Origin of the sequence: Pseudomonas sp. NFACC14 (assembly GCF_900106885.1) — a bacterium.
GTDB lineage: Bacteria > Pseudomonadota > Gammaproteobacteria > Pseudomonadales > Pseudomonadaceae > Aquipseudomonas > Aquipseudomonas fluorescens_AA.
Window position 1 is genome coordinate 653842 of the sequence record NZ_FNOA01000001.1, and the last position, 57671, is coordinate 711512.

At 63.6% G+C, this 57671-nt stretch carries 40 protein-coding genes (2 of these 40 only partly in view); 16 read left to right on the forward strand and 24 right to left on the reverse strand.

The genetic code is table 11. From position 1 onward, the window contains the following. From sctN to BLU85_RS03135, 5 genes are all read right to left on the reverse strand, one after another. Positions 1 to 589 carry the beginning of a type III secretion system ATPase SctN gene (gene sctN, locus BLU85_RS03115; protein ID WP_092197504.1) on the reverse strand. Its footprint begins 698 nt before the window's first position, so 589 of the gene's 1287 nt are visible here — the first part of the coding sequence; it begins with the start codon at positions 587 to 589; its stop codon lies off the left edge, out of view. Between the two features lie 66 nt (positions 590 to 655). Next, positions 656 to 2707, reverse strand: coding sequence for an EscV/YscV/HrcV family type III secretion system export apparatus protein (locus BLU85_RS03120; protein WP_092197506.1), 2052 nt, complete (start codon positions 2705 to 2707; stop codon positions 656 to 658). A gap of 23 nt (positions 2708 to 2730) precedes the next feature. Next, a complete protein-coding gene (sctW, locus tag BLU85_RS03125) occupies positions 2731 to 3837 on the reverse strand; it encodes a type III secretion system gatekeeper subunit SctW (RefSeq protein ID WP_092197508.1) in 1107 nt (368 codons plus the stop codon). After that, positions 3834 to 5489, reverse strand: a complete 1656-nt coding sequence (sctC, locus tag BLU85_RS03130) for a type III secretion system outer membrane ring subunit SctC (protein WP_092197510.1) — start codon at positions 5487 to 5489, stop codon at positions 3834 to 3836. Before sctC ends, sctW begins: the two co-directional genes overlap by 4 nt. A gap of 4 nt (positions 5490 to 5493) precedes the next feature. Continuing rightward, on the reverse strand, positions 5494 to 6231 hold the full coding sequence (locus BLU85_RS03135) for a helix-turn-helix domain-containing protein (RefSeq protein ID WP_092197512.1): 738 nt from the start codon (positions 6229 to 6231) through the stop codon (positions 5494 to 5496). 244 nt (positions 6232 to 6475) lie between these two features. Here BLU85_RS03135 and BLU85_RS03140 point away from each other — a divergent pair, with 244 nt between their 5' ends. The 8 genes from BLU85_RS03140 (at position 6476) to cobA (ending at position 18467) form a co-directional block, all read left to right on the forward strand. Further along, positions 6476 to 7687: a CmpA/NrtA family ABC transporter substrate-binding protein gene (locus BLU85_RS03140; protein WP_092197514.1), complete on the forward strand. Its 1212-nt coding sequence runs from the start codon at positions 6476 to 6478 to the stop codon at positions 7685 to 7687. 14 nt (positions 7688 to 7701) lie between these two features. Continuing rightward, complete coding sequence (locus tag BLU85_RS03145; RefSeq protein ID WP_060738484.1) at positions 7702 to 8277, forward strand: ANTAR domain-containing response regulator; 576 nt, start codon at positions 7702 to 7704, stop codon at positions 8275 to 8277. Between the two features lie 622 nt (positions 8278 to 8899). After that, entirely contained in the window at positions 8900 to 10111 is a 1212-nt protein-coding gene (locus BLU85_RS03150; RefSeq protein ID WP_092197516.1) for a nitrate/nitrite transporter, read from the forward strand. 9 nt (positions 10112 to 10120) lie between these two features. Continuing rightward, the gene (locus BLU85_RS03155) at positions 10121 to 11791 is read left to right on the forward strand and encodes a bifunctional protein-serine/threonine kinase/phosphatase (protein ID WP_092197518.1); all 1671 of its coding nucleotides are present in this window, start codon (positions 10121 to 10123) and stop codon (positions 11789 to 11791) included. A 425-nt stretch (positions 11792 to 12216) separates the two neighbouring features. Then, the gene (nirB, locus tag BLU85_RS03160) at positions 12217 to 14670 is read left to right on the forward strand and encodes a nitrite reductase large subunit NirB (protein ID WP_092197520.1); all 2454 of its coding nucleotides are present in this window, start codon (positions 12217 to 12219) and stop codon (positions 14668 to 14670) included. Further along, complete coding sequence (gene nirD / locus BLU85_RS03165; protein WP_018605256.1) at positions 14667 to 14984, forward strand: nitrite reductase small subunit NirD; 318 nt, start codon at positions 14667 to 14669, stop codon at positions 14982 to 14984. Before nirB ends, nirD begins: the two co-directional genes overlap by 4 nt. Next, on the forward strand, positions 14984 to 17701 hold the full coding sequence (locus BLU85_RS03170) for a nitrate reductase (RefSeq protein WP_092197522.1): 2718 nt from the start codon (positions 14984 to 14986) through the stop codon (positions 17699 to 17701). The genes nirD and BLU85_RS03170 overlap by 1 nt, the downstream gene beginning before the upstream one ends. 10 nt (positions 17702 to 17711) lie before the next feature. Beyond that, positions 17712 to 18467: a uroporphyrinogen-III C-methyltransferase gene (gene cobA / locus BLU85_RS03175; protein WP_092197524.1), complete on the forward strand. Its 756-nt coding sequence runs from the start codon at positions 17712 to 17714 to the stop codon at positions 18465 to 18467. Positions 18468 to 18682: 215 nt separating this feature from the next. Here cobA and BLU85_RS03180 read toward each other — a convergent pair whose 3' ends face one another. The 8 genes from BLU85_RS03180 to ppsA form a co-directional block, all read right to left on the reverse strand. Beyond that, entirely contained in the window at positions 18683 to 19717 is a 1035-nt protein-coding gene (locus tag BLU85_RS03180) for an OmpA family protein (RefSeq protein WP_092166763.1), read from the reverse strand. Between the two features lie 107 nt (positions 19718 to 19824). After that, positions 19825 to 20415, reverse strand: coding sequence for an RNA polymerase sigma factor SigX (gene sigX, locus BLU85_RS03185; protein ID WP_092197526.1), 591 nt, complete (start codon positions 20413 to 20415; stop codon positions 19825 to 19827). A gap of 91 nt (positions 20416 to 20506) precedes the next feature. Further along, complete coding sequence (locus BLU85_RS03190; protein ID WP_003199523.1) at positions 20507 to 21331, reverse strand: mechanosensitive ion channel family protein; 825 nt, start codon at positions 21329 to 21331, stop codon at positions 20507 to 20509. 2 nt (positions 21332 to 21333) lie between these two features. Beyond that, positions 21334 to 21579 carry a hypothetical protein gene (locus BLU85_RS03195; protein WP_014337331.1) on the reverse strand — a complete coding sequence of 82 codons (246 nt, stop codon included), beginning with the start codon at positions 21577 to 21579 and terminating at the stop codon, positions 21334 to 21336. Between the two features lie 64 nt (positions 21580 to 21643). After that, entirely contained in the window at positions 21644 to 22639 is a 996-nt protein-coding gene (locus tag BLU85_RS03200; protein ID WP_092197528.1) for a zinc transporter ZntB, read from the reverse strand. Positions 22640 to 22664: 25 nt separating this feature from the next. Beyond that, entirely contained in the window at positions 22665 to 23156 is a 492-nt protein-coding gene (gene rraA / locus BLU85_RS03205) for a ribonuclease E activity regulator RraA (protein ID WP_092166765.1), read from the reverse strand. A 126-nt stretch (positions 23157 to 23282) separates the two neighbouring features. After that, positions 23283 to 24272: an alpha/beta fold hydrolase gene (locus BLU85_RS03210; RefSeq protein ID WP_092197530.1), complete on the reverse strand. Its 990-nt coding sequence runs from the start codon at positions 24270 to 24272 to the stop codon at positions 23283 to 23285. A 157-nt stretch (positions 24273 to 24429) separates the two neighbouring features. After that, on the reverse strand, positions 24430 to 26805 hold the full coding sequence (gene ppsA, locus BLU85_RS03215) for a phosphoenolpyruvate synthase (RefSeq protein WP_092197532.1): 2376 nt from the start codon (positions 26803 to 26805) through the stop codon (positions 24430 to 24432). A 184-nt stretch (positions 26806 to 26989) separates the two neighbouring features. Here ppsA and BLU85_RS03225 point away from each other — a divergent pair, with 184 nt between their 5' ends. Next, positions 26990 to 27808 carry a posphoenolpyruvate synthetase regulatory kinase/phosphorylase PpsR gene (locus BLU85_RS03225; RefSeq protein ID WP_072407939.1) on the forward strand — a complete coding sequence of 273 codons (819 nt, stop codon included), beginning with the start codon at positions 26990 to 26992 and terminating at the stop codon, positions 27806 to 27808. Between the two features lie 114 nt (positions 27809 to 27922). Here the strand turns inward: BLU85_RS03225 and BLU85_RS03230 are convergent, their stop codons facing one another. Then, a complete protein-coding gene (locus tag BLU85_RS03230) occupies positions 27923 to 28768 on the reverse strand; it encodes a type 1 glutamine amidotransferase domain-containing protein (protein WP_092197536.1) in 846 nt (281 codons plus the stop codon). 103 nt (positions 28769 to 28871) lie between these two features. On the opposite strand from BLU85_RS03230, the gene BLU85_RS03235 reads away from it, so the two are divergent. Further along, on the forward strand, positions 28872 to 29816 hold the full coding sequence (locus tag BLU85_RS03235; RefSeq protein WP_092197538.1) for a LysR family transcriptional regulator: 945 nt from the start codon (positions 28872 to 28874) through the stop codon (positions 29814 to 29816). Between the two features lie 56 nt (positions 29817 to 29872). Here BLU85_RS03235 and BLU85_RS03240 read toward each other — a convergent pair whose 3' ends face one another. The 5 genes from BLU85_RS03240 to BLU85_RS03260 all read right to left on the reverse strand — a co-directional run bounded on the left by BLU85_RS03240 (position 29873) and on the right by BLU85_RS03260 (position 34482). Beyond that, positions 29873 to 30100: an MbtH family protein gene (locus BLU85_RS03240; protein ID WP_092197540.1), complete on the reverse strand. Its 228-nt coding sequence runs from the start codon at positions 30098 to 30100 to the stop codon at positions 29873 to 29875. 84 nt (positions 30101 to 30184) lie between these two features. Next, a complete protein-coding gene (locus BLU85_RS03245; protein ID WP_092197542.1) occupies positions 30185 to 31597 on the reverse strand; it encodes an aspartate aminotransferase family protein in 1413 nt (470 codons plus the stop codon). 94 nt (positions 31598 to 31691) lie between these two features. Beyond that, positions 31692 to 32213, reverse strand: coding sequence for a GNAT family N-acetyltransferase (locus BLU85_RS03250; RefSeq protein WP_092197544.1), 522 nt, complete (start codon positions 32211 to 32213; stop codon positions 31692 to 31694). A 266-nt stretch (positions 32214 to 32479) separates the two neighbouring features. Beyond that, complete coding sequence (locus BLU85_RS03255) at positions 32480 to 33805, reverse strand: ATP-binding protein (protein WP_092197546.1); 1326 nt, start codon at positions 33803 to 33805, stop codon at positions 32480 to 32482. Beyond that, positions 33802 to 34482, reverse strand: a complete 681-nt coding sequence (locus BLU85_RS03260) for a response regulator (RefSeq protein WP_092197548.1) — start codon at positions 34480 to 34482, stop codon at positions 33802 to 33804. The genes BLU85_RS03255 and BLU85_RS03260 overlap by 4 nt, the downstream gene beginning before the upstream one ends. Positions 34483 to 34656: 174 nt before the next feature. Here BLU85_RS03260 and dsbD point away from each other — a divergent pair, with 174 nt between their 5' ends. From dsbD to dsbG, 3 genes are read left to right on the forward strand one after another with little or no spacing between them, the layout of a single operon-like run. Further along, complete coding sequence (dsbD, locus tag BLU85_RS03265) at positions 34657 to 36384, forward strand: protein-disulfide reductase DsbD (RefSeq protein WP_092197550.1); 1728 nt, start codon at positions 34657 to 34659, stop codon at positions 36382 to 36384. After that, the gene (locus tag BLU85_RS03270; RefSeq protein ID WP_092197552.1) at positions 36384 to 37253 is read left to right on the forward strand and encodes a TlpA family protein disulfide reductase; all 870 of its coding nucleotides are present in this window, start codon (positions 36384 to 36386) and stop codon (positions 37251 to 37253) included. The genes dsbD and BLU85_RS03270 overlap by 1 nt, the downstream gene beginning before the upstream one ends. Then, entirely contained in the window at positions 37229 to 37996 is a 768-nt protein-coding gene (dsbG, locus tag BLU85_RS03275) for a thiol:disulfide interchange protein DsbG (protein WP_092197554.1), read from the forward strand. Before BLU85_RS03270 ends, dsbG begins: the two co-directional genes overlap by 25 nt. Before the next feature lie 168 nt (positions 37997 to 38164). On the opposite strand, the gene BLU85_RS03280 is transcribed toward dsbG, so the two are convergent. Further along, a complete protein-coding gene (locus BLU85_RS03280) occupies positions 38165 to 38971 on the reverse strand; it encodes an alpha/beta fold hydrolase (RefSeq protein ID WP_092197556.1) in 807 nt (268 codons plus the stop codon). 173 nt (positions 38972 to 39144) lie between these two features. Here BLU85_RS03280 and BLU85_RS03285 point away from each other — a divergent pair, with 173 nt between their 5' ends. Then, positions 39145 to 39411, forward strand: a complete 267-nt coding sequence (locus BLU85_RS03285) for a hypothetical protein (RefSeq protein ID WP_092197558.1) — start codon at positions 39145 to 39147, stop codon at positions 39409 to 39411. Positions 39412 to 39513: 102 nt separating this feature from the next. Here BLU85_RS03285 and BLU85_RS03290 read toward each other — a convergent pair whose 3' ends face one another. Continuing rightward, complete coding sequence (locus BLU85_RS03290) at positions 39514 to 52500, reverse strand: non-ribosomal peptide synthetase (RefSeq protein WP_092197560.1); 12987 nt, start codon at positions 52498 to 52500, stop codon at positions 39514 to 39516. Positions 52501 to 52781: 281 nt separating this feature from the next. On the opposite strand from BLU85_RS03290, the gene BLU85_RS03295 reads away from it, so the two are divergent. After that, entirely contained in the window at positions 52782 to 53330 is a 549-nt protein-coding gene (locus BLU85_RS03295) for an RNA polymerase factor sigma-70 (RefSeq protein ID WP_024619408.1), read from the forward strand. 109 nt (positions 53331 to 53439) lie between these two features. On the opposite strand, the gene BLU85_RS03300 is transcribed toward BLU85_RS03295, so the two are convergent. From BLU85_RS03300 to BLU85_RS03310, 3 genes are all read right to left on the reverse strand, one after another. Continuing rightward, a complete protein-coding gene (locus tag BLU85_RS03300) occupies positions 53440 to 54453 on the reverse strand; it encodes a GNAT family N-acetyltransferase (protein ID WP_092197562.1) in 1014 nt (337 codons plus the stop codon). A 70-nt stretch (positions 54454 to 54523) separates the two neighbouring features. Further along, on the reverse strand, positions 54524 to 55300 hold the full coding sequence (locus tag BLU85_RS03305) for a substrate-binding periplasmic protein (protein ID WP_170847548.1): 777 nt from the start codon (positions 55298 to 55300) through the stop codon (positions 54524 to 54526). A 99-nt stretch (positions 55301 to 55399) separates the two neighbouring features. Beyond that, positions 55400 to 56041 carry a TetR/AcrR family transcriptional regulator gene (locus BLU85_RS03310; protein ID WP_092197564.1) on the reverse strand — a complete coding sequence of 214 codons (642 nt, stop codon included), beginning with the start codon at positions 56039 to 56041 and terminating at the stop codon, positions 55400 to 55402. Positions 56042 to 56221: 180 nt separating this feature from the next. On the opposite strand from BLU85_RS03310, the gene BLU85_RS03315 reads away from it, so the two are divergent. Then, on the forward strand, positions 56222 to 57671 hold the 5' portion of the coding sequence (locus BLU85_RS03315) for an acyclic terpene utilization AtuA family protein (RefSeq protein WP_092197566.1). 365 nt of this gene lie beyond the right edge of the window; the window shows 1450 of its 1815 coding nt (coding positions 1–1450); it begins with the start codon at positions 56222 to 56224; its stop codon lies beyond the right edge, outside the window.

Below are 57671 nucleotides of genomic sequence, written 5' to 3' on the forward strand. Positions count from 1 at the left end.
CGATGAACTCGGTGACTTCGCGCCCACGTTCGCCAATCAGGCCAATGACAAAAACCTCCGCGTCCGAGTGTTCGATCAGCATGTTGATCAAGGTGGTCTTGCCGGAACCGGCGGCGGCAAAAATGCCGATGCGCTGGCCGACGCCGCAGGTCAGCAAGCCGTCGATGACGCGAATACCGGTGCGCAGCGGCTCCACCACCGGGCGCCGCTGCTGGTACGACGGAGGGTCGGCATCCACCGCACAATCGCGCTGGGCGACCGCCGTCGACGGCGCCAGGCGCTCGACGATAACGCCCTGGGGATCGACCACGCTGCCGAGCAAGGCGTCACTGCACGTCAACTGCAATGTCGAGCCGGTGGGCACGATCATCGATTCCCGGGACAAGCCTTTCGCCTCGCCCAGCAAACTGAGCAGCACCGCGCCGGGCTTGAAGCCGATGACCTGCGCCCTGGCTGCGACTTGGGGCGAACGCCAATGCCGGCGCACTTCACAGATTTCGCCGACCACCACCTCACTCAGCGCCGCTTCGATCAATGGACCGCTCAAACGCAAGGGATGGGCCGCCCGTCTTTCCAGATGGACATGCATCGTCACGGCTGCTCATCCAGCGTTTCAACAGCCTGCAAAACGGCGTGCGACATGGGGCAGATCTCCTCAAAGCGTCTTGATGACATTGACCGAGACATGCTCGGAAACCTCGCCGAACGACATGACGTCCAGCTCCCGGAAACGTCCCTCGATCAGTTTCTTGATGTAGCGCCGCACGTCGACCGAACACAGCAGCACCATGTCCTTGTGGGCGATGTGCACGCTGTCCAGGCCGACACTGAGACGGTCCATCAGCTCTTCCGAGTCGGCCGGCTCCAGGTTGAGGAAATTGCCGCCCGAGGTTTGCCGGATGCCCCGGCGGACCACGTCTTCGAACTCCGCCGACAACAGCAAGACCCGAAGGTCGTTGCCCTGGGCGAACTTGTTGCTGATGTAGCGAGCCATCGCGCCGCGAACGTGCTCCACCAGCGCCAGCACGTCCTTTTCCCGGGAGGCCCAATGGGCGAGGGATTCGAGGATGAGCTTCATGTTGCGCACGGAGATGCGCTCGCCGATCAAGCGTTGCAGCACCTCGGCGATCTTCTGCACGGTGACGTGGCGATAGACTTCCTTGAGCAGGTCGGGGTAACGCGCTTCCATTTCGTCGAGCAACTGCTTGGTTTCCTGCACGCCGAAAAACTCCTGGATGTTGCGCGCCAGCAGCGTGACCAGGCAGCGATAACATTCTTCGTCGGCAGGTCGCAGGTGATAACCCAACTGCTGCACCCGCTCCCGGTCGGCGGCCGTAACCCAGACGCCGCCCAGGCGATTGCTGTCGGTGCCGCGCACCAGGGCAAAGCCCAACGGTTCCAACTCGGGGGAATAATCCAGCAGGCGCCAGTGATCGAAATGAATATCGAACTGCTCGGCCCGTACTTCATTGATCAGCACCGCCACTTGATGGACCGGCAACGCCTCGCTGGCCCGCAGCCGTGGCTCGGGAATACGCAAGCCGTAATCGACGAAAAACTGGCTGCGAAAGCGCGCCGCCCAGCGCTCCTTCTCCAACGCCTGCAGGCGCGCCGGGGGCACCAGCAGCATCAGGGCGATGGTTTCGGTCGCAACGTTGTCGACGTCATCGATCAATCCCGACGCCCCCGGCCCCGCGCCGGCCTCGGCAGGTTCGCTGCGGCTTTCCCCCGATCCAGCCGGGCGCGAGGCGCGGCGATGGCGCACGAACACCACCAGCCCCAGCACTGCGGCGATCGAGAGAAATGTCGGCAGTGGAAAACCGGGCAACAAGCCCACGCCCACCGCCAACAACGCGGTGACGCCCAGGACGAATGGGTTGCCGAGCATCTGGGTGAGCATGTTGCGCCCCAGGTTGCTGTCATCGCCGTTGACGCGGGTGACGATGAAACCGGCACCGATGGCGATCAGCAGCGCGGGAATCTGGGCGACCAGGCCATCGCCGATGGTCAACAGGGTGTAGGTCGACAGGGCCGTGGACAGGTCCATGCCCAGTTGCCCGACGCCGATGGCCATGCCGCCGATGAAGTTGACGAAGATAATGATGATGCCGGCGATGGCATCGCCCTTGATGAATTTCATCGCCCCGTCGAAAGAACCGTACAGCTGGCTTTCACGTTCCAGCACGCTGCGTTTTTCGCGGGCCTGGGCCGCATCGATGGCGCCGGCCTTGAGGTCGCCGTCGATGCTCATTTGCTTGCCGGGCATGCCGTCCAGGGAGAAGCGCGCCGCCACTTCGGCCACCCGCTCCGAGCCTTTGGTAATCACGATGAACTGGACAATGGTGACGATGGAAAAAATCACGAAGCCCACCACCAGGCTTTCGCCGATCACGAAGTCACCGAAGGAGGCGATGATCTCGCCGGCGTCGGCCTGGCTGAGAATCAGCCGGCTGGTGCTGATCGACAGGGCCAGGCGAAACAAGGTCGTCAACAGCAGCAGCGCCGGGAACGTCGAATAGCTGAGGATGCGTTCGATGTAGAACGAGCCCATGAACACCAACAACGAGATGACGATGTTCAGGCCGATGAGAAAATCCACCAGCACCGTCGGCAGGGGGATGATCAGCATGGCGATGATCATCACCATCAAGGTCAGGATCAGCAGCTCCGGACGCGCGCCGACACTTCGCAGGAACACATTGAGCATTCAGGCCTGGCTCCGCGACAAGATCATGGCTGACCGCCGCACTGGCGCTGCTCGATGCATTCGTGGGCATAGGCGACGTCGGCCAGACGGGTGAACTGAATGGCCAGGCGCTGTGGCGCCTCTTCATCGGCAAACAATGGCGGCGGCAATTGCAGGCTGAGCCGCCGCAGGGTTTGCAGCAACGTCGAACGCTCGCGGTGGGCACTGAGCAGCACAGGCTCGCCCAACGCCCCGAGCAGCAGTTGGTCGAGGTCGTCGGGGTAGGTCAACACGCCGAGCAGGAACACCAGCCATTCGGCCTCATGGGGGTTGTGCCGACAGATCAGCGCATCGCCGAGCACGGCGCCGATAAACAGCCCATCGGCCGAACGCAAGCGCTTCAGGTCGGTCACCCGGGTCAGTAATTGGCCGAACTCGAGGCGCGAGCAACTGGGGTCCTGGGCGCTGATGTCGGTGAGCAACGCGGCTTCGATGAAGGCCAGCACATTCATGCGCTGTGCCGGACCATACAGGGCGATCCAGTCCTGGTAGCAACCGAGCGGGCCTTCGTCGGACTCGAGGAAATCCCGGTAGGTCTCGCGCAACAGCCCGGCCCTGACGGCCATGCTCTTGCCGAACATCCTGGCCTTGAGCGCGGCGTTGATCCCGGCGTTCATGCGCTTGGGGGAACCTTGGGCAACCACCGTCTGCAAGAGTGTTTCGAGGCGTTGGCGGGTGTGGGTTTCCAGGTTGCGGCGGCGCAACAACGCCCGCAGCACCAGCGCCAGGTCGCTGTCATCGGGGAACAGGCGGCGCGCCATCTGCAGCAACCAGGCCACGGGCTTGTCCGCCAGCCGCGCCAGACCCAGCACCTGGCGGGCCTTGGGCACGGTGTCGTCCTCCAGCACGCGCTCGAAGGTATCGGTCAGGGTCTCGGACTTGAGTTCGAACAACCGTCGGGCACGGAACTGCGTCAGCGCCGCCGACAACTCGTCGCTGATCTGCACGATGCGCTGCGCCACGGCCGCCGTTGCGCTGTCGTCCAGCGCCACTTCGGCATCGACTTGCGGTTGTGGATGTTCGGCGGCCTTCTCGGCATTCAACCGGGCCTGGGCGGCCCGGCCGCCCATGGAAACCGGCGGCAGAATCATTGCTCGGACATCCGGAAGTACATTCGCCGCACGCGCTCATGCTGCTCAGGGGTCAGCAACGGCATGCCCAACTCCACCGTGGCGGATTCTAGGGCGTCGCGGATCTCCTTGGGCTGGATCAGAAACACCCGCACCGTGTTGGCCGAGCGGCCCTGGCGATAGCTGAACAATCGGCCGATCCACGGAATCGACCCCAGCACCGGCACGCGGCCGATCTGCTCGCCGTGATCGTCACGGGTGAAGCCGCCCACCAGCAGGCTCTTGCCCTGGGGCACCCGCGCCACGGTACTGATGCGGGTGCGCCCGACCGTCGGCAACGCACTGGGTTGATCACCCCGGCCGGGGTTCTCGACTTCGTTGCCGTCCTCGATATTGAGCGACATCTCGATCTCGTCGGCCTGGGCGAAACGTGGCAGCACGTTGACCAGGGTGCCGTAGGTGATGTGCTGTAGATCGACGCTGCGCTCCCCCACCAGCGGGGCGTAGAACGTGCGGTTGTTGTCGAAGATCGCCGGCACGTTTTCCTGCGTCAGGATCACCGGTCGCGAGACCACGTTCGCCCGGTGGGTGCGTTCCAGCGCCATGACCTGGGTCACGAACGAGGCGCCGTCGAGGGTGGTGGCCGAGCCGGCGTTGAGCGAGGCGCTGAACTGCCCGCCGGACTTCACCGCGCCCTGCCAGTTGATGCCCAACTGGTTGAGCTCATCCTTGTGCAGGTCGATGATCCACAGCGACAACTCGACGTGGCGTTTCGGCGTGTCGAGGGCATTGACCAGGTTCTCGATGAAACGCACCTGCTCCGGCAGCCCCTTGACCAGCAGGCTGTTGGTATCCGGGTAGGCCACCACCCGAATGTTGCCGGCGGCCACCTCGCGGGCAATGATACGTGGGGCCGTCGGGTCCAGGTCCGAAGAGGTGTTCGCCAGGCCTTCGAGGGGAAACACCGGCATCGTCCCCCGCGGTCGCGGTTCGGGGGTTTGCGCCACCGATGGCTCGACCTGTTGCTGCTCGCCACGCAACAACGCTTCGATCACGGTGGCCAGCCCGGGGATGGTCACCTTGTCGTCGCGCAGCTCATATTGGCGGTCGCTGACGAAGGTGTTGCGCACATGGATGACGCCAATCTGCTGCTTGCCCAGCAGCAGTTCCGAACGCTGGTTGTCCATCAACCCGGCCGCCTGCACCACCAGGTCGACATACATCGGCGGACCCGACACATGGAACGTCCGCAGCCCGTCGTGGCGCAATGGATAACGCCCATCGTGCAAGCCCGAACGCCCGAGGAACGCCTGGAGCTTGGCGACGGTCAAGGTCTGCAGCGACATCATCGCGCTCTTGATTTCCGAGGCGTCATACAGATAGATCGCCTGGCCATCGCTGTACCAGATCAACCCCATCTGCGCGCTGACTCGCTCGAACGTCCGTTGCGGCGTGCGCAGATCGAACGTCCCGCCAATGCGCTTGGCCGCTGCGGCCTTGCTGACGATGACCGGCTTGCCCAAGGACCCGGACAACTCGCTGAAAAACGTGCGCGCGCTCTGTTCCCGGGCCTCGAAGGTATAGACATTGGCCGCAGCGGCAACGGGTGCCAGCAGCCACGCGCCGTTCAAGCAGAGGAATAACAGGACCCGGGATAACGAACGAGGGATCATCGACTCACTTGCCTGGCAAGTAGGTGATATCGGCCAGGCTGCTGGGGGTAAAACCCACCAGCTCGCGAATCTCCTTGGAGAAATGTGACGAAGAGGCGAAGCCGAACTCCAGCGCGACATCGGTCAGCGAGCCGTCCCCAAGGCTCATGTTCAACAACGCCTGGGCCGTGCGCCAACCGCGCAAGGCCGGCTTGGCCGCGCTACCCAGGGCCTGGTGGCAGAGCCGGCGAAAATGCGAGACCGACACGCCATAACGCTGCGCCAGGGTGGTCAGCTTTTCACTGCGGGTGCCTTGCTCCAGCAAAAACCGCACGAGCCCGTAGCTCTCGTGATGACGCAACAGGCGAGCGACAGCGTGATAGGCCTCGGTGCCGTCCATCGCTTGCCTGATGTACCAGCGTTCGAGCCGTTGGGGCGAGCGGACGGTTTCGCCGGCCACCGGCAACAAGGCCCATGGCAGCGCGTCCAGCCGTTGCCCGACATCCATCAGGGCATCGCTCATATCCAGGAACGCCTGCAGCTTGACCAGCGTCGCTTCGCACACCGGCGTGACCTGCAACTTGCCGCCACTGAAGCGCAGCGAATCGCCCTGCACCACCAAACCCTCCCAACCGACGGGCAGGCAGTGGCTGCGGCCCAACTGTGCAGCATTGAGCTGAACCGGGGACTGGGCCACGCGCAGGTGCAGCACGCGTTCGCCCAGATCAGGCAAGGCCGTGGCGCGAATTGATTTGTCCTGCATACCGTCTCCTTTGCGACGTGGCGTTGGAAGGAACGACAGGATGAAAGACCCGACGCCTGGAATCTTGATGGAAAGGTGATGAGGGCCGGGCTGGCATATGCCTTGCACCATTACTGTTCATCGGCGCCCATGCCGGTGGCCAAATGAGTGCCAGACTGATTGAAGGGACAATGGCGGCGTTTCCGGCCCGGCTCTGGCATTTGGCTCGGACACGGCGCTTTTTTATGTGTAAAGGTGAAGCGCGATGAATGAAGTTCCAGCCAACCCCCTGGCCTGGGTCAATGGCAGCGATGCCCCGGAAAAGAGCGCGGTCAATCTCGGTTTCATGGCGTTGAGCGACTGCGCCCCGGTGGTGGTCGCCGCCACCCAGGGCTTCGCCCAACCCTACGGCCTGACCCTGAACCTCAAGCGCCAGGCATCCTGGGCCAACCTGAGGGACAAACTGGTCAGCGGTGAAATCGATGCCGCCCACAGCCTGTATGGCCTGGTCTACGCTGTGCACCTGGGCATCGGCGGGGTCGCAGCGACCGACATGGCGGTACTGATGGGGCTGAACCAGAACGGCCAGAGCATCAACCTGTCCCATGGCTTGCAGGCCCAGGGCGTGACCAGTCCTGAGGCACTGGAACGGCACGTGCACCAAACTCGCCCGAAACTGACCTTCGCCCAGACCTTCCCCACCGGCACCCACGCCATGTGGCTCTATTACTGGCTCGCCGCCCAGGGCATCCACCCCTTGTCGGACGTCGACAGCGTGGTGGTGCCGCCGCCGCAAATGATTGCGCACCTGCAAGCCGGGCGCATCGACGGCTTTTGTGTCGGCGAACCGTGGTGTGCCAGCGCGGTGAAGCAGAACCTCGGTTTTACCCTGGCGACCACCCAGACCATCTGGCCCGACCATCCGGAAAAAGTCCTGGGCTGCACCCGGGCGTTCGTCGAGCAATACCCCAATACCGCCCGGGCCTTGGTGATGGCGATCCTCGAAGCCAGCCGCTTCATCGAACAAAGCAGCGAAAACCGTCGCAGCACCGCGCAACTGTTGAGTGCACCCGAATACCTCGACGCCCCGCTGGACTGCATCGAGCCGCGCTTGCTGGGAATCTACGCCGACGGTTTGGGCAACAGCTGGCAGGATCCCCACGCCATGCGCTTCCACGGCAATGGCGAGGTGAACCTGCCATACCTGTCCGACGGCATGTGGTTCATGACCCAGTTCCGTCGCTGGGGCCTGCTGCGCGAAGACCCGGATTACCTGGCCGTGGCCCGGGACGTCCAGCAGCTCAAGCTGTACCGTGAAGCCTGTGCGGCGCTGGACATCGCGCCCCCGGGCCAGGACATGCGCAGCAGCCAACTGATCGACGGCATCATCTGGGACGGCTCGGACCCGGCCGGGTACGCCCGCAGCTTCAAACTGCACGCCTTGAGCGATGCGGCTCCCCTTCTCGCCAGCCGCTGACAGGAGCCACGACCATGTTGCGTATCCTGCTGATCAACGACACCGCGAAAAAAGTCGGCCGCCTCAAGGCCGCCCTGATTGAAGCCGGCTTCGAAGTGATCGACGAATCCGGCCTGACCATCGACCTGCCGGCGCGCGTCGAAACGGTGCGTCCGGATGTGATCCTGATCGATACCGAGTCACCCGGGCGCGACGTGATGGAGCAAGTGGTGCTGGTCAGTCGCGACCAACCACGACCGATCGTCATGTTTACCGACGAGCACGACCCCAATGTGATGCGCCAGGCGATCAAGTCGGGCGTCAGTGCCTACATCGTCGAAGGCATCCACGCCGCGCGCCTGCAACCGATCCTCGACGTGGCCATGGCCCGCTTCGAAAGCGACCAGGCCCTGCGCGCCCAACTCCTGGCCCGGGACCAGCAACTGGCCGAACGCAAGCGCATCGAACTGGCCAAGGGCATGTTGATGAAGATGAAGGACTGCAACGAAGAACAGGCCTACACCTTGATGCGCCGCCAGGCCATGAGCCGCCAGCAGAAGCTGATCCAGGTGGCGGAGCAGATCATTGCCATGAACGAGTTGCTCGGCTGAAAGCCTTGTAGCGCCTGGCCTGCCGCCATCGCGAGCAAGCTCGCTCCCACAGGTCCAGGGGTGAACACAATATTTGCGAACACCCCCAACCAACTGTGGGAGCCGAGCTTGCTCGCGATGGCGGCCCTGCATTCAACATAACCGGCGACTGACCTACCGCTATCGCGAGCAAGCTCGCTCCCACAGGTCCAGAGGTGAACACAATATTTGCGAACACCCCCAACCAACTGTGGGAGCCGAGCTTGCTCGCGATGGCGGCCCTGCATTCAACATCACCTTTGACTGACCTACCGCTATCGCGAGCAGGCTCGCTCCTACAGGATCCGAGGGTGACCGCAGCTTCTGTGAACACCGCAAATCCATTGTGGGAGCGAGCTTGCTCGCGATAGCCCTCACGCCAATCCCTACTGTTGGCACAGATCTCGCTTAAGCAAACCCACAGGTAACCAACGGCGGTTGCCCCACCTACGACAAAGACGTCGCACACCCTCCTTGCCTTTCTGGCGATCCGGGTTGCGGCGTTTTTTTGTTTTGGCTCTTCGGAGCCGGTGGTGCGACCACAGACGGCGCACTGCCCTAAGCACTGACTCATTTCTCGAGACTTTTACAGCTGAGGTGCGCGATGAATTCAAGCTTCTGGAAATCCGGCCACACCCCGACACTGTTCGCGGCCTTCCTTTATTTCGACCTGAGTTTCATGGTCTGGTACCTGCTCGGTCCACTGGCGGTGCAGATCTCCGCCGACCTGCACCTGACCACCCAACAACGCGGCCTGATGGTGGCGACGCCGATCCTGGCCGGTGCCGTACTGCGCCTGTTCATGGGCCTGCTGGCCGACCGGATTTCACCGAAGACCGCCGGCATGGTCGGCCAGGTGATTGTGATCGGTGCGCTGTTCTGCGCCTGGAAACTGGGCATCCACAGCTACGAGCAAGCCTTGTTGCTGGGCTTGTTCCTGGGCGTGGCCGGCGCGTCGTTCGCCGTGGCCCTGCCGCTGGCCTCCCAGTGGTATCCGCCACAGCACCAGGGCAAGGCCATGGGCATCGCTGGCGCCGGCAACTCGGGCACCGTGCTCGCAGCGTTGATCGCTCCAGTGATGGCGGTGGCCTTCGGCTGGACCAACGTGTTCGGCTTCGCGCTGATCCCCCTGGTGCTGACCCTGGTCCTCTTCGCCTGGTTGGCCAAGAACGCCCCCGAGCGGCCGAAAGCCAAATCCATGGCCGACTACCTCAAGGCCCTGGGCGATCGTGACAGCTGGTGGTTCATGTTCTTCTACAGCGTGACCTTCGGTGGTTTCATCGGCCTGGCCAGCGCCCTGCCCGGCTACTTCAACGACCAATACGGCCTGAGCCCGGTCACCGCCGGCTATTACACCGCCGCCTGCGTCTTCGGTGGCAGCCTGATGCGTCCCTTGGGCGGTGCCCTGGCGGACCGTTTCGGCGGCATCCGCACCTTGCTGGGCATGTACACCGTAGCGGCGGTCTGCATCGCGGCGGTGGGCTTCAACCTGCCAAGCTCCTATGCGGCCCTGGCCCTGTTCGTTTGCACCATGCTCGGTTTGGGTGCGGGCAACGGCGCAGTGTTCCAACTGGTGCCACAACGCTTCCGCCGCGAAATCGGCGTGATGACCGGGCTGATCGGCATGGCCGGCGGCATCGGCGGCTTCGTCCTGGCGGCCGGCATGGGCGCGATCAAGCAAAGCACCGGCAGCTATCAACTGGCCCTGTGGCTGTTCGCCAGCCTCGGTGTCCTGGCCTGGTTCGGCCTGCACGGCGTCAAGCGTCGCTGGAGAACCACTTGGGGTTCGGCCGCCGTCACCGCGGCTCGGGTATAACCTGCAACCATGAGCCTGCGATTGAGCTTCGCCGAAGCCAGCGCCATCGGCCCGCGGGAAGAAAACCAGGACGCCCTGCGCCTGGTCACCCCGGCGCCGGCCCTGGCCGCCAGCAAGGGTTACCTGTTCGCTATCGCCGACGGCGTGAGCCAATGCGCCGATGGCGGGCTGGCCGCCCGTTCGACCTTGCAGGCCCTGGCCCTGGACTACTACTCCACGCCGCAAACCTGGGGCGTGGCCCAGGCACTGGATCGATTGCTGCTGGCCCAGAATCGCTGGCTGCAGGCCAACGGTGGCGGGCAACCGTTGCTCACCACCGTCAGTGCCCTGGTCCTGCGGGGCCGACGCTTCACCCTCGCGCATGTCGGCGATTGCCGGGTCTACCGCTGGCACGCCGATCACCTGCAACGGGTCAGCGAAGACCACGTCTGGGAACAGCCGGGCATGCAACATGTGCTCAAGCGCGCCCTGGGCCTGGATCAGCACCTGATCCTCGACTTTCTCGACGGTGAACTGCGCCCCGACGAAACCTTCGTATTGCTCAGCGATGGTGTCTGGGCGGTCCTGGGGGACACGGCCATCGCCGGCATCCTGCGTGACCAGCCGGACCTGGACCTGGCCGCGCAGACGCTGGTCAACGCCGCGCACCTGGCCGGCAGCCAGGACAACGCCAGCGCCTTGTTGGTGCGGGTCGATGCGGTGGGCGAAGCCAGCATCGGCGATGCCCTGATCCAGTTGCAGCAATGGCCCCTGCCGCCTGCGCTGAAACCGGGCCAGGTCTTCGAGGGCTGGCAGATCGAAAGCCTGCTCGGCCACAGCCAGCAATCGTTGCTCTACCGGGTACATGACGGCCAAGGCCAACCCTGGCTGCTGAAAACCTTGCCCGTGCAGCTACGGGACGACAGCCGGGCCGGACAGGCCTTGCTCTCGGAAGAATGGTTTCTCAAGCGGGTCGCCGGGCGGCAGTTTCCCGAAGTCCATGGCGTTCCCCAGCGGCAGCATTTGTACTATGTGATGCGGGAATACCCGGGGGCGACCCTGGCCGAGCGGTTCAACCAGGGCGGGCCGCTGCCCCTGGCCCAATGGCTGGAGCTGGCGCAACGGCTGGTGCGGGCCGTGGGCCTGTTGCATCGAAGGCAGATCTACCACCGCGACATCAAGCCGGAAAACCTGCACCTGGGCGACGACGGGGAATTGCGCTTGCTGGACTTTGGGTTGGCATATTGCCCGGGCCTGTCCGAAGACCAGGCCAACGTGCTGCCCGGCACCCCCAGCTACATCGCCCCGGAAGCCTTCGGCGGCACCGCGCCCACGGCCCAACAGGATTTGTATGCCGTCGGCGTGACCTTGTATTTCCTGCTGACCGGGCATTATCCCTACGGCGAAATCGAAGCCTTCCAGCGCCCGCGCTTCGGTGTGCCGGTCAGTGCCAGCCGCTATCGGCCGGACCTGCCCGAATGGCTCGGGCAAAGCCTGGAACGCGCCGTCGCCGCAGACCCGGAACAACGCTTTGAAACCGCCGAGGAGTGGCTGTTGCTGCTGGAACAGGGCGAGCGCCGCAGCTTGAGCGTAAGGCCCAGGCCATTGCTGGAGCGCGAGCCGCTGAAGGTCTGGCGGACGTTGGCGCTGGTGTCGTTGGTGGTGAATGTTGTGCTGCTGTTTTTGGTGTTTCACAGCTGAGACCCGGTCGCGCCTATCGCGAGCAAGCTCGCTCCCACAGGTTGTGTGTCCACCACAGATCCAGTGTGGGAGCGAGCTTGCTCGCGATGGCGGCTTGCCTGTCACTACACATCTATCGCCCCACGCTCCATTACCGGGCAACCCGCTTTGATTCGGTGCAATAAATCGCTCTTCAACTCGACTCACCCGCCCGCCCTTCAACAAATCCGCGCCTTCCAGCCACTTGGCACAACCACTGCATAACCGCTCTCACCATACATAAAGCAACGCCTCCAACGATGAAGGCGGTGCTTCCCGAGAGAACGGGACCAGGACAAAGGCGTCCTCGCTAGCTTGCTAGCGGGACGCCTTTTTTTGTTTTCGTAAAAATTGCCGAGCCAGTCCGATCGCCGTGACGAAACGGGCCTGGCTTGCGGAGAACCCTGATGAAAAAACTCAAACTGGTGATGATCGGCAACGGCATGGCCGGGGTTCGAACCCTTGAGGAACTGCTCAAGCTGAGCAACGAGCTGTACGACATCACGGTGTTCGGCGCCGAGCCCCACACCAACTACAACCGCATCCTGCTCTCGCCGGTGCTGGCCGGTGAGCAGACGTTCGAAGAGATCGTGCTCAACGACCTGAGCTGGTACCTGGACAACGACATCAAGCTGCTGCTCAACCGCAAAGTGGTGGAGATCGACCGGGTCAAGCGTCGGGTCATCGCCGAAGACGGCAGCGAAGCCGAATACGATCGCCTGCTGATCGCCACCGGCTCCACCCCGTTCATCCTGCCGATTCCCGGCAACACCCTGGACGGCGTGATCGGCTACCGCGACATCGCCGACACCCAGGCGATGATCGACACCGCCAAGACCCACAAGCACGCCGTGGTCATCGGCGGCGGCCTGCTGGGCCTGGAAGCCGCCAATGGCTTGAAGTTGCGGGGCATGGACGTGACCGTGGTGCACCTGGGCGAATGGCTGCTGGAACGGCAACTGGACAAGACCAGCGGCCAACTGCTGCAAACCGCCCTGGAAAACCGTGGCCTGAAATTCCGCCTCAGCGAGCAGACCCAGGCCTTGCACGACGCCGGCAACGGCCGGGTCGGCTCGGTGCAGTTCAAGAACGGCGACATCATCCCCGCCGACCTGGTGGTGATGGCCGCCGGCATCCGCCCCAACACCGGACTGGCGGAAAAATCCGGCATCCCGTGCAACCGTGGGATCCTGGTCAACGACACGATGCAAACCTACGACCCGCGCATCTACGCCATCGGTGAATGCGCCAACCATCGCGGCACCGCCTACGGTTTGGTCGCACCGTTGTTCGAACAGGCCAAGGTCTGCGCCAACCACCTCGCCCAACTGGGCTTCGCCACTTACAAGGGCTCGGTCACGTCGACCAAGTTGAAAGTCACCGGCATCGACCTGTTCTCCGCCGGGGACTTCATGGGTGGCGAAGGCACCGAGACCATCACCCTTTCCGATCCCATCGGCGGCGTCTACAAAAAGCTGGTGATCAAGGACGACGTGCTGGTCGGTGCCTGCCTGTACGGCGATACCGCAGATGGCGGCTGGTACTTCCGCCAGATCCGTGAAAACCACGCCATCGGCGAAATCCGCGATCACCTGATGTTCGGCGAGAACGCTTTGGGCGATGTCGGCCACCAAGGCCAGGACAAAGCCATGAGCATGGCCGACAGTGCCGAAGTCTGCGGCTGCAACGGCGTGTGCAAGGGCACCATCGTCAAGGCGATCCAGGAACACGGGCTGTTCAGCGTCGATGACGTGAAAAAACACACCAAGGCCGCCAGCTCCTGCGGCTCCTGCGCCGGCCTGGTGGAGCAGATCCTGATCAATACCGTCGGCGGCGCGGCGGACGTCAAGCCGAAAAGCGAAAAAGCCATCTGCGGGTGCAGCGACCTCAACCACGGCCAGATCCGCCAGGCGATCCGCGACCAGCACCTGCTGACCATCGCCGGGACCATGAGCTACCTGAACTGGCGTACCCCGAACGGCTGCGCCACCTGCCGCCCGGCGCTGAACTACTACCTGATCTCCACCTGGCCCGGCGAAGCCCAGGATGACCCGCAGTCGCGCCTGATCAACGAGCGCGCCCACGCCAACATCCAGAAAGACGGCACCTACTCCGTGGTTCCGCGGATGTGGGGCGGCGTGACCAATCCCTCCGAGCTGCGGCGCATCGCCGACGTGGCCGACAAGTACAACGTGCCCATGGTCAAGGTCACCGGTGGCCAGCGCATCGATTTGCTGGGGATCAAGAAGCAGGACCTGCCCGGCGTCTGGAAAGACCTCGACATGCCGTCCGGCCACGCCTACGGCAAATCCATCCGCACCGTGAAGACTTGCGTGGGCAGCGAGTTCTGCCGCTTCGGCACGCAGAACTCGACCCAACTGGGCATCGAGCTGGAGCACGACCTGTTCAACATGTGGTCGCCCCACAAAGTGAAGCTGGCCGTTTCCGGCTGCCCACGCAACTGTTCGGAAGCCGGAATCAAGGACGTCGGCATCATTGGCGTCGACTCCGGCTGGGAGATGTACATCGGTGGCAACGGCGGGATCAAGACCGAGGTCGCCGAATTCTTCGTCAAGCTCAAGACCGCAGAGGAAGTGCGCGAATACAACGGCGCCTTCCTGCAGCTGTACCGCGAGGAAGCCTTCTACCTCGAACGCACTGTGCACTACATGCAGCGCGTTGGCATGGAGCACATCAAGAAGGCCGTGCTGGAAGACCCCGAGCGGCGCAAGGCCCTCCATGAACGCCTGAAGTTTTCCCTGTCGCTGGAGCAGGACCCTTGGAAGCAACGCCTGGAACAACCGCATTTGAAGAAAGAGTTCGAGGTCATCCCCGTGAGAAACCTGGAGGTGCCGGCATGAACTGGTTGGATATCTGCGCACTGGAAGAGATCAACATCTTGGGCTCGCGCATCATCAATGGCCCCAAAGGCGATATCGCGATTTTCCGCACCAGCGACGATGAAGTGTTCGCCCTCGATGACCGTTGCCCGCACAAGGGCGGTCCGTTGTCCCAAGGCTTGGTCTACGGCAAGCGCGTGGCCTGTCCGCTGCACAACTGGCAGATCGACCTGGAAAGCGGCCAGGCCCAAGCCCCCGACGTGGGCTGCGCCCATCATCATTCGGCCCGGGTCGAAAACGGCCGGGTGCAGTTGGCCCTGCGGGACGCAAGCTGATGAACCGCCAGATCACGGCCTCGACCTGCTGTTATTGCGGGGTCGGTTGCGGCGTGCTGATCGAGCATGACGACGAGCGCATCCTCGGCGTCAGCGGCGATCCCGCCCACCCGGCCAACTTCGGCAAACTGTGCAGCAAGGGTTCCACCCTGCACCTGACCGGCGACCTCGCCGCCCGCGCCCTGTACCCGGAGCTGCGCCTGGGCAAAGGCCTGGCACGGGCCCGCGCCGATTGGGACAGCGCCCTGGATCACGCCGCCAGTGTCTTCGCCGAGACCCTTGTCGAGCACGGCCCCGACAGCGTGGCGTTCTACATCTCCGGCCAGTTGCTGACCGAGGATTACTACGCCTTCAACAAACTCGCCAGGGCGTTGGTGGGCACCAACAACATCGACAGCAATTCCCGGCTGTGCATGTCCTCCGCCGTGGTGGGCTACAAGCGCAGCCTAGGCGCCGACGCCCCGCCCTGCAGCTATGAAGACCTGGAGCTGAGCGACTGTGTGATGATCGTCGGCAGTAACATGGCCTACGCCCATCCCATCCTCTTTCGCCGCCTCGAAGAGGCAAAATCCCGCCGACCGCAGATGAAAGTCATCGTCATCGATCCCCGGCGCACCGACACCTGCGACCTGGCGGACCTGCACCTGGCGATCCTGCCAGGCACCGATGTCGCCTTGTTCCATGGGATTTTGCACCTGCTGCTGTGGGAAGACTGGGTCAACCGCGACTTCATCAAGGCCCACACCGAAGGTTTGGCGGACCTGAAGAACCTGGTACGCGACTACACCCCGGCGATGGTTGCCCAGCTGTGCGGCATCAGCGTCGAACAACTGCACCAGTGCGCCGAATGGGTCGGCACCTCGCCAAGCTTCCTGTCGTTGTGGTGCATGGGCCTGAACCAGTCCACCGCCGGCAGCGCGAAAAACAGCGCACTGATCAACCTGCACCTGGCCACCGGGCAAATCGGCCGGCCGGGGGCGGGCCCCTTCTCGCTGACCGGCCAACCCAATGCCATGGGCGGACGGGAAACCGGCAGCCTGTCGAACCTGCTGCCGGGCCACCGCGAAGCGGCCAACCCGGAGCATCGCGCCGACGTCGCCCGTTACTGGGGGGTCGAGCAATTGCCCGCCACCACCGGCTTGAGCGCCATCGAGCTGTTCGAGCAGGTGCGCAGCGGCAAGATCAAGGCCTTGTGGATCGCCTGCACCAACCCGGCCCAGTCGATGCCGGACCAGACAGCGGTACGCGAGGCCCTGCAAGCCTGTCCGTTCGTGGTGTTGCAGGAAGCCTTCCGGACCACCGAAACCGCCGCCTTTGCCGACCTGCTGCTGCCGGCAGCCAGCTGGGGCGAGAAAGAAGGCTCGGTGACCAACTCCGAACGACGTATTTCCCACGTCCGTCGGGCCATCGGCGCACCGGGTGAAGCACGGCCGGACTGGGCAATCACAGTGGATTTCGCACAACGCCTGGAGAAACGTCTGCGCCCGGGCCAACCCAGCCTGTTCGCCTTCGACACCCCGGCCCAACTGTTCGATGAATACAAGCAGCTGACCCGTGGCCGCGACCTGGACTTGTCCGGCATCAGTCATGCCCTGATCGACCGGCTCGGCCCCCAGCAATGGCCCTTCCCGGATGGCGCCACGGTCGGGACGGCGCGCCTGTACGTGGACGGGATTTTCCCGACCGACAATGGCCGAGCGCGCTTCGTGGCCGATCCCTATCGCGCCGCCCAGGAACTGCGTGACGCCCGCTACCCATTGACCCTCAACACGGGCCGCTTGCGTGACCAGTGGCACGGCATGAGCCGTACCGGTACTGCCGCGCAGCTGTTTGGGCATGTGAACGAAGCCGTACTCAGCCTGCACCCCGATGAACTGCGGCGGCATCGCCTGCAAGCGGGCGACCTGGTCAGCCTCAAGAGCCGTCGCGGCAGCGTGATCGTGGCGGTGGACAGCGACGACAGCGTACGCCCCGGCCAAGCGTTCCTGCCCATGCACTGGGGGGATCGATTCCTAAAGGGCGGCGTGAATACCCTGACTCAACCGGCTTTCGACCCCTTGTCGAAACAACCGGAACTCAAGCACAGCGGCGTGCGCCTGGAGCCGGTGAACCTGCCTTGGCAACTTTTCGCCTTGATCGAAGGCGATGTTCAACAGCATCTGGAGGCGCTGCGCCCCCTGTGCGAGGCGTTTTCCTACGTCAGCCTGAGCCTGACCGGCCGTGAGCGTCCCGCGTTGCTGATTCGCGCTGCCAGCGCCGTCGCGCCCGAACCGCAACTGCTCCAGGCCATCGACGAGCAATTGGGCCTGATCGACGGGCCGGTGCTGGCCTATGACGACCCGCGTCGCGCCATCGGCAAACGGGTGCGCATCGAAAACGGCCACATCACCGCCATTCGCCTGGCCGGCGAAACCCTGGCTCGACACTGGCTGCAGAACCTGTGGCTGGAAGGCCGTGCCGATGAACAGCTGCGGCGCTGGCTGCTGGCGCCTTTGAGCGCGCCGCCGGGCAATGTCGGCGCCGCAACGGGTGGCAGCAAAACGCTGTGCAACTGCATGAACGTCAGCCAGCGTGCAATCTGCGCAGGCATTGAACGTGGCTTGGACTTGCAGGGGCTTAAACAGGAACTGGGCTGTGGCACGCAATGCGGTTCTTGCGTACCGGAAATCAAACGCCTGCTGGTTACCACTGCGCAACCGCTGGCGGCTATCTCGTGAGGAAAACACTATGAACGCAAAAGTCTGGCTGGTGGGTGCAGGTCCCGGTGACCCTGAATTGCTGACCCTCAAAGCCGTGCGCGCCTTGGGCGAGGCCGACGTGGTGTTGATCGACGACCTGGTCAATGCCGCGGTGCTGGAACACTGCCCCGCAGCGCGCATCATTGCCGTGGGCAAGCGCGGCGGCTGTCGTTCCACCCCCCAGGCCTTCATTCATCGGCTGATGCTGCGTTATGCCCGCCAGGGCAAATGCGTGGTGCGCCTCAAGGGCGGCGACCCGTGCATCTTCGGCCGCGGCGGCGAAGAGGCACAGTGGTTGCGCGAGCATGGCGTCGAGGTGGAGCTGGTCAACGGCATCACCGCCGGCCTCGCGGGAGCGACCCAGTGCGATATTCCACTGACCTTGCGCGGGATTGCCCGGGGCGTGACCCTCGTCACGGCCCACACCCAGGACGGTAGCCGCCTGAACTGGCAAGCCCTGGCCCAAAGCGGCACGACACTGGTGGTGTACATGGGCGTGGCGAAACTGAGCGAGATCCGTGAGCAGTTGCTGGCCGGTGGCCTGGCGGCGAACACGCCCGTGGCCATGATCGAAAACGCCTCCCTGCCCCACCAGCGTGATTGCCGCAGCGACCTGGCCTCGATGGAAGCCGATGCCAGCGCCTTCCAGCTCAAGAGCCCGGCGATCCTGGTGATTGGCGCGGTGGCCGGTGCTGCCGAACTCACCGCCTCACAGCCGGCGTGGGTTCAGGCTTCGGCGCTGTAACCAACAACACCCAACCCTATGTGAAAGCGAGCTTGCTCGCGATAGCGTCGGATCAGCAGCATCCATACTGGCTGACACACCGCTATCGCGAGCAAGCTCGCTCCCACAGGTTTTGTGTTTAACCAACTGTTTTGCGGCAACGCCCCCTCATTTTCATAAATCGCAGGCAAAGAAAAGCCCGGCCTGGGCCGGGCTTTTCCAAAGCTGTGGGCTAATTACTTAGCTTGAGCTTCAACCTGCGCTTCTACGCGACGGTTAACTGCACGACCAGCTTCAGTGGCGTTGTCGGCAACTGGGCGGGTTTCGCCGTAGCCAACAGACTGAACGCGGGACGATTCAACACCGTACTGGTTGGTCAGAACTTGCTTGACGGCGTTTGCACGACGCTCAGACAGTTTCTGGTTGTAAGCGTCAGGACCGACGGAGTCAGTATGACCTTCAACAGTAGTGGTGGTGGATGGGTACTGCTTCATGAAGTCAGCCAGGTTCTTGATGTCGCCGTAGCTGTTAGGCTTGACGACCGACTTGTCGAAGTCGAACTTGACGTCCAGCTCAACACGAACGACTTCGGCAACTGCTGGGCAGCCATCAGCGTCAACGGTTACGTTGGCTGGGGTGTCAGGGCACTTGTCGACGTTGTCGCACACGCCGTCGTTGTCGCTGTCGGAGCAGACTTCAGCCGGAGCTGGAACTGGAGCAGCAGCAGGCTTGGAGCCGCCACCGAAGTTCACACCGATACCGACGCTTGGCGCCCACTCGGTGTCGCCCTGGTCGATGTTGTACTGAGCTTCAACGCCGGCACGGGCGTAGAAGTTCTCGGTGAAATACAGCTTGGCGCCGCCACCAACGTTGGCGAAGGTAGAACGGTTACGACCGTTGCTGCCATTCTGGTCGATGCTCTGGTCGGAGAAACCGGCCGAAACGTAAGGACGCAGCATGTCGCCTGGGTTGTTGAAGTGGTACAGGGCGTCCAGAGCGGTGTTGGCGCCCTTGACGTTAGTGCCGTCGTCGGTACGTGCGTTGTGCACTTCGTCGTAGGCCAGACGCAGTTCAACGTCGTCGGTCAGAAAGTAACCAACCGAACCGCCGAACAGGTTGCCGTTGTTCTTGAAGTTACGAGCGCTGTCGAATTGTTCTTTCTTGGCGAAGCCTTCGATTTCAACTGCGCCTTGGCCTTGTGCCAGAGCGCCGAACGAAGTGGCAGCAATCAAAGAACCAATGGCAAAGCCCAAGGTGTTTTTCAGTTTCATCCGTTAAATCCCCATCTGGTGATTGTGAAGCAGTCCCGCAAACCGGGGGACAACTCGGCGGCAAGTCTATCAGAACTTGCCTACGCGTAAGAGATATTTGCGCCGAACTAAGTTTCAGCAATGCCCGCAAATTTCTCACGCAATTTGTCAAGAGCGCGCTTGTAACGCATTTTTGTCGCGCTCAAACCCATGTGCATTATGTCTGCGATCTCCTGGAATTCCAGCTCTGCGACAAATCGTAGCACCAGAATTTCCCGATCGATCGGGTTTACATGGACCAGCCAGCGATCGAGCCCACCCTTTTCCTCGGGCTTGGGCGCCTTATCTTCCGACGCTTCCTCGAGAGGGTCCAGGCTCAACGCGTCCATCAAGCGACGCTTTCGCCGTTCCTTGCGATACTGCGTGATGCATTCGTTGTACGTGATGCTGTAGAGCCAGGTCTTGAACTTCGATTTCCCCTCGAAGTTCTTCAGGCCATACAGCACCTTCAACATCACCTCCTGACAGACATCGTCAGCATCACGATCGTTCCCGAGATAACGCGCACAAACGTTAAATAAAGTTCTCTGGTAGCGACGCATCAACTCTTCATAGGCGCGCGTTACGTGGAACAGCTCCGTATGCGCGCGCGCAACCAACTCCTCATCGGAGAGATCACGGGGGTCGTAGCGCGTGGATAGCGATTGGGGTTTGTTCAAAACAAGTCGGGCCGACAGTCTAGGTCAATGTGCGCCGCAGCCTGTGCTAGCAGGCATTTCGCGGCGGCATACATTAGCAGGGTTTGCCGGGTTAGCGGCTACTCACATGCTGTTCCAGCAGGATCCGATTGGAAAGCGACACCAACTCGCCCTCCTCGGTCAGCAATGTGGTTTTCACCGTGCCGATCTCCTCGATCTGGCCTTCGACCTCGCCAACACGCACTTGTTGCCCAACCTCATACAATTCACGCACATAGATTCCCGCAAGAATCTGACCGGCGATTTCCCGGCTTCCCAATCCCATTGCCAGCGCAACCGCCAGACCAACGGTAATCAATACGATCACGATCACGTGGTTGAGCAGGTCGGTCTTGACCTCCAACTGGCTGATCGCCACCGAAATACTGATGATAATCACCAGGCCCTGGGCGATACGCCCCACGCCAGCGGCATAGTCCAGCCCGACGCCTTCGGCCGCACCGCGTACCAGCCCATTGGCCAGTTGTGCCAGCAGGACACCCACCAGCAACACCAGCGCGGCACCAAAAACCTTCGGCAAATACAATGCAAGCATATCGAGCGTAGCTGAAACTCGCTCAAGGCCAAGGGATTCCGCTGCGGAAACCAAAAAAATCAGCAAGACGAACCAATAGACGATCTTGCCGACCAGGGTCGAGATCGGCACCTGAATGCCGCCACGGGACAGCAACTTGGTCAGACCGGTGCCGCCCATCAGGCGATCGAGACCCAGCTTGGCGAGCAACTTGGACAGCAACGTATCCAGCAGCTTGGCCACGACAAAACCCAGCAACAACACCACCAGCGCCCCGAAGAGGTTCGGGATGAAGTTGGCTACCTTGGTCCACAACGCAGTCATTGCCGTGACGAGGCTCTGGGTCCAGAGATCAAGTTCCATATTCAATCAGCCTTATCAGCGGTGCGAGTAACAGGTTTACGACGGGAAACCGGCGAGACATGGGCCGATCCGTTATTCAGGGCGATCATCAGCGCGGGCAACCAGCGGCCCAGCAGGCTGAACAGATCGCCCGCGCCGACCTGGCGGTTGGCGGTTTTCAGTACACGTCCCAGGCATGCATCGTCGTCCCGGCTGGACGGCGAAGCCTTGAGCATGTCGCGCAAAGACTGTTCAAACGGATCGTGCATACGCACCTCTCGTGATGTCTGTGGAAGACGCGATCAAATTTCGTCGGGTCACATGAAACCCCTGTCATACCCAGCGCAAACGACGGAACAACCACCACTGTCCCAGTGCCACGCAGATCATCAACAGGCACGCGAACATGAAACCGTAGGGGCTTGCGGAAAACGGAATGCCGCCGACGTTGATACCCAAAAGGCCGGTGAGAAAACTCATTGGCAGGAAAATCCCGGTGACGATGCCGAAGCGGTACATGGTGCGGTTCATGCGCACCGAAAGGCGCCGGTCTTCGGCCTCCAGCACAAGCCCCACGCGCTCTCGAGTCAGTTCCAGCTCCTCGAGGTAACGGGTCAGGCTGTTGTTCAATTCGTTCCAATAGTCGCCGTCGTCATCGAAAAACCAGGGCAGCTTGAGCCGCGTCATCTGGCCGAAAATGTCCCGCTGTGGCGCCAGGAATCGCTTGAGTCCGGCGGCCCTTCGACGGATGTGCAAAATGGCGTCGTGCTCGGGAGTATACCGTTCGTCGGTATCAAGCTTTTCTTCCTCCCCGTCGACGATTTCGGACAGGCAAGTGACCAGGTCCTGCACCTTGTTGGTGAGGTATTGCGCCATATAAAGGATGAGTTCAGAGGCCGTTTTCGGCCCCTTGCCCTCGGCCAGTTGCGCCAACAGTTCATCGGTGGCGCGCAACGGACGCAGGCGCAGGGAGATCACCCGCTGGGCGGACGCGAAGATCCGTACCGACACCATGTCTTCCGGCTCGGCACCCGGGTTGAGGTTGATCCCCCGCAGGAACAGCAGCAGTTCAGCATTGGGCAACGGCAACAAGCGCGGCCGGGTGTTCTCTTCGAGCAGCAGGTCGCAGTTGAATTCGCTCAGGCCGCTGGATTTGCGCAGCCAGGTGTGGGTTTGCGGATGACTGCGATCCCAGTGCAGCCACAGGCTTTCGTGGGCCTGCAACTGCAAATCGTCGAGTTCGGTCCGGGCTATGGAACGCGCGCCGCCTTTACCGTCCAGCACCAGGGCATGCACCAGCCCCCATTGCGCGTTTTCTTCCTCGAACATCCTCATCCCTTATGGCTGTGGCGCTTCATTCAGGCATTTTCAGCGGGCTTGGCGAAACGATCACGCCGTTGTTGTCGGCATAGACATACTCGCCCGGACGGAACGTCACACCGGCAAAAGTCACCGCCACATTGAGATCGCCGATACCGCGCTTGTCGGTCTTCATTGGATGGCTAGCCAGGGCCTGGACGCCGAGGTCGGTCTGGGCGATGACGTCGACGTCGCGGATGCAACCGTAGATCACCAGCCCTTCCCAGCCATTTTTCGCGGCTTTTTCCGCCAACATGTCCCCCAGCAGTGCCCGGCGCAGGGAACCGCCGCCGTCGACCACCAGCACCTTGCCATTGCCCTTGAGTTCAACCTGCTCCTTGACCCGCGAGTTGTCCTCGAAGCACTTGATGGTCACGATTTCACCGCCGAAGGAATCGCGGCCACCGAAATTGCTGAACATCGGTTCCAACACCTGCACCAGTTCCGGGTAGGCGTCGCACAGGTCGGGCGTGAGGTAATGGTTCATCGAACAACTCCTGAAAGGCTGGAACGTCAGACTGAATGAGCAACCGTTTGTGACTGGAACTGCTTGAAGCGTCATATCTTAGCCGCAAGCCGACCGGAGCGAAATGCCCTTGTCAGAGCCTTCGCCTCAAACCGCCTCGGCCAACTGGGGCTGTCCTGCCAGCAGGGGGGCCTGTTGATCCTCGAGCCAACGCGCCACCAACGGCCAGACCTCAAGGTGAGCGGCCTTGCTGACCAGCATCTCCACATGACCGAAATCGTCTGTGAAACCCTGTCCCCGGCCCAGGCAGACAAACTGCTTGTGCACCGAGCCGATCTGATCGAAAAGCTTGCGGCAAGCCCAGGTCGGGTCCTGGTGATCGCCCGCGGCACTCACCGCCAGCACAGGCAACCGGACATCGGCCAACCCGGCCCACCAGTTCTTCTCGGCATCGCCGAAACGTCCGAACAAACCGTACCAACGCATGCTTTCCAAGGCCAGGCCGATGGGCTCGTCCTCGGGGCCGCGCTTGAGCCTTGAGCCGGACAGTTGGGCAAATCGTTTGAGAATGAAGCGGCCACTCCATTCCACCGGAGGGATCTTCAGTGGCCAGTAGGTGCGGCTGACCTGGGTGCCGAAAAATGCCGCCGACGCCACGGCAGGCTCGCCCAGGTAGTGGCCGCCCAAGGCTGCCGCCAGGGTGATGCCCCCCAGGGAGTGGCCGATCCAGTGGGGCACTTGCCCGCTCTGCTCGCGCACGAAGGCGCCAATGGCCGGCAAGTCGTAGCGGGCGTAGTCGGCCACCCGATTGTGGCGATAGCCCTGGTTGCGCTGGGAAAGCCCATGGCCGCGCATCTCGGGAATCCACACGTCGAATCCCAGGCGTGCAAGGTACGCCCCCAGGCCCAGGCCCTTGGGTGAATACCAGAAACGCCGATTGGAGAAACTGCCGTGCAACAGGATCACCGGGACGCCACGGGTGTCACCCGCGTCGGCCATACCCAGCCGGGTGACGGCCAGTTCGACACTGGCATCCGGGCTGTTGCCGGGCTTCAAGCGATAGACATCTTCGCTCAGATCACCGCGCCGCTCGGCGCTGATCAGGGCGACAGGAAAAAGGTTGCTGCTGCTTTGCATAATCTTCTTGCACAAAAAAAGACGACTGTGGGAGCGAGCTTGCTCGCGATTGCGATGGATCAGCAAAATAATCTTGGCTGACACGCCGCTATCGCAAGCAAGCTCGCTCCCACAAAGGTTACCCGGCTTACATTACCGGTGAGGCCCCTTCACTCGATCAGACCGCCGCCTGACCCTCGGCCAGGAAGAACCAGGTTTCCAGCACGGAGTCGGGGTTCAACGAAACGCTTTCGATGCCCTGCTCCATCAGCCACTTGGCCAGGTCCGGGTGATCCGAAGGACCCTGGCCGCAGATGCCGATGTACTTGCCAGCCTTGTTGCAGGCGGCGATGGCATTGGCCAGCAGCTTCTTGACCGCCGGGTTCCGCTCGTCGAACAGGTGGGCGATGATCCCGGAATCGCGGTCCAGGCCCAGGGTCAGTTGGGTCAGGTCGTTGGAACCGATGGAGAAACCGTCGAAGAACTCGAGGAACTCTTCAGCCAGGATGGCGTTGGACGGCAGTTCGCACATCATGATCACGCGCAGGCCATTGTCACCACGGGCCAGGCCGTTTTCCGCCAGCAGGTCGACGACCTGGCTCGCTTCGCCCAGGGTCCGCACGAACGGCACCATGATCTCGACGTTGGTCAGGCCCATCTCGTTGCGCACGCGCTTGAGGGCGCGGCACTCGAGTTCGAAGCAGTCGCGGAACGATTCGCTGATGTAGCGCGACGCACCGCGGAAGCCCAGCATCGGGTTCTCTTCTTCCGGCTCGTAGAGCTTGCCGCCGATCAGGTTGGCGTATTCGTTGGACTTGAAGTCCGACAGGCGCACGATGACCTTTTTCGGCCAGAACGCCGCCGCCAGGGTGCTGATGCCTTCCACCAGCTTCTCGACGTAGAAACCGACCGGATCGTCGTAGCCGGCAATGCGCTTGTCGACGCTGTCCTTGATTTCCTGGGGCAGGCCGTCGTAGTTCAGCAGTGCCTTGGGGTGCACGCCGATCATGCGGTTGATGATGAACTCCAGGCGGGCCAGGCCCACACCGGCGTTCGGCAACTGTGCGAAGTCGAAGGCGCGGTCCGGGTTGCCGACGTTCATCATGATCTTGAACGGCAGCTCCGGCATGGCGTCCACGGAGTTCTTCTTGATGTCGAAGCCCAGTTCGCCTTCGAAGATGTAGCCGGTGTCGCCTTCGGCGCAGGAAACGGTCACGCCCTGGCCGTCCTTGAGCAGTTGGGTGGCGTTGCCGCAACCGACCACTGCCGGGATCCCCAGTTCACGGGCAATGATCGCCGCGTGGCAGGTACGCCCGCCGCGGTTGGTGACGATGGCGCTGGCGCGCTTCATCACCGGTTCCCAGTCCGGGTCGGTCATGTCGGAGACCAGTACGTCGCCGGCCTGGACCTTGTCCATCTCCGAGACGTCCTTGATGATCCGCACCTTGCCCGCGCCGATGCGCTGGCCAATGGCCCGGCCTTCCACCAGCACGGTACCGGTTTCCTTGAGCAGGTAGCGCTCCATGACGTTGGCCTGGGTGCGGCTTTTCACGGTTTCCGGACGGGCCTGCACGATATACAGCTTGCCGTCGTCACCGTCCTTGGCCCACTCGATGTCCATCGGGCACTTGTAGTGCTGCTCGATGATCATCGCCTGCTTGGCCAGCTCGCTGACTTCGGCGTCGGTCAGGCAGAAACGCGCGCGCTCGGCCTTGTCCACCTCGACGGTCTTCACCGAGCGACCGGCCTTGGCTTCGTCGCCGTAGATCATCTTGATGGCCTTGCTGCCCAGGTTGCGGCGCAGGATGGCCGGACGACCGGCTTGCAGCGTGCCCTTGTGAACGTAGAACTCATCCGGGTTCACTGCGCCCTGCACGACGGTTTCACCCAGGCCATAGGCGCCGGTGATGAACACCACGTCACGGAAGCCAGACTCGGTGTCGAGGGTGAACATCACGCCGGCGGTGCCGGTTTCGGAGCGGACCATGCGCTGCACACCGGCGGACAGGGCGACCAGCTTGTGGTCGAAGCCCTGGTGCACGCGGTAGGAAATGGCACGGTCGTTGAAAAGGGAGGCGAAAACTTCCTTGGCGGCACGAATGACGTTTTCCACGCCACGGATGTTCAGGAAGGTTTCCTGCTGGCCGGCGAAGGAGGCATCCGGCAGGTCTTCGGCGGTGGCCGAGGAACGCACGGCGACGGCGATATCGGGATTGCCTTCGGACAGCTTGGCGAAAGCGGTGCGGATCTCGGCGTTCAGTTTCTCGGGGAACTCGGCTTCCATGATCCATTGGCGGATCTGGGCACCGGTCTTGGCCAGGGCATTGACGTCATCGACGTCCAGGGCATCGAGCGCATCGTGGATCTGCTTGTTCAGACCACTCAGTTCCAGGAAATCACGATAAGCCTGGGCGGTCGTGGCGAAGCCACCTGGCACCGATACGCCGGCACCGGCGAGGTTGCTGATCATCTCGCCCAGGGATGCGTTCTTGCCCCCCACATGCTCCACATCATGGACGCCGAGCTTATCGAGGGAAACTACGTACTCTACCAAGGTGATCTCTCCACTGACTGTGTTGGAAAAGCTCAAGGCACCGGCGGCTCCAGGGGAGCGCTCGCCGGCGATATGGCCTGGACCTGGAAAATAAGTGAGAATGCGGGCCACTGGCGGCCGGCAAATCGCGCCTATCATATCCAAGAATCGTCACTAGCTCACTAGCTTAAGGCCCAAGGCGCAAATGAAACGATCTGCTTTCTTTATCTCCGACGGCACCGGCATCACGGCCGAGACGCTAGGCCAAAGCCTGTTGGCACAGTTCGAAAACATTACCTTCGCCAAGATGACACGTCCGTACATAGACAGCGTCGACAAGGCGCGGGCCATGGTACAGCAAATCAATAAAGCCGCCGAAACCGACGGTTTTCGCCCGATCATCTTCGATACCATCGTCAATCAGGACATCCGTGAGATTCTCGCAACGTCCAATGGTTTCATGATCGACATTTTTTCCACCTTCCTGGCGCCCCTGGAACAGGAACTGAGCGAGCACTCTTCCTACTCGGTCGGCAAGTCCCATTCCATTGGCCACAACTCCAACTACATGGAGCGGATCGAGGCGGTCAACTTCGCGCTGGACAACGATGACGGCGCCCGCACGCATTATTACGACAAGGCCGACCTGATCCTAGTGGGCGTGTCGCGTTGTGGTAAGACTCCGACGTGCCTGTACATGGCGATGCAATTCGGCATCCGCGCGGCCAACTATCCGCTGACCGAAGACGACATGGAGCGCCTGCAACTGCCCAGCGCCCTGCGCGCCCACCAGCACAAGCTGTTCGGCCTGACCATCGACCCGGACCGCCTCACGGCGATCCGCAACGAGCGCAAGCCCAACAGTCGTTATTCAAGCTATGCCCAGTGCGAGTTCGAAGTGCGCGAGGTGGAAAACCTGTTCCGGCGCGAGAACATTCCCCATATCAACTCCACGCATTTTTCCGTGGAAGAGATTTCGGCGAAGATCCTGGTGGAGAAAGGGGTGGAGCGGCGGTTCAAGTGAACCCGCAACAACACAAAACCCTGTGGGAGCGAGCCTGCTCGCGATAGCGGAGTGTCATGACCCACCGCTATCGCGAGCAGGCTCGCTCCCACAAGGGATTTGTAGTGCTGCTGGCTACTGCGCCAGACGCTTGACCAACGCCTGCCCCACCGCCAGCGCCGAGGCCGGGTTCTGGCCGGTGATCAATTCCCGATCCTCCACTACATGGGCAGTCCACGGCGTGGTGTTGCTGCTGTACTGCCCGCCAGCCTGCTGCAACGCGGTCTGTGGGTAGAATTTCATGCTCCCGCCACCTAGCAGCCCCTTTGCCAGCTCTTCTTCCTGATTGCTGATCACCGTCATCCTGTACCCGGCATAGATCCAGCCGGCCTTGGCCGAGGCCTGGCCTTTGCTAGCCAACTGGCCAACGAAGCCCTTGGCATCAGGCAGGGTCGACAGCAACGCGATCGGCCCGTGGCAGACCAGCGCGGTGGTCTTGCCCTTGTCATGGAAGTGCGTCAACACCCGCCCCAGCGGTGCGCTCGTGAGCAAATCCTGCATGGGCGCATGCCCGCCGGGAATGTACAGGGCATCGAACTGTTCCAGACCGATCTGCTCGACACGGGCCAGGCTGATCACCGGTGAGTCCTTGGCCGAAGTGATGTTCAGTTGCGCCAGCAACGCCTGGTAGCGCTCCAGCTCCGCCGGATCATTGTTGAAGTACATCTTGTCCACCGAGGACCGGTCCAGCGTCGGCGCCTTGCCCTGCGGGGTGGCGAACGTCACGTGGTGACCGGCATCCAGCAACAGCTTCACCGGTTGCAGCAATTCGTTGAGGTAAAACCCGGTGGAGAAGACCTTGCCCTTGTTCAGATCCAGATGGTCGGAATCCGACAGGACCACCAGCACGTTATCGGCATGGGCCGCGACACCAATACCTGCCAGAACAACAGACGTTGCCAAGGTCGTGAGCTTTTTCATGATGACTCCAGGATGTTTCGATAAAAGATGCGCTCACTGTATTGATGCCCTCACCGGCGATAAACTGGCGCACCGGAACATCACTTGGCCCCTGGAGGCAACAATGGCACGCCGATTCGATTATCTGGCCGACGTGGAAGCCTTCGTCACGGTCGTGGAAAAAGGCACGCTCAGCGCCGGCGCCGTGGCGCTGGGGACCACGCCTTCGGTCCTGAGCCGCGCCATCTCCCGCCTCGAAGCCCGGCTCGGGGTGCAACTGTTACGACGCACGACCCGGCGGTTGAACCTGACCGATGCCGGCACCTTGTACCTGGAACAGTCGCGCTCGGCCTTTGCCCTGATTGACGACGCCGAGCGGCGAATCCAGGGCCAGGACGGTGTCTTGACCGGTCGCGTGCGCTTGAGCGTACCGACCACCTATGGCCATTACCGTCTGCCATCGCTGCTGTCGCGTTTCGCCGAGGCTTATCCGCAAGTTCGGGTCGAGCTGAGTATCACCAACCGCAATGTCGATCTGGTGGCCGAGGGGTATGACCTGGCGATCCGCCTTGGGCCGCTGCCGGACAGCGGCCTGGTCGGACGCAAACTCGAAGACGCCCGCCTGTGCCTGGTCGCCGCGCCGCATTACCTGGAACGCGCCGGAACGCCCCGGCACGTCGATGAACTGGCTGCCCACGCCTGCCTGACCTTCGTAATGCCCAGCAGCGGACGCATCGCGCCCTGGCTGTTTCGCGACAATCATGAAGACCGGGAATGGCTGCCGGCGGGCAATGTGCAGGTGTCCGATGATGTATTGGGCATCGTGTCCCTGGCGCAGGCCGGGATGGGAATCTGCCAGACCTATGAATTCATCGTCCGGGAGCGAATCGAGCGTGGGGAACTGGTGGCTTTGCTGGAGGACTTTGGCGGGCGCAGCCGCCCCTTTTCAATCATCTACCCGCCCCATCGTCAATTGCCGGCGGCGGCACGGGCGTTGATTGATTTCATGGCGAAAGCGGGAGCCACCTGTGGGAGCGAGCCTGCTCGCGATAGCCGCACCTTGGCCTGACTGACAGACCGAGTTGCCTGCATCGCGAGCGGGCTCGCTCCCACAACGTCCCCGGGCTACTGCGCCAATGCCGCCTGCTCGTCCATTTTCTTGCGCAGGCTCAGCGGGCGCATGTCGGTCCAGACTTCTTCGATGTAGGCCAGGCACTCCTTCTTGAAGCCGCTTTTACCGACGGTACGCCAGCCCTCGGGGATGGCCTTGTAGTCTGGCCAGATCGAATATTGCTCTTCGTGGTTGACCACGACCTGAAAGACGATGTCCTCGCGGTCGAATACTGAAGTCATGGGTGTCTCTCCATCTTTGCTCGAGGTTCGCTGCGTCACATGCGCAGCCAGGATATGAAAGGAACGTACGGGGCCGGGTGAAAATTAGCTGTCTTTGACCGCCGCATGCAGGGCTCGCCCGAAAATCTCGGCGACCCGATCGATTTCGGTCCGGGTGATGATCAACGGTGGCAGGAACCGCACCACGCCGCCCTGGCGACCGCCCAACTCCAGGATCAGCCCGCGCTTGAGGCATTCGCGTTGCAACCGTGGCGCCAGCTGGGCATGCACTGGCGGATGGCCCAGGGCGTCCGGCTTGCCCGCCGGGTCCACCAACTCGACACCGAGCATCAGCCCGCGACCGCGGATATCGCCCAGTTGCGGGAAGTCCCGCTGCAGGATGTGCAGGTGCTCGCCCAGGCGTTCGCCCATGGCGGCGGCGTGGGCCGGCAGGTCGTGCTCGCGCAGGAAGCGCATCACCGCGGAGCCGGCGGCCATGGCCATCTGATTGCCACGGAAGGTCCCGGCGTGAGCGCCCGGCAACCAGGTGTCGAGCCAGTCGCGGTAAACCACCACCGCCAGCGGCAGGCTGCCGCCAATGGCCTTGGACAACACCACCACGTCCGGGATGATCCCGGCATGTTCGAAGGCAAACATCTTGCCGGTACGGCCGAAGCCGCTCTGGATTTCGTCGACGATCAACGCCACCCCTGCCTGCTCGGTGATCCGTCGCAAGCCGCGCAGCCAATCCAGGTCGGCGGGAATGACTCCGCCCTCGCCCTGCACCACTTCGACGATGACCGCCGCCGGCAACTGCACGCCGGCCTCCGGGTCGTTCAGCAGGTTTTCCAGGTAATGCAGGTTGGCCTTCACGCCCTCGACACCGCCCAGCCCGAACGGGCAGCGGTAATCGTAGGGGTATGGCATGAACTGTACGCCGCTGCTGAGCAAGGCGCCCAAGGGTTTCTTCGGCCCCAGGCTGCCCATCAGGCTCAATGCCCCCTGACTCATGCCGTGATAACCGCCCTGGAACGACAGCACGGTGCTGCGTCCGGTCGCGGTACGCACCAGCTTGAGGGCGGCCTCCACCGCGTCGGTACCGGTGGGGCCGCAGAACTGGATCTTCGCCTCGGCGGCCAGCTTCGCCGGCAACAGGCCGAACAGGTCCTGGACGAAGCGGTCCTTGACCGGCGTGGTCAGGTCCAGGGTGTGCAACGGCAGCTCATCGGCCAGCACCTGCTGGATCGCGTCGATCACCACCGGGTGGTTATGCCCCAGCGCCAGCGTGCCGGCGCCGGCCAGGCAATCGATGAAGGTGCGGCCCTCGACGTCCTCGACATACAACCCCTTAGCGCGCTTGAGGGCCAGGGGTATGCGCCGTGGATAGCTGCGGGCATTGGACTCCTGCCGACTCTGGCGAGCCAGCAGCGGCGACTCATTGAACTGGTAGAGCGTCTCGGCCGGCACGGGGTTGACCCGGGCCGGCTGTGCTTCGATAAGGCTGTTGGCGACTGACATCTCTCGACCCCGCAGTACGTGACCCAAAACGACACACCGGGCAGGTGCGCATCCGGTCGGGGCGCACATGCAGGTTTCCTGTTGTGGAAACGCATCAGCCACGGGGGGATTTACTCCTGGGCAGCACTTTCTCCGGTGGCGCGATCAGTGGCTTGTGCATCGCAATGGCCTTGACCCCGCCAATGGCGAAGGCGTCAGCGCTTTGTTCGAAGCCCAGGTGTCGATAGAACGCCTGGCTGCTACGGGTGCTGTTGAGCCGCACCCGGGCCACCCCGCGCCCGCGCAGCCAGGCCTCGATGTCCCGCACCAGCGCCTGGCCGACACCGCGGCGGAAGGACTCCGGCTGTACGTAGCAGAAGGCGATACGGCCACTGGCCGAGGCCATGGCGACACCCGCCGGCCGCCCCTGCAAACGGGCCAGGGTCAGGCGCAAGCGTGGGTCGACCAGCCAGGGGCGGATATGCGCGAGGGTGTTGTTGCGTACCCAGGCGGCGACGACAGTGGGGTCGTTGCGGTGTTCGGCGGCACACCCGACCCGGATGCAGCGTTCGGCGATCCGGCTGATGATCCCGGCATCGCTGGGCGTGGCCGTGCAGATTTCGATGAAGGTGTCCATGGCGCGGTTTTCCTCAGTCCTTGAGTCGAGCTGAAAAAAACATAGACCCGGATAAGGCCAGGGCGCCAATGGCAGGTCGTTACAGCAAATGTACAACGACCTCCCGCCAAGCGCGCCTGTAGGAGCTGACGAGTGCAACGAGGCTGCGATCTTGTCCCAGACAGTTAGATCTCAAGCGAAAGTTCAAGATCAAAAGATCGCAGGCTTCGCCAGCTCCTACAGACCCAGCGGGAGCAAGCTCCCTCGCCACGGAACCCCTCATTGGATCAGGGGTGCTGCACCGGCATCGTCAATTCGACCCGCAATCCATCCGGGCGGCTGTCGAAATGCAGGCCGCAACCGCAACGCTGGACGATGGCCTGGACGATCGCCAGTCCCAGCCCGCAGCCGGTGCTCTGGCCGTTGCGCCAGAAGCGTTGGGTCAAGTGCTGGATGTCGTCGGCGGCGATGCCGGGGCCGTGGTCGCGGACCTGGAAACGCACGCGCTGGCCGATCATTTCCAGGCTCAATTCCACGTCGGTGTCGTCCGGGGTATGGCGCAGGGCGTTATCCAGCAGGTTGCGCAAGGCCGCGATGGAGAGCACCGCCGGCATCTGCACCGGCGCATCGGACAGCCCTGGGGCCAAATGCAATTTGATTCGCCGGGACTCACTGCTGGCCGCGTCCTGGATCGCCAGTCGCGCGACCTGCTCGGCGTTGCAGTGCACGCCATCGTCGAACGACAGGCTGCCTTCGACCCGAGCCAGCAGCAGCAACTGTTCGAGTGTGCGATGCATGCGGTCGGCGCCCTCCTCGGCCCGGGCCAGGGATTGGTCGCGGGCGGCGCCCTCGGTCATGCGCGCCACTTGCAGGTGCGTCTTGATGGCGGTCAGCGGGCTGCGCAGCTCGTGGGCAGCGTCGCCGGTCAGCCGTCGCTCGCGCTCGATGGTCTTGCCGATGCGCTGGAACAGCTGGTTCTGGGTCTCCAGCAAGGGCCGCAACTCGCTGGGCAGCGGATGGATCTGCAAGGGCTCCAGGGAATCGGCATTGCGCCGCATCAGCGCATCGCGCATGCGATTGAGCGGCGCCAGGCCCTGGCCGATGCCCAGCCACAACAGGCACAGGCAACCGAGCAACGCCACGCCCACCGGCACCGAGGCGGCCAGCAGTATCGACAGGTTCAGGGCTTCGCGCTCGATCTGGCGGTCGGCGGTGGTGATGCGCAAGTCGCCTCGGGCCAGGGTGAAGCTGCGCCAGGGCGCACCGTCGATCATCTGGTCATGGAAGCCCATTTTCTCGGCTTCCAGGGCCTGTTCCGGGGTGCCGTGGCTACGGGCCAGAATCTCGCCGCGCAAGGAACTGACCTGACAGGCCATGCCGCCGGGAATGCTCAATTGCTCGGAGCTCAAATGGGTGCCGTCGCCCTTGCTGGGCAACGGCGGCATCTGTTCCAGCAACCCGGCAACCATCCGCGCCGACGCCACCAGGCGCTGGTCGAGGGAGAACATCATCTGGTTGCGCAGGTCACTGAGCATCCACGCCGCGGCCAGGGCCCAGATCAGGGCGAAGGCCGCGCCGAGGGTCAGGCTCAGGCGCAGTCGCAGGCTCATCACTTGGAGGGTTCTCCGCCGTCGGCCGGCCCCAGGCGATAACCCAGGCCGCGCACGGTCTCGACAATGCCGTTACCCAGCTTGCGCCGCAGGTGGTGGATATGGACGTTGAGGGCATTGCTTTCCAGCTCGTCGTTGAACCCGTAGACGCTGTCCTTGAGTTGCTCGGTGGACAGCACCCGGCCGCGACTGTGCAAGAGCGCCTGCAACAGCGATTGTTCGCGCCGGGACAGATCCACCGGCTGGCCGTCCAGGGTGGTTTCCCGGCTGCTGGGGTCGTAGGTCAGGCGACCGTGCTCGATCAGGTTGACGCTGCGCCCCGCCACGCGCCGCAGCAACGTGTGCAGGCGCGCCGCAAGCTCGCGCAGGTCGAAGGGTTTGAGCAGATAGTCGTCAGCCCCGGCCTGCAAGCCGTCGACCCGGTCGGTCACCGAGTCACGGGCGGTGAGGATCAGCACCGGCGTCTCCAGCCCCTGCTGGCGCAGTTGCCGAAGCAGCTTGAGACCGTCCTCATCGGGCAATCCCAGGTCCAGCACCATGACATCGAACTCCGCCACGCCGACCATCGCCCGCGCCGCCGATGCGGTGGCCACGTGCTCGACCGTCAGGCCCTGCGCCGTGAGGCCGGCAACGATCCCGCTGGCAATCAACTCATCGTCTTCGCAGACCAGTACGCGCATGGTAAGCCCCGTGGAAAAAGGTACATTAGGCCGCTGGCCGATTAAGCCGACATTATGCGACGAGTACGGCAAACGTGGCGATCATTGCGGCCTGCCGGTCGCCGCCGGGTTAATCGACGGTTAATCGTCAGTCGCCATTGTGTTTTCCACTCGCTTCGTTCTAAGGCTTTATCCATGCGTCGATTGTTTTTGCTGTGGCTGCTGCTGATCTCGGGCCTGGCCCAGGCCGCCAATCCCTTCGAAACCAAACCCGATTTCCTGCCGGTGGAAAAGGCATTCGTGTTGACCTCCGAACGCCTGGACTCCGGTGAAACGCAGCTGTTCTGGCAGATTACCGATGGGTACTACCTGTATAAGCAGCGGCTCAAGTTCGAAGGCCTGGCCGAGGCGCAGAAACCCAAGTTGCCGGAGGGCGAGGCCCACAGCGACGAGTTTTTCGGCGACCAGCAAGTCTATCGCCAGGCGCTGGAACTGAAGATCCCCGCCGGTGCCACGGGCAAGATCAAGGTGGGTTTCCAGGGCTGTGCCGACGCCGGCCTGTGCTATCCACCCCAGACCCAGGTGATTGACCTGGGCGGCAGTGCACCGGCGGCGGCCACCGGCGAGGCGCCGGACCAGGCCCTGGCCAGCGGCCTGCAGCAACGGGCCTTGGGCTGGAGCCTGCTGGTGTTCTTCGGCCTGGGCCTGCTGCTGGCGTTCACCCCTTGTTCGCTGCCGATGCTGCCGATCCTGGCCGGGCTGGTGGTGGGCAGCGGCGCCGGGCCGAGACGCGGCCTGGCCTTGGCCGGCAGCTACGTGATCAGCATGGCCCTGGTGTATGCGGCCATGGGCGTGCTCGCCGCCCTGCTGGGGGCCAACCTCCAGGCACTGCTGCAACAACCGTGGCTGCTGGGCAGCTTCGCGGCCGTATTCGTGTTGCTGGCGCTGCCGATGTTCGGCTTCTTCGAATTGCAATTGCCGGCGGCGCTGCGTGACCGCCTGGAAAACGCCGGGCGCCAGCGACGCGGTGGCAGCCTGGTGGGCGCCGGCGTGCTCGGCGCCCTGTCCGGCCTGTTGGTGGGCCCGTGCATGACTGCCCCGCTGGCCGGCGCCCTGCTGTATATCGCCCAGAGCGGCAATGCGCTGCACGGCGGGTTGATCCTGTTCACCATGGGCATCGGCATGGGCCTGCCACTGTTGCTCCTGGTGACCGTGGGCAACCGCTTCCTGCCCAAGCCCGGCGCCTGGATGAACCTGCTCAAGGGCGTGTTCGGCTTCCTGTTCCTGGGCACCGCACTGCTGATGATTCGCCCGATCATCGACGGCTCGCTGTGGATCGGATTGTGGGGCGTGCTGCTGTTGATCGCCGCCTACAGCGCCTGGCGCCAGACCGGAGGCTTCGGCCGCATGGCCTACCTCTGCGGCAGCGCTTCGTTGCTGTTCGGCCTGTGGGGCAGCCTGCTGGTGATTGGTGCGGCGGGCGGCGGCGATGATCTCTTCCAACCCTTGAAGGTCTACGCTGGCAACGAGGGTAGCGCGACCGTCAGCGCCCACGATGCGTTCGTCACCGTCAGCGAGCCCGCGGCCTTGCAACGGGAACTGGACGCCGCCAAGGCCCAGGGCCAGTGGGTGCTGCTGGACTATTACGCCGACTGGTGCGTGTCCTGCAAGATCATGGAAAAACAGGTATTCGGCCGCACCGAGGTGCTGGACGCCCTGCAAGGCGTGCGCCTGCTGCGCCTCGACGTCACCGCCGACAGCCCCGCCAGCCGCGCGTTGCTGAGCCGTTACCAGGTACCGGGGCCGCCGAGCCTGCTGTGGATCGGCGCCGACGGTGAAGAGCGCCGCAGCCAGCGGATCACCGGGGAAGTCGACGCCAGGGCGTTCCTGGAGCGCTGGAACCTCACCCGGGACGCGCGCTGATGCTGACGTTCACCCTGGGCACCTTCGCCATCGCCCTTAACCATCTGTTGCTGATCAGCGCCCTGGCCCTGGCGACCTTCGTCGGCTGGCGGGTGGCCAGGCACGGTGGCGAGAACCCTGAGTCGGTGCTGTTCGTGCTGTTTCTACTGGGGCTTTTGGCCGCACGGATCGGCTTCGTCGTCGCCTATTGGCAACATTACCGGGACGACCCGTGGCAGATCGTCGACCTGCGGGACGGCGGTTTCCTCGCCTGGCCGGGGATCGTGGCGCTGCTGATGGGCGCCTTGTTGTGGGCCCGGCGCCGCCCGGCCCTGCGCCGCCCGTTGGGCTTCGGCGTCGGCAGCGGCTTGCTGTTCTGGCTGGTGGCGAGCCTGTCGTTGACGATTTATGAACAAGGCACCCGGCTGCCGGACATCACCCTGCGCACCGCCGACGGCCAGACCGTGAAGCTCACCGACTACCAGGGCGGCCCGCTGGTGATCAACCTCTGGGCCACCTGGTGCCCGCCCTGCCGACGTGAAATGCCGGTGCTCGAAGAAGCCCAGCAACAGCGTCCGGACCTGACCTTCCTGTTCGTCAACCAGGCCGAAAGCATGCAAAGCGTCAGCACCTACCTGGCCACCCAGGGCCTGAGCCTGACCAACGTATTGTTCGATGGCAGCGGCCGCCTCGGCCAGGCCGTGGGTTCCATGGCCCTGCCGACCACCCTGTTCTACAGCGCCGACGGCCGCCTGCTGGGCAGCCACCTGGGCGAATTGTCGGAAGCGAGCCTGGCCCGCGCCCTGGAAAACTTCGAAACGCCGGATTCGTCCACGACGTCCCACTCCGCCACAAGGAAACCGCCATGCCCCGCCTCCGCCACCTGCTGACCCTGGCCGTCGCCGCCGCACTGTCGCAGGCCCCGCTGCTGCAGGCCGAAGAATTGCCTGCGGCCATCAAGAAGATCGAAGCCAAGGGCGCGAAAATCGTCGGTACTTTCGAGGCCCCGGACGGGTTGCGCGGTTACGCGGCGCAATACCAGAACCGCGGCATGGCGCTGTACCTGACCCCGGATGGGCAGCACGTCCTGCTGGGCAACCTGTACGACGCCGAGGGCAAGGACCTGAGCGCCGAGCCGCTGCAAAAACTGGTCTATGCACCGATGGCCAAGGCCATCTGGACGAAGATGGAAGCGAGCAACTGGATCGCCGACGGCAACAAGGACGCACCGCGCACGGTGTACCTGTTCAGCGACCCGAACTGTCCGTACTGCAACATGTTCTGGGAACAGGCCCGGCCTTGGGTCAAGGCTGGCAAGGTGCAGTTGCGCCACATCATGGTGGGCATCATCCGCGAAGACAGCCCGGGTAAATCCGCCGCCTTGCTGGCCGCCAAGGACCCGGAAAAAGCCCTGGCCGAGCATGAAAAGGCCGGCAAGGGCAGCCCGCTCAAGCCACTCAAGGACATACCGCCCGCCATCCAGGCCAAACTGGACGCCAACCAGCAGTTGATGGACGAACTGGAACTGTCCGCCACCCCGGCGATTTTCTATCTGGATGACAAAGGCGACCTGCAACAGCAGCAAGGCGCGCCGTCACCGGACAAGCTGGTGAAGATTCTCGGGCCGAAGTGACCGACAACCACTGCAGCCCCTGTGGGAGCGAGCTTGCTCGCGATGGCGGCAGATCAGTCAGCATTGATGTGACAGGCACACTGCAATCGCGAGCAAGCTCGCTCCCACAGTGGATGTGCATCGGTCACAAAATCCCAGTGGGAACGAGCCTGCTCGCGATGCGGCAGATCAGCTACGCAAGACCTTCAGCAACGCCTCGGTCACGAACTGCGGATTCTCAAGATTGGAAATGTGCCCCGCGTCCGGGACCAGCACATGCAGGCAGCCAATCAGTTCGGCCATTTCCAGGGCCTCGGACGGTGGCCTTGGTTTATCCTGGTCGCCGCACATCACCAGGGTGCGCTGAGCGTTGAGCTCATGCAAACGCCCCCGCATGTCGTCGCGACCGAAAATGATCCGCCCCAGCGGCACGATGCTGGCGCGCAGGCGATCGGCCGGCAGCGCGGCCAATGTGGCGCGAAACTGCTGGTAGAGCGCCGATTGCGGGTCGATACCCGGCCGAAAGAAGATCGGCACGACGATGTCCAGCAACGGCTCGGGAATGCTGCCGCTGGCTTCGATCTTGTCGAACAGCGAGAAATAGTACTGGCGGGTCTGCTCCGGTTCGACGCCGACGTAAGTATCCATCAGCACCAGCGACTGGATCCGCGTGGGCGCCGCCAGCGCCAGCCGCGTCCCCCACATCCCGCCCACCGAAAGCCCCACCAGGTGGAAGCGGTCGATGCTCAAATAATCCAGCAGCTCCATCATCTGGCGGGCCAGATCGTTCAGCGAACTCATGCCCTCCGGCATCTGCCCCGACTGGCCATGGCCCCAAAGGTCCGGAGCGATCACCCGGTAATGCCTGGACAACACCTCGATCTGCGGCGCCCACATGCTGTGGTCCCACAGGTAGCTGCCGCCCAGCAGCACCACCGGGCCCTGGCCCTGGTCCAGGTAGTGAAGCGGTTGTCCGTCGATCGTTGCAAAGGGCATGGGTGACCTCCTTGTTTAAATGTAAGAAAACCCGGGCAGACTGCCGTGGCGCAAGGCAAACCGTCAATCGTCGACGCCCAATCCGCCGAAAGGGACCTGTAAAGTCTGACAGTAGATTTGATCTATTACCGGCGATAGCTTGAGCACCTCAAGATCAATGCTGGAGAACAATCATGACTAAAGCCGAGCTTCAAGCATTCGCCCAAGAGCAGATCGCGCTATTGCAGCCCAAAGTCATCGATACAGAAAAAGCCTCCGGCCAGAGAGCCAAGGGAAAACTGCAATTTTATGAAGCGCTACTAGCGGCTTACAGCAACACTCAAACCTCGGAACAATTCGGCTTGCTGGATGCCGTGAATGATACGTTTCAGAAAATCGGCGCATTTGAATCCGGCGTTACCTTTTTCAACAAACCGGAAAAATGCTGCGCGACTCACTGACGCTATCGCGAGCAAGCTCGCTCCCACATGGGATTTGCGTCGTTCACAAAATCCTGTGGGAGCGAGCTTGCTCGCGAAGAGGTCTTCATAGACGCCGCAAAACTACAACCCTTCCAACTCCGCCATCAAATCATTCAACCGATCCACCTTCTCCTCAGTGATTTCGCTGGCCGCCAGCCCCTCGATGTAATCGGCCAGTTCCAGCACCGTGCTGCACTCGAACATTGCCCGCAGCGGCACGTTGCGTTGCAGGGCCTTTTGCACCCGTGAGGCGATTTGCGTCGCCAGCAAGGAATGACCGCCCAGTTCGAAGAAGTTGTCCCGTACCCCCACCCGCTCGACTTTCAGCACCTGGGCCCAGATGTCTGCCAGGGTCTGCTCCAGTTCATTGCCGGGTGCCTGATAGTCCTGGCTTTGCAACTGGCCGATCTCCAGGGCCGGCAAGGCCTTGCGGTCGAGCTTGCCATTGGCGTTGAGGGGCAGGCGATCGAGCCACAGCCAGTGCAGCGGCACCATGTATTCCGGCAGTTCGGCCCGCAGGCGCTGCTTGATGCGCTCCAGGCGTTCGGCGGGTTTGAGTGCCGAGTCGGAGGCCACGAGGTAGCCCACCAGATGCTTGCCATTGGCGCCCTCCTGCACGCCCACCGCCCCATCGCGCACTTCCGGCTGTTCATGCAAGCGGGCTTCGATTTCCCCCAGTTCGATGCGGTAGCCGCGAATCTTCACCTGATGGTCGATGCGCCCGACGTACTCCAACACCCCGTCGCTGCGCCGCCGCGCCAGGTCGCCGGTGCGGTACAGCCGCTCTCCCGGTGCCCCGAACGGGTTGGGCACAAAGACCGGGGCGGTGCGCAACGGATCGCTGACATAACCGCGCCCGACCCCGGTGCCCGCCACGCACAGCTCACCCACCGCCCCCAGCGGCACCAGGTCCAGCGCGCCGTCGAGCAGGTACAAACGGTTGTTGTCGGTGGGCGTACCAATCGGCAGGTAAGTGCCACGGGTCGACGCCTGGTCGACGCGGAAAAACGCCACGTCATCGGAGCATTCCGCCGGCCCGTAGGCATTCACCAGACCAATGTCCGGATAGCGCAGCAACCATTGATGGGCCAGCTCCGGCGGCATCGCCTCGCCGGTGGGCAGCATCCAGCGCAGGCCGTCCAGACCGATGCGCTCCTGGGCGAGCATGCCCTGGATCAGCGACGGCACGCTTTCCAGCACGGTGATGCCCTGTTGCTGCACATGCTCCAGCAACCCTTGCGGGTCGTGGGCGATGGCGTTGGGCACGATGTCGACCCGGGCGCCGAACAACGGCGCGGCCAGGAACTGCCAGACCGAAATATCGAAGCTTTGGGACGCCGTCTGGGCGATGACATCCGCCTCGCTCAGCGCCAGGTACGGCACTTTGCTCAGCTGGTTGTTGAGCATGCCCCGCTGTTCCACCATCACGCCTTTGGGCAGGCCGGTGGAGCCGGAGGTGTAGATCACGTAGGCGAGATTGTCCGGCCCGCTGTAGACGCCCGGGTTTAGCGGCGAAAAGTCGCCGGCCTGGACGGTTTCCCACACCAGCAACTTCGGCCGTCCGGAACAGGCGAACTCGTCCAGCAACGCCTGGGCCTGGGCCTGGCAGGCCTGGGTGCAGACCAGCAAAGGCGTGCGGCTCAATTCGATGATGCGGCTCAGGCGCTGGCTCGGCAGGCCGGGATCCAGCGGCAAGTAGCCGGCACCAGCCTTGAAGCTGCCGATGATCATGCCCAGCAGTTGCGCATCCCGTTCAGCCAGCAACGCCACCGGCTGATCCAGACCGACCCCGGCCGCGATCAGCGCGTGGCCGAGGCGGTTGCTGCACGCATTCAACTCGGCGTAGCTGTAGGCCGTGTCCAGGCAACTGACCGCAAGACGTTGCGGATGGACCGCGACCCGCGCCTCGAACAGCTCGACGTAGCTCTGCTCCAGCGGATAGGCATGCTCGCTCTGGTTGCAGCCTTCGATGAGGAAGTCCTGCTCTTGGGCACCGATCAAAGGCAACTCGCTCATGTCACCGTGCAAGCCTTCCATCAGCGCCAGCAGCAGCCGCTTGAACTCACTCAGCAAACCCTGGACGGTGGCTTCATCGAAGTAACGCTGGTCGTAGGAAAGGTGCAGCCCCAGGTCATCCCCCGGGTAGCAGACCGCCGTCAGCGGGAAGTTGGTGTGGGTGCGGCCCGAGTCGGAGGTGGCATTGAGGCTTTGGGCACGGTCCAGCACCGAGACTTGCACCGGCGCGTTCTCGAACACGAACAGGCTGTCGAACAGCGGTTGGCCCTTGGGCAGTTCGCTGACGTCCTGGATGCTCACCAGCGGCAGGTATTCGTACTCGCGCAGTTGCATGTTGCTGTCCAGCAAATCGCTGAGCCACTGCCGCACGCTGCAGCGCTGATGGTCCTCGGGCATCTGCACGCGCAAAGCGATACTGTTGATGAACAGCCCGACGGTGCGTTGCATCTGCGGCAGTTCCACCGGGCGCCCGGCCACGGTGACGCCGAACAGCACGTCGCGGTCGCCGCTGACCCGGCGCAGGACCAGGGCCCACGCCGCCTGGGCGAAGGTGTTGACCGTCAGTTGATGGGCCTGGGCCAGTTCCCGCAGCCGTGCGCCGTCCCGGGCATCGAGACGGGTGTAGCAGTCGCCGACGATCATGCCGCCGCTGTCACCGGCGTGCTCGCGCAGGAACGGCCGGTCGCCAGGGATCGGCGTGGTCCGCTCGAAGCCTTGCAGATTGCGCTTCCACCACTGCCGGGCTTCATCCAGGCTCTGGTGTTGCAGCCAGCCGATGTAGTCGCGATAGCGCGGCGGCACGGCCAACTGCGGCTCGCGCTGCTCACCCAGAGCGGTGTAGATCTCGAAGAAGTCGTCCATCAGCAGCGAACGGCACCAGGCATCGATGAGGATGTGGTGGTTACTCATCATGAACCAGTAGCGCGCCGCGCCGACCCGAATCAGCCGCAGGTGGAATGGCGCCTGGTTCAACAGATCGAAACCGGCCTCGCGTTCATCCTTGAGCAGGGCCTGGAGCTTGGCTTCCTGGGCGTCTTCAGGCACCTCGCACCAGTCGAGGTAATCCACCGGCGTGCGGCCTGGCTTGTGGATGATTTGCAGCATGTCTTCGCCGACGTTCCAGCAGAACGACGCGCGCAAGGCTTCGTGACGGGCGATGACCGCCTGCCAGGCCTGGGCAAAACGCTGCGGGTCCAGTGCGCTGTCGATGCGGTAGCGATCCTGCATGTAGTACAGGCCGGTGCCCGGCTCCAGCAGGGTATGCAACAGCATGCCTTCCTGCATGGGTGTCAACGGGTAGACGTCTTCGATCTGCGCGGCCGGCACGGGTAGGCTGTCGAGCTGGCCCTGGGTCAGCTTCGCCAGGGGGAAGTCCGATGGCGTCAGCCCGCCCGCCTCGTCCGTCAGGCAGTGTTCGATGAGGCGTTGCAACTCATCGAGGTAAGCCTCGGCCAGGGCGGCGATGGCCTGGTGCTCATGGCGCTGGGCACTGAAAGTCCAGCGCAGCACCAGCTCGCCACCGCTGACCTGGCTGTCGACGCTCAGCACGTTGGGGAGCGGCGCATCGGGATCGTGGATGGCCCCCAGGGGCGCATCCAGCGGCTGGAACAGCGCCTCCTGGCCCAGGGTCTGGTCGAGCTGCCCCAGGTAGTTGAAGGTGATCGCCGCCTGCGGCAGACCGGCCATCGCCTCGCGTGTCGGCGTATCCGCCAGGTAACGCAGCACGCCATAACCGAGGCCCTTGTGGGGCACCGCGCGCAGTTGCTCCTTGATGGCCTTGATCGAGACGCTGAAATCTTCAACCGCCGGACTCAGGCGCACAGGATAGACGCTGGTGAACCAGCCGACGGTGCGGGTCAGGTCGAGGTCGTCGAACAGCGCTTCGCGGCCGTGGCCTTCGAGCTGGACCAAGGCCGAATCATGGCCGCTCCAACGGCACAGCACCCGGGCGAACGCCGTGAGCAGCAGGTCATTGACCTGGGTGCGGTAAGCGCTTGGCGCCTGTTGCAGCAGTTGCCGGGTACGCTCGGCGTCCAGGCGCACGCTGACGGTTTGCCCGTGACGCTCCTGCAACCCGCCGTCAGGATTCGCGCACGGCAGTTGCACTTGTGCGCCACTCAACTGCCCTTGCCACCAACCCAGCTCCTCGCGCAGGGACTCGCTGCCGGCGTAGGCCTGCAAACGCGCGGCCCAGTCGCGCAACGGGCTGGTCTTGGCCGGCAGTTGCGCCGCCTGCCCGGCGACGAGCTGGCGGTAGACGGTTTGCAGATCGTCCATCAGCACCCGCCACGACACACCGTCCACCACCAGGTGATGAATGACGATCAACAACCGTTGCCGGCCATCCGGCAACTGCGCCAGCACGGCACGCAGCAACGGCCCGGAGGCTAGATTGAAACGGCTCTGCGCCTCGGCAAACAACGCTTCGCACGCCTGGGCAGTGTCCACGCAGACCTGCTGCAGCAGCACAGCGTCAGCCAGCGACTGGTGCTCGGCGCGCCAACGTCCGGCGCTTTCGTCGAAACCCAGGCGCAAGGCATCGTGGTGCTGGAAGACGCTACGCAGCGCCTGTTCCAGCCGTTGCGGGTCCAGGGCCGTGGTCGGCTCCAGCAGCAACGCCTGGTTCCAGTGATGGCGGTTGGGGATCGGGCGGTCGAAAAACCAGTGCTGGATCGGCGTCAACCCGGACTCGCCCTGCAACAGGCCCTGCTCGGCATGCACGTGCTGGCTGCGCGTGGCGACGGCGGCCAGGGTCTGTACGGTCTGGTGCTGGAACAAGTCCCGGGGCGTGAAATGAATGCCCTGTTGCCGGGCACGGCTGACCACCTGGATGGACAGGATCGAATCACCGCCCAATTCGAAGAAATTATCGTTGAGGCCCACCTGCGCCACGTTCAGCACGTCGCACCAGATCGCCGCCAAGGTCTGTTCCAGGGCATTGCTCGGCGCCACGTAATGTTGGCGATTGAGCTCAGGATCGGGCAACGGCAAGGCGCGGCGGTCGAGCTTGCCGTTGGCGGTCAGCGGCATGCTCGCCAGCAGGATCAGGTGCGTGGGCACCATGTAGTCCGGCAACTGGGCCTTGAGGTGGTTTTTCAAGGCGTCGCGCAGGGCCGCTTGTCGCTCGTCGTCCTGGCTGGCGATGTCGCTCACCAGGTAGCCGGCCAGCTGCTTGCCGCCAGGCGTGTCGAGGGCCAGGACCACGGCCTCGCGCACCGCCTCATGTTCCAGCAGACGGGTTTCGATTTCCCCCAGTTCGATGCGGAAACCACGGATCTTCACCTGATGGTCGATCCGTCCCAGGTACTCCACCAGCCCGTCGGGGCGCTGGCGCACCAGGTCGCCGGTGCGATAGAGGCGTCCTCCGTCGGTGGCGAACGGGTCGGCGACGAAACGCTCGGCGGTCATCCCCGGACGCTGGTGATACCCCTGGGCCAGACCGGCGCCGCCTACATACAACTCGCCCATGGCGCCTGGCGGTACCAACGCCAGGTCGGCGTCGAGGATGTAGGCCACCCGGGCACCGATCACGCTGCCAATCGGCACACTGGCCGCGCCCTCCTCCAATTGCTCGGGGGCCAGGCTCGCCAGGGGCATGACCACGGTTTCGGTCGGGCCATAGGCATTGAAAAACAGGCTCGGGCTGAACGCCGCGCGAATGCGCTGCAAATGCTCTCCCGTCAGGGCTTCGCCGCCGGTGATGCACATGCGCACCGGCAAGGTCTGGCCCTGGGTCGCCAACCACTGCGCCAACTGGCTGCCGTAGCTGGGGGTGAACCCCAGGATGTTGATGCGATGCTGGCGAATCAGCCCGCAGATTTCCTCGGCGTCCCACTGGCCCTGGGCCCGCAACACCACGTGGGCACCACTGAGCAGCGGCACCAAGAGGCGTTCGGTGGCCGCATCGAAGTTGATGGAATAGAAATGCAGCTCGCAGTCGTCCGGGCGCATGCCAAAGCGCTGGATCACCGCTTGGCAATGCATGGCGATTTCACCGTGGGACACCACCACGCCCTTGGGCTTGCCGGTGGAGCCGGAGGTGTAGATCAGGTAGGCCTGGTGTTGCGGCAGGTTGATCAACGGCAGCGGGTGATCCGGGTACTGCGCCAAGGCCGGCGAATCGTCTTCCAGGCACCAGCAGCCCACGCCGTCGGGCAATGCACCGAGAGCCCGGAGCATCGCCCGGTCGCTGAGCAACAGGCTGATGCCACTGTCTTCGATCATGTAGTGCAGGCGATCCAGCGGGTATTCCGGATCCAGCGGCACGTAGGCACCGCCGGCCTTGAGAATCGCCAGCAGGCCAACGACCATTTCCAGCGAACGCTCCAGGGCTAGGCCCACCCGCACCTGCGGCCCGACGCCTGCCTCGCGCAGGCGCCAGGCCAGGCGATTGGCGCGGCTGTCCAGTTGCGCATACGTCAGGGTCTGCCCGGCGAACGTCAGGGCCGGCGCGTCGGGATGCGCCCGGGCCTGTTCGGCGAACAGTGGGTGGATGCATTGGTCCAGGCGATGCTCACCGGGCTCGACGCCCAGGCTGTCGAGCAGGTGTTGCTGCTCACCCGCATCGAGCAACGGCAACTCGCTCAGCCGTCGGCCCGGATCGTCCAGCAGCGCTTGCAACAGATTGCGCCAGTGCCCGGCCATACGCGCGATGCGCGGTTCGTCGAACAGGTCGGTGCTGTAGGTCAGGCAGCAACCCAGGCGCTGATCCAGGTCGGTGACCTCCAGGTTCAGGTCGAACTTGGTGGCCCGGGCGTCGTTGACCAGGTATTCGACGGTCATGCCGGCCAGTGTGCGGCTCTGCTGGAACTCCCAGCGCTGCACGTTGCACATCACCTGGAACAACGGATTGTAGGCCGCACTGCGCGGCGGTTGCAGGGCTTCCACCAGATGATCGAACGGCAGGTCCTGATGGGACTGGCCTTCGATCACGGTGTGACGCACCTGTTCGAACAGTTCGCCCACCGACATTTGCCCGTCGAGCTGGCAACGCAGCACTTGGGTGTTGAGGAACGCACCGATCAACCCTTCGCTTTCCGGGCGGATGCGGTTGGCCACCGGCGCGCCGATGCGCAGGTCGGTCTGGCCGCTGTAGCGGTAGAGCAACACGGCCAGGGCGGCGGTCATGGTCATGAACAGGGTCAGGCCCTGTTGCGCATTGAAGGCGCGCACCCGCGCGGCCAGCTCATCACCGAGATCGAAACGGAACAGTTCACCGCGATGGCTTTGCACCGAAGGACGCGGGCGGTCGCCGGGCAGTTCCAGCAGCGGATGCTCGCGGCCCAGTTGCGCGGTCCAGTAGTCCAGCTGCCGTTGACGCTCGCCGGATTCCAGCCACTGGCGCTGCCAGACGCTGTAGTCCAGGTACTGCACCGGCAACGGCTCCAGCGGAGATTCACGGTCATCGACAAAGGCTTCGTACAGCGCGCTCAGTTCACGGGCGAAAATGTCCATCGCCCAGCCTTCGGTGACGATGTGGTGCAGCGTCAGCACAAAGTAATGCTCATGCTCGGCGGTCTTGACCAGGCAGGCCCGCAGCAACGGCCCGGTTTCCAGGTCGAAGGGCTGGTGGGCCTCGCTGTCGGCCAGTTGCTGCACCCGCTGCCGACGAATGTCAGCGGCCAGCCTCGAGAAGTCCTTCCAGTCCATGCGCAGGCCCGTCTCGCCGTGCACCTGTTGGCAGGCCACGCCGTCGACGCTCGGGAACGTGGTGCGCAGGGTTTCGTGGCGCAGGATCAACGCCTGCAAGGCCGCCTCGAAGCGCCCGACATCCAGCACCCCGCGCAACCGCGCCATGCCGCCGACGTTGTAGGCCGGGCTGTCCGGCTCCATCTGCCAGAGGAACCACATGCGCTGCTGGGAATACGACAGCGGCACCGGTTGGCTGCGGTCGACCTTCTCGATGGGCGGCTGGCGATTGGTCTGGCCGCTGGCCTGGATCAAGCGCACTTGTTCGGCGAAAGCGCCCAGCTCGCTCGCCTCGAACAGCGCCCGTAATGGCAGTTCCACGTCACAGGCCTGGCGAGTGCGGGAAATGATCTGGGTCGCCAGCAGCGAATGACCGCCGAGGGCAAAAAAATCGTCCCGCAAGCCGATGCGCGCCAGTCCCAGCACGTCGCGCCAGATGCCGGCGATTTGCTGTTGGAGGGCACTGACCGGCTCGACATGCTCGCGCACCTGCCATTGCGGTTCAGGCAAGGCGCGGCGATCGAGCTTGCCGCTCGGGCTCAAGGGCATGGCGTCCAGGCGCAGCAGTTGGGCGGGCACCATGTAGTCCGGCAGTTCGGCGGCCAGGGAGGCCTTGAGCCGGGTGTTCAATTCGTCCTGGCCGTGGGCGAGCTCCGGCGCGGTGTAATAACCGATCAACTGCGGGCCGGCCGAGGTGTCACGCACCAGCACCGCCACTTGGGCGACGCCGTCCTGGGCCAGTAGGCGCGCTTCGATTTCCTGCGGCTCGACCCGGAAGCCGCGCAGCTTGACCTGCTGGTCGAGGCGGCCGAGGTATTCGATCACGCCGTCAGCGCCCCAACGCGCCCGGTCGCCGGTGCGGTACAACCGCGCACCGGCCGGCCCCATCGGGTCGGCGACGAAACGCTCGGCGCTCAGGCCCGGACGCCCGAGGTAACCCCGGGCCAGGCCCAGGCCGCCAATGCACAGCTCGCCCGGCACACCGGCCGGCACGGGATTGAGGTCGCTGTCGAGCACCCGGCACAGCACGTTGCCCAGGGGACGGCCGATGGGCGAGCGCTCGCCATCAGCTTCGGTGCAATGCCAATGGGTGACGTTGATCGCGGTTTCGGTCGGGCCGTAGCGGTTGTGCAATTGCGCCGACGGCAGTTGCGCCAACACCCGGTTGCGCAATTCCGCCGGCAAGGCTTCGCCACCGCAGAACAGCCGGCGCAGGCTGGTGCAGCGGGCACTCAGCGGCTCTTCGACAAACAGGCTGAGCAGCGGCGGCACGAAGTGCAGCGTGGTGACGCCAAACTGCTGCACCAACTGGGCGATGCGGTGCGGGTCACGGTGCTCGCCGGGCCCGGCCAGGACCAGTTGACTGCCGGTGATCAGGGGCCAGAAGCATTCCCAGACCGACACGTCGAAGCTGATGGGGGCCTTTTGCATCAGCACATCGGTGGCATCCAGCCCATAGGTCGCTTGCATCCATTGCAGGCGCTCGGCCAAAGCCGCGTGGGTGTTGCCGACGCCTTTGGGCTGTCCGGTGGAGCCGGAGGTGTAGATCACGTAGGCCAGGTGATCGCCGTGCAGGTGCAGGCCCGGCGGGTTGCTCGGCCATTGTTCCAGGTGCAGGGCGTCCATGGCGATGACACTGACGCCGTCGCAGGCTGGCAAACGCTCCAGCAACGCGGTCTGGGTCAGCAGCAGGTCGACGCCGCTGTCGTCGAGCATGTAGGCCAGGCGTTCGGCCGGGTAGTCCGCATCCAGCGGCACATAGGCACCGCCGGCCTTGATGATGGCCAACACGCCGATAAGCAACTGTGGCGAACGCTCGGCGGCAATCGCCACGCACACGTCCGGGCCAACACCCTTGTCCCGCAGGTAATGGGCCAGGCGGTTGGCCTGGGCGTGCAGCTCGGCATAATCGAGTTGACCACCGTCCCAGCGCAGGGCGATCCGTTGCGGCGTGCCGCGGGCCTGCTCGTTCAACAGCTCCGGCAGCCATTGGCTGGCCGGCGCGCACGGGGCCGCGCTCCACTGCTGCTGTTGGCTGTGTTCATCGTCGGTCAATAACGCTACGTCGCCGATGGCTTGTTGCGGATCGGCACAGACCGCCCGCAACAGGTTGCAGTAATGCGCGGCCAGCCGCTCGATGGTCGCCGCCTCGAACAGTTCGTCGGCGTAGTCGAACGACAGGGTCAACCGACCGTTGCGATCTTCTTCGCTGTGCAATTGCAGGTCGAACTTGGCTTCGCGGCTGTGCCACGGCAACTCCTCGGCCAGCAGCCCCGGCAGACGGCGCAAGGCACTCAGGTCACGCTGCTGGTGGTTGAACATCACCTGGAACAGGCCTTGCTCGCGCGCCTCGGGAAACGCTTCGAGCAGTTGCTCGAATGGCAAGTCCTGGTGAGCCTGGGCCCCCAGCGTGGCTTCCCGGGCCTGGGCCAGCAGCGCGGCGAACGGTTGACGGGAATCGACCTGCCCGCGCAGCACCTGGGTGTTGATGAAGAAGCCGATCAACCCCTGGGTGTCCAGGCGCGGACGATTGGCGTTGGGCACACCGACGCGGATGTCGGATTGCCCGGTGTAACGCTGCAACAGCGCCTGGAAGGCTGCCAGCAACAGCATGAACGGCGTCGCGTCATGGGCCTGGGCCATGTGGCGCAGGGCCTCGCCGAGGTCCTTGTCCAGGCGCAGACTGTGCCGCGCGGCGCTACGCTGGCGTTGAGCGCTGCGTGGATGATCCGTGCCCAGCACCAGGGCCGATTGTTCAGCGCCCAGTTGTTGCTTCCAGTAGCTCAGTTGGCGCTCGGCCTCGCCCTGGGCGAGCCACTGGCGTTGCCAACTGCCGTAGTCGGCGTATTGCAAAGGCAATGGCGCCAGTTCAGCAACCTGGCCTTGGGACGCGGCGGCGTACATGCGGGAGAATTCTTCGATCAATACATTCATCGACCAGCCGTCGGCGATGATGTGGTGCAGCGTCACCAGCAGTTGATGGTCGTCCTCGTCGAGGCGCAACAGGGTGACCCGCAGCAGCGGCCCCTTCTCCAGATCGAACAGCGTGGCCGCTTCGTCTTCTCGAACCTGCCGCGCCCGGGCTTCGCGCCGGTTGGCAGGTTCGTCACTGAGATCGATCACCTGTAGCTTGAATTCACCGGCCGGATCGACCTGTTGCAAGGCCACCCCATTCCGCTCCAGGAACCGCGTGCGCAAGGACTCGTGACGCTCGATCAGTTGCTGGAAACTGGCCCGCAGCGCGTCTTCGTCCAGCTCGCCGCGCAGGTGCAAGGCGCCGGGAATGTTGTAGGCACGGCTCGTCGGGTCGAGCTGCCAGGTGATCCACAAACGGTTCTGCGCCAGGGATTGCGGCAGTGGCGCATGGCGCGACAATGGGCTGATCGCGCCCTGGGCCTGGCCGCCATCCTGCTGCTGGTTCGCCACCGCCGCCGCGAACGCAGCCAGGGTCGGCGCTTCGAACAGCAGGCGCAGGTTGAGCGCCAGCCCGAGGGTTTCGCTCAGGCGTGCGATCACCTGAGTGGCGGCGATGGAGTTGCCGCCCAGCAGGAAGAAATGATCGTCGGCCCGGACTTGCTCGACCTGCAACTGCTCCCGCCAGACCTGACCGATGAGGGCTTGCAACCCGGAGGTCGGGGCGGTTTCGCCAGCCACATCTGCTGTGGCTGACGGGAACTGTGCGTAACTGTCCAAACTGCCGTCGGCCAACCGGATGCGGCAGGCCGAGCGCTGCAACTTGCCGCTGGAGGTCTTGGGCAGCGCGCCGGGATTGAGCAGCACCACCACGCTCGGGGCTTGCTGGCAGGCCTCGGCCACGGCCTGGCGAATGGCGTTGATCAAGGCTTCGGGCGGCAGGATTTTCTGCACGCTGCGGCTGATTTCCGCGGCGATGCCGATGCCCTCCCCGCCGTTGTCGTTGACCGCGAACGCCGCCACCCGGCCCTTGCGCACCACCTCCACTTCGCGCTCGATGGCTTGCTCGATGTCCTGGGGATAGAGATTGTGCCCGCGCACGATCAGCAGGTCTTTCAGGCGACCGGTGATGAACAGTTCGCCGCCGCGCCGGAAACCCAGGTCGCCGGTGCGCAGCCAGGTCCGGCCGTCATGCTGGACAAAGGTTTTAGCGCTGGCTTCAGGGTTGCGCCAGTAACCCAGGGCGATGCTCGGCCCGGCGGCCCAGACTTCACCGACCTGATTGTCGGCCAACGGCTGCAACGTGGCGGGCTCGACGATCAGCACCGCGTGCCCGGGCTGGCTGACACCGCAACTCATCACCGCGCTGCCCTGCCCCGGCTCGGCCCGGTTCTGCGCCAACTCCGCGTCATCCACTCGCAACGAAGGAATGCCGTGGCGGCGCGGCGTGCCGGCGACGAACAAGGTCGCTTCGGCCAGGCCATAGGAGGCCATGAAATTGTCCGGCGTGAAGCCGCTCGGAGCGAATTTCCCGGCAAAACGCTCCAGGGTATCGAGGCGGATCGGCTCGGAGCCGGAATAGGCCACGCGCCAGCCGCTCAGGTCGAGACGTTCCAGGGCCGAATCACTGACCCGTTCGCTGCACAACCGATAGGCGAAATCCGGGCCGCCGCTGATGGTGCCGCCGTACTCGCTGATCGCTTCGAGCCAACGCAGGGGTCGGGCCAGGAAGTAAGCCGGGGACATCAATACGCAGGGGACGCCGCTGAACACCGGCTGCAACAGACCGCCGATCAGGCCCATGTCGTGGTACAGCGGCAGCCAGCTGACGATGACGTCGTCGGGGTTCAGGTCGATGCCGAAGCCATGGCGGATCAGCAGTTCGTTGGCCACCAGGTTGCCGTGGCTGACCTGCACACCCTTGGGCAGCGCGGTGGAGCCGGAGGTGTATTGCAGAAAGGCGATGTCATCGTCCTGCAGCGTCGGCATCCGCCATTGCCCGGCGTGGGCCGGGTCGAGGGTATCGACGCACAACACCGGCGGCGCCGACTCGATGGCTTGCAACGGCTCGCGCAGATCGCTGCTGGTGAGCAGCAGGCGCGGTTCGGCGTCGGCGATGATCGACAGCAGGCGCTCCTGATGGTGCCGACGGGCGGATTCCGGCGGATAGGCCGGCACCGCGATCACCCCGGCGTAGAGGCAGCCAAAGAACGCCGCGACGTAATCCGGGCCACTGGGAAACAACAGCACGGCGCGATCGCCCTGCGCCGCTTCGACCTGCAAGGCGCCGGCGATGGTCCGGGCGCGCAGGTCCAGGTCGCGATAACTCAACACCACACTCTGCCCAGGGGTGTCGGCAAGGAAGCGCAGGGCCACCCGGTCCGGCGCCAACGCGGCGCGGCGCTGGAGGGCATGAGCCAGGGTGCTGGGGAGTTCGAACGCGTCGGTCATGGGGGTTTCCTGCCTGAATTCGGCTTGCAAGTTGTCCCCCATGGAACGGATAGCCGCGGCAAATAATTAGTCGGGCAGCCGACTCACCGAGGCATGCAGCCAAGCAGCCAGCGGCCAGGCACCGCGGCAATGGGTCGCGGTGCCGAGGCTGGACTTTGTCACATCAATAATTCTTCTTCTCAATTGACAATCATTATCATTAAGCCTAATTTGGCGCTCGATGTGTAGGACGGGTCCGGCATCCGGACGTCCCGCTAACTTTTTGCAGCAAGGTGAATTCCATGACGGAACAAGTATCCACAAGCAGGTGCGACTCACCGTTACTCCAGGCGTTCGTCGACAACCGACTGATCCTGGTCAAGATCGCGGCGCGTATTACCGGTTGCCGGTCCCGCGCGGAAGATGTGGTGCAGGACGCTTTTTTCCGGCTGCAATCGGCCCCACAGATCACCTCCTCGTTCAAGGCGCAACTCAGTTATCTGTTCCAGATCGTGCGCAACCTGGCGATCGACCACTACCGCAAGCAGGCGCTGGAACAGAAATACTCGGGGCCGGAGGAGGAAGGGTTGAACGTGGTGATCCAGGGGGCTTCGCCAGAAACCTCCCATATCAATTTCTCCACGCTGGAGCACATCGCCGACGCGCTGACCGAACTGCCCAGCCGCACCCGCTATGCCTTCGAGATGTACCGCCTGCACGGCGTGCCACAGAAAGACATCGCCAAGGAACTGGGGGTCTCGCCGACCCTGGTGAACTTCATGATCCGCGACGCCCTGGTGCATTGCCGCAAGGTGTCGGGGGTTCGGGGGGATACTTTCGCCCGGCGGTAACTTGCGGTGGTTTTGCCGGCCTTATCGCGAGCAAGCTCGCTCCCACAGTGGATCTTCAGTGACCACAAAACTGTGGGAGCGAGCTTGCTCGCGATGAGGCCATAAGGCCTTACATCAACCCACACCGATCAAAAAACCGCTCACGCCCCAGGATCATCAGCGCCGCGCGCTTGTGGGGGAAATCGAATTCCTTTTCACAATGGAAGCACTGGTTGTGCAGGTGCCCGATCATCCGCGCATTGTCGGCCCGGGGCTCGGCGACCACGCGCTGGGTGCGCGGGTCGTCCAGGAACAGGTAATGCACCAGCGCCGACAACCAGCTCGCCACCTTGTGCGGCCCACGGTGCTGCTCTTCGCCCACCAGCATGTGGATGCCGCGATCATAGTGGTCGGCTTCATAGAACGGCGCGATCCGATCCTCCTTGGCCCAATAAGCTTCGAAGTAAGCGAACGGCTGGTCATCGAAGCAACCGATCAGGGTCAAGACCCGGGGATCGGCCTGCAGCTTGCCCAAGTACTCGCGATGCTGTTCCAGGCTGCCCTCCTCCTGCCAGAAGCTCGCCACTCGCGGGCTGTTCTGCCAGCGGTTGAAACGCTCCAGGTCCTGCTCGATTTCCAGGGTGCGCAAGGACACCCAGGCCCCCAGCCGTGCATCGAAACGTCGATACACCTCGCCACGCGGCTTCATGGGCCGGCGCGGATGGCGACGGCCATCGGTGATGACCATCTGTTGCGGGTAACTGCCGCTGAACGACTCCCCCAGCCAGGGCTGCGGCAATTGCCAGAACATCGTGCGCTCGCAACGGTATTCACCGGCACGCTCCGTGACCGTCAATAAACCGCTGAGCAAGGCTTCGCCGGGGCGCTCGTCGAGGTGCCAGGTCAGGTGCTGACACTCGGGATCCCGGGCAAACAGCCAATAGCAGGCCGCCCACAGCGCCGGCCCCACCGGGCGATCGTTGATTTCCTGCAAATGCACATGCAACTCGGGACCGCGCAAAAGGCGCAACCGGATCAGCGGCGCGCCTTCGAGCATCAGGCTCAGGTGGCGTTCGGTTTCATCCGCGCCAAGGCGACGGCCACCGGGCAAGGGCAGCGTCGTCGGGTGATTGAGGTTGGACATGGGAGCGGCTCGCGTATTTGTCGGTAGTCAACCTGTGACGTGAGCCGGGGCGGGAAATTTAGGGTCGCCTTCAACGGGAATGCATGGAGACCAGTTGGATCTGATAGGGCTGGAAAATCTTCAGCATCTGACCGTTATCCCGCAGGGTTTGCAGCAACTGTGCGAACGCTTCGCTGGAAATGGGCGCCTGTGGCCGGATCAGCGCGTAATGGTGGTAAACCTGATCGATGCGTTCAGACACCAGCAATTGCGGGCCGACTTCGGGATTGCGCAGCACGTAATCGTTGAGGTACGAACGGGTCACCAGGGCGATATCCGCCCGCCCGCGCAGCACCATCAGCAGATTGCTGTCGTGGGAATACGTCAGCGTGGCGTTGTATTGACCGGCGAGAAACTTGGGGTCGGCGTTGAATTCGGCAAAGGCGTAGTGATAACCGCTGAACAGCGCCAGGCGCTTGCCCCTGAGGTCGGCGAAATAACTCTGCTGGCGCTCCGGCTGGCGCTGGGCGACGAAGACTTCGGCATCTTCCAGGCCCATGTCCACCGACGTGTGCGGCACATCCTGCCAACCCCATTCGGGGTTCTCGAAAATCGCCATGTCGACCCGGCCCTGCTTGAAATCATTGAACCGGCGAGGGATCGACGTCGGCACCAGGACGAACTGGTAGTCGTTTTGCGACTGGTTCAAGGCCTCCACCATCTGCGGCAGCAGGCCGGTGTCGGCACCGTTCTCGGGACGAACGGTATAGGGTGGAAAATGTGCCGCGCCGATCCGTACCAGTTGCGCCGCCTCGATCGGCAACGCCAGGAAAACGGCCAAAGTGGCCAGCAGCACACGGGAGGTCATCCCCATCGGCGAAAACGTCAAGATAACCCACTCCCCAAAAGTCCCCATCACTACAATCAAGCTAGGCGGTTTCAGCCGCTTAGCCAGCCATGCGGCCATTTAAAGCGCCGTTCGATTATTGTTTTCTTCAAGCACCAGGATCAGGGCCTGCTCGGCCAGTTCATCGAGACTCAGGCTGCCTTCGGCGCGAAACCAGGTGGTGGTCCAGGACAACGCCCCCGTGAGGAACCGCCGGGTAATGGGCACGTCCCCGCGAATATACCCGGCCTCCTTGGCCTGGCCCAGGACCTCGAGCCACAAGTCTTCATACGTATCACGCAGGGCCAGCACGTGCCGCTGTCCGTCCGGCGAGAGCGAACGCCATTCATAGACCAGCACCGCCATGGCCTCGCCAGTGCCGCCCATGATCGACTGCAATTCGCAGCGAATCAGCGCCAGCACCCGCTCGCGCACGCTGTCGGCCTCGGCCAGGGCCGCACGCATCAACGCGGTGTTGTAGCGAATGGTTTCTTCCATCACCGCCCGCAGGATGTCGTCCTTGCTCTTGAAATGGTGAAAGATGCTGCCCGACTGGATGCCCACGGCACTGGCCAGGTCGCGTACCGTGGTGCGCTCGAAGCCCTTGTTGCGAAACAGGTGGGCGGCGGTCTGGAGCAGTTTGCCGCGCGCACTGTCCGGGTCGGTCAGTTGCCCGTTGTCGACCAGCTCACGCATCACGCCCAGGGCTTTTTGCTCGTCCACCCATTCTCTCCTACAGTCGATCAACCAACGCGCCGCCACTGCACAGCAAACCATCGGTGGCGCGGGCAATTTAAGCCGAGCGAAGCAGCCAAGCAAGCGCTCGGCCAGAAGAACCGGCGGCCGTTTACAAACCAAGCGCTTGCTTGGTAGTCTCGAATCACCTTTGCCGGAGGGAACGCCATGCCCAAAACGATCCGAATCGGTTGCGCCAGCGCCTTTTGGGGCGATACCTGCACGGCGGCGGCGCAACTGGTCGAGGGCGGTGCGCTGGATTACCTGGTGTTCGACTATCTGGCCGAAGTCACGATGTCGATCATGGCCGGGGCGCGCCTGAAAGACGCTTCGAGCGGCTATGCCACGGACTTCATCGAGGTCCTCACCCCGCTGCTTCAGCGTTTGCACGACGATGGGATCCGCGTCATCAGCAACGCCGGCGGGGTCAATCCCCAGGCCTGTGCAAGGGCTTTGCAAGCAGCCTGCGATCAGGCCGGCATAGCGCTGAAGATTGCCGTGCTGCTGGGTGATGACCTGCAACCGCAACACGAACGGCTCGCCGCCCAGGGCATCGGCGAGATGTTCAGCGGCGAGCCCCTGCCTCCCGCGTGTGTGTCCATCAACGCCTACCTCGGCGCCCCCGGCATCGTCGAGGCGCTGCGCCTGGGCGCCGATGTGGTGATCACCGGCCGCGTGGTGGACAGTGCCGTGGTCAGCGCGGCCCTGGTGCATGAGTTCGGCTGGGCCTGGGACGATTACGACAGATTGGCCCAGGCCGCACTCGCGGGGCATCTCATCGAGTGTGGCGCCCAGTGCACGGGCGGTAATTTTACCGACTGGCAGGCAGTGCCGGATTACGAGCACATCGGCTTTCCCATCGTCGACGTCAGCGCCGATGGCCAGTTCATTGTCACCAAGACCGAAGGCAGCGGCGGGCTGGTCACGCCGCTGACGGTCGGCGAGCAGTTGCTCTACGAAATCGGCGACCCGCAAGGTTACCTGCTGCCCGATGTGATCTGCGATTTCAGCCAGGTCAGATTGACCCAACAAGGCAAGCACGCCGTGCGCGTCCATGGGGCCATGGGCCTGCCGCCCGGCGACCGGTACAAGGTCTGCGCCACCTGGCTGGACGGCTGGCGCTGCACCGCCACCTGCCTGATCGCCGGCATCGATGCGGTGGCCAAGGCTGAACGGGTCAGCCAGGCGATCATCGCCAAGACTTCGCAACTGTTGCGCCAACGTGGCTGGGCGCCCTACAGCGACGTGAACGTCGAACTGCTGGGCAGCGAAGCCACCTATGGCCAGCACGGCCGGCGCCGGGACAGCCGTGAGGTAGTGATCAAGCTGGCGGTACGGCACCCGGATAAACAACCGCTGGTGCTGTTTTCCAGGGAAATCGCCCAGGCCGCCACTGGCATGGCGCCGGGACTGACCGGCCTGGTCGGTGGCCGGCCGACGGTGTCGCCGTTGATTCGCCTGTTCTCGTTCCTGATCGACAAAACCACCTGCCGGCTGGCCATCGAACTCGACGGCCAGCGCCACCCTTGCCCCCTGCCCGCTTTCGAACCGCTGCACACCACCGATCTGCCGGTCGCCCCAGTCCCGCCCAAACCCCAGGGCCGGGCCGACGCCAGCG

What these genes read in the sequence shown, in the direction of transcription:
- BLU85_RS03120 (WP_092197506.1), bottom strand. Translation starts at nt 2,707, where the DNA reads ATGCTCAATGTGTTCCTGCGAAGTGTCGGCGCGCGTCCGGAGCTGCTG.
- sctW (WP_092197508.1), bottom strand. Translation starts at nt 3,837, where the DNA reads ATGATTCTGCCGCCGGTTTCCATGGGCGGCCGGGCCGCCCAGGCCCGG.
- sctC (WP_092197510.1), bottom strand. Translation starts at nt 5,489, where the DNA reads ATGATCCCTCGTTCGTTATCCCGGGTCCTGTTATTCCTCTGCTTGAAC.
- BLU85_RS03135 (WP_092197512.1), bottom strand. Translation starts at nt 6,231, where the DNA reads ATGCAGGACAAATCAATTCGCGCCACGGCCTTGCCTGATCTGGGCGAA.
- BLU85_RS03140 (WP_092197514.1), top strand. Translation starts at nt 6,476, where the DNA reads ATGAATGAAGTTCCAGCCAACCCCCTGGCCTGGGTCAATGGCAGCGAT.
- BLU85_RS03145 (WP_060738484.1), top strand. Translation starts at nt 7,702, where the DNA reads ATGTTGCGTATCCTGCTGATCAACGACACCGCGAAAAAAGTCGGCCGC.
- BLU85_RS03150 (WP_092197516.1), top strand. Translation starts at nt 8,900, where the DNA reads ATGAATTCAAGCTTCTGGAAATCCGGCCACACCCCGACACTGTTCGCG.
- BLU85_RS03155 (WP_092197518.1), top strand. Translation starts at nt 10,121, where the DNA reads ATGAGCCTGCGATTGAGCTTCGCCGAAGCCAGCGCCATCGGCCCGCGG.
- nirB (WP_092197520.1), top strand. Translation starts at nt 12,217, where the DNA reads ATGAAAAAACTCAAACTGGTGATGATCGGCAACGGCATGGCCGGGGTT.
- nirD (WP_018605256.1), top strand. Translation starts at nt 14,667, where the DNA reads ATGAACTGGTTGGATATCTGCGCACTGGAAGAGATCAACATCTTGGGC.
- BLU85_RS03170 (WP_092197522.1), top strand. Translation starts at nt 14,984, where the DNA reads ATGAACCGCCAGATCACGGCCTCGACCTGCTGTTATTGCGGGGTCGGT.
- cobA (WP_092197524.1), top strand. Translation starts at nt 17,712, where the DNA reads ATGAACGCAAAAGTCTGGCTGGTGGGTGCAGGTCCCGGTGACCCTGAA.
- BLU85_RS03180 (WP_092166763.1), bottom strand. Translation starts at nt 19,717, where the DNA reads ATGAAACTGAAAAACACCTTGGGCTTTGCCATTGGTTCTTTGATTGCT.
- BLU85_RS03190 (WP_003199523.1), bottom strand. Translation starts at nt 21,331, where the DNA reads ATGGAACTTGATCTCTGGACCCAGAGCCTCGTCACGGCAATGACTGCG.
- BLU85_RS03195 (WP_014337331.1), bottom strand. Translation starts at nt 21,579, where the DNA reads ATGCACGATCCGTTTGAACAGTCTTTGCGCGACATGCTCAAGGCTTCG.
- BLU85_RS03200 (WP_092197528.1), bottom strand. Translation starts at nt 22,639, where the DNA reads ATGTTCGAGGAAGAAAACGCGCAATGGGGGCTGGTGCATGCCCTGGTG.
- rraA (WP_092166765.1), bottom strand. Translation starts at nt 23,156, where the DNA reads ATGAACCATTACCTCACGCCCGACCTGTGCGACGCCTACCCGGAACTG.
- BLU85_RS03210 (WP_092197530.1), bottom strand. Translation starts at nt 24,272, where the DNA reads ATGCAAAGCAGCAGCAACCTTTTTCCTGTCGCCCTGATCAGCGCCGAG.
- BLU85_RS03225 (WP_072407939.1), top strand. Translation starts at nt 26,990, where the DNA reads ATGAAACGATCTGCTTTCTTTATCTCCGACGGCACCGGCATCACGGCC.
- BLU85_RS03230 (WP_092197536.1), bottom strand. Translation starts at nt 28,768, where the DNA reads ATGAAAAAGCTCACGACCTTGGCAACGTCTGTTGTTCTGGCAGGTATT.
- BLU85_RS03235 (WP_092197538.1), top strand. Translation starts at nt 28,872, where the DNA reads ATGGCACGCCGATTCGATTATCTGGCCGACGTGGAAGCCTTCGTCACG.
- BLU85_RS03240 (WP_092197540.1), bottom strand. Translation starts at nt 30,100, where the DNA reads ATGACTTCAGTATTCGACCGCGAGGACATCGTCTTTCAGGTCGTGGTC.
- BLU85_RS03245 (WP_092197542.1), bottom strand. Translation starts at nt 31,597, where the DNA reads ATGTCAGTCGCCAACAGCCTTATCGAAGCACAGCCGGCCCGGGTCAAC.
- BLU85_RS03250 (WP_092197544.1), bottom strand. Translation starts at nt 32,213, where the DNA reads ATGGACACCTTCATCGAAATCTGCACGGCCACGCCCAGCGATGCCGGG.
- BLU85_RS03260 (WP_092197548.1), bottom strand. Translation starts at nt 34,482, where the DNA reads ATGCGCGTACTGGTCTGCGAAGACGATGAGTTGATTGCCAGCGGGATC.
- dsbD (WP_092197550.1), top strand. Translation starts at nt 34,657, where the DNA reads ATGCGTCGATTGTTTTTGCTGTGGCTGCTGCTGATCTCGGGCCTGGCC.
- BLU85_RS03270 (WP_092197552.1), top strand. Translation starts at nt 36,384, where the DNA reads ATGCTGACGTTCACCCTGGGCACCTTCGCCATCGCCCTTAACCATCTG.
- dsbG (WP_092197554.1), top strand. Translation starts at nt 37,229, where the DNA reads ATGCCCCGCCTCCGCCACCTGCTGACCCTGGCCGTCGCCGCCGCACTG.
- BLU85_RS03280 (WP_092197556.1), bottom strand. Translation starts at nt 38,971, where the DNA reads ATGCCCTTTGCAACGATCGACGGACAACCGCTTCACTACCTGGACCAG.
- BLU85_RS03285 (WP_092197558.1), top strand. Translation starts at nt 39,145, where the DNA reads ATGACTAAAGCCGAGCTTCAAGCATTCGCCCAAGAGCAGATCGCGCTA.
- BLU85_RS03290 (WP_092197560.1), bottom strand. Translation starts at nt 52,500, where the DNA reads ATGACCGACGCGTTCGAACTCCCCAGCACCCTGGCTCATGCCCTCCAG.
- BLU85_RS03295 (WP_024619408.1), top strand. Translation starts at nt 52,782, where the DNA reads ATGACGGAACAAGTATCCACAAGCAGGTGCGACTCACCGTTACTCCAG.
- BLU85_RS03300 (WP_092197562.1), bottom strand. Translation starts at nt 54,453, where the DNA reads ATGTCCAACCTCAATCACCCGACGACGCTGCCCTTGCCCGGTGGCCGT.
- BLU85_RS03305 (WP_170847548.1), bottom strand. Translation starts at nt 55,300, where the DNA reads ATGACCTCCCGTGTGCTGCTGGCCACTTTGGCCGTTTTCCTGGCGTTG.